Genomic DNA, 57,671 nt, shown 5'->3' with positions numbered 1-57,671 from the left:
GAACCTTTCATCGTCAGGTGGCCCGGCGTCACCAGGCCCGGGACGGTCTGCGACATTCCCGTGACAAGTCCTGATGTGTACCCGACACTGCTGGACATCGCCGGATTGGAACTGCTGCCGGAGCAGCACAGGGACGGCCGCAGCCTGGTCCCTCTGCTGCTGGGAGAAGGCTCTCTGGAACGCGAAGCGATCTATTGGCATTACCCGCATTACGGCAATCAGGGAGGTACGCCGGGATCGTCCATCCGCATGGGCGATTACAAGCTGATCGAGTTTTTCGAAGACGGGCGGCTGGAGCTGTACGATCTGAAGAACGACATCTCCGAGGCGCACGACTTGTCGTCGCAGCTTCCAGAACGGGCGCAGTTCATGCAGGCGAAGCTGGCGCAGTGGCGCGAACGCGTCGAAGCGAAAATTCCGCAGCCGAACCCGGACTTCGTTCCTTGGCGGTAACCGTTTGCGCCGTGCACTAGTACCGAGAGCAGTTATAACCGCTTACGCTTATTCCCGTATCGCGGTCTTCCTGTACCTTGTAGGCGACATGCCCGTATGCGCCTTGAACTTTTTGCAAAAGTAGCTGCCAGACGAGTATTCGGCCGAGCGCGCCACTTCGTCGACGGTAAGCTGCGTTTCGGTCAGCAGCTTCTTGGCGATCTCCAGCTTTTCCTGCGACAGCTTTTGCTTGAAGGTCAGCTGGAATTGTTTTTTCATCAGCCGGTGCAGATGGCGTTTGCTGACTTTCAGCTCGCTTGCCATTTGATCCAGCGACATATCGGGCGTTTCCGAATTCATGAGAGCATCGAGCAGATGCTCTCTTTTTTCGTTTAACGTTTTACGGGGCAGCGCATAATCGGCTTTATTCTCGCCCCGGTAGCTGCGAACGGCATTGACGATAATTTGCGAAACGTAGCTGCGGATGTTGTGGTAGTAACCGACCAGCCGATTGTCCAGCTCTTCCATAATTTTCTGGAACAGCTCGATGCTGCCGTACTCGTCTTCCCCGAACCAGAACCGCGTGGAAGACAACGTTTCGATGAGCGCCTCGGTTTCGATTCGGAGGAACTCGTTGTCCTCCTTTCTTTTTTTCGTTACGGTAATATCGAAGTTAATGCAGCATTCCGCGAGCGGATTGTCGGCATCGGTCATTTGTTCGTGATAAATCATCGGGCCGGTCAAATAAAACGTATTGGGCGTAATCCGGTAATCGTTTCCCTCGGCAATAAGCCGGCCGTACCCGTACGGGATAAAGTGCAGTTCATAGCCGCCGTGCGCATGCTTCTTGTTCGTGCGCAAGGAAGCGGGAACGAACCGGATATACCATACGTTGATTTGCAAATGACCCATCTGAATCCGCAAGTCCAAGTCGTCATAATCCCGGCGAAATTGAATTTCCATCCCCGTTCTCCTTTCGTTTTGTAGGATCAGGACATTTCTCTAGAAATATTGTCCATTATGTCTATTTTAAACCAAACGCATATTTGATACTATAACGAATTGTAAGGGTTTACATAGAAAGGCATCTCATGTAAGGCCGGGTCTTTTAAATAGAAAGGGAGGTTAACGATCATGGTCCATCCCATCGTGAAAAAAACAGCGGCAGCCTTGACCATTGCCGCTATCACGGCTTCTTGCAGCAATACGGGCAGCGCTCCTAAGCAACCGATAGCCGAGGCGCCACCGGTCACTTTGAAAATTTATATGTGGGACGCCATTTTCCAAGAGGAGGCGTTTCAGAAGCTGATTGCCGAGCCCGTCAAGAAAAAGTACCCGAACATTACGCTGCAGCAGGTGGTTCGCGGACCGAATGCGCAGCCGGAAAGCATCGTCACGAGCGACGACAATGCAGTCGATATCATTATGGCGTGGAACGACGTGCTCGTGCAGTTTCAGGATTTGAAGCTGCTCGGCGATATTACGCCGGACGTCAAGAAGGCGGGGCTCGATCTCGGCCGGTTCGACGCCCAGGTGCTCGACGGGATGCGCGACGGGGACAAGAAAGAGATTTTGTACGGACTGCCGTTCGCACAGGACTTTTACGCTTTGTTTTACAACAAAGATTTGTTCGACAAGTTCGGCGTAGCTTATCCGAAGGACGGCATGACGTGGGAGGATGCGATCGAGCTGGCCAAGAAGCTGACGCGCGAAGACGGCGGAGTGCAGTACAAGGGGCTTGACCCGGAAGGGCCGGAGAAGCTCGGCAATGCGCTGTCCTTGCCGTTTGTCGACGCGAAGACGCAGAAGGCGACGCTCGATACCGAAGGCTGGAAAAGAGTATTCGATACGCTCAAGCAAATTTACAGCATCCCCGGCAACCAGAATACGATCTCGAACCATGCAGGAACGGTAAACCGTTTCGCCAAAGATAAAAATGTGGCGATGTACGCTTCCCATGGCGTGGTGAGCGGCCTGGCGCAGTCCGATGTGAATTGGGATATCGCCCAATATCCGAGCTTCAAAGACAAGCCGAATTTGTACGGCATGGTGAAAGCGTACGCGCTCTGCATTACGACAACAAGCAAACATCGCGAGCAGGCGATGCAGACGCTTCAGGTGATGACCTCCGACGAAGTGCAGCTGGCTTATACGAAATCGACGGCCATGCTGTCCGCACTGAAAAATCCGGAGATGAACAAACATTTCGGCGAAGACTTGCCGCTGCTGAAAGGCAAGCATATCGAAGGGATTTTCAAAAGCAAGCCGGCTCCGTTCGTCGCCCAGTCGACGTATTCGGGCAAGGCGCGTCCGTCGCTGGAGGCGAAGTTCAAAGACGTGATGGCCGGCAAAGATATCAACACGGCGCTGCGGGAAGCGCAGGAAGAAGCGACTAAGCAGATCGATGCGTTGAAGAAGTAAAACGGCAGCTCAATCGAAACGGAAAGGCGGAAGATCCGATGAATAAAATCGCAAAGGCGCTTACCCTGACGATGGGCGGCATGCTGCTGCTCGGTCATCAAGCGTTTGCGCTGACGCCGGCTCAAGAGATCGGCTCGGTCATGGGAGGCGGCAACTTCACGAACGGCAGCGTGACGCAACAGAATCAGTTTGCCGCCCTTCAGACCATCGGGGCGCGCATGGCCCGCATGAACGTATACCCTCAATATTATTACGCGAAAGGACAGCCGACGCCGGCACGATTGGACAGCGTGATGCTGCAGGCATACCAGAGTGGCGTAACTCCGATGATGCTGTTCGAATATTACGGCTCATACGCCAGTAAGGGGCAGCCGCTCGGCGATTACGACTATTGGTACAGCGTCGGTTACGCCTTCGCCGAGCGGTTCCGGCCCGGCGGCGCCTGGGCGCAGGCGAACGGCATACAGGACTGGGGCGTTACGATCTATACGGCGATGAATGAGCCTGACGTGGAAAATTTGATCGATAAAACCGCGTACCGCAACGCGCTCGAGGGGCTTGCGGACGGCGTCCATGCGGTGGATGCCGCCTTGAAAGTGAATCCCGGCGGTTTCGCCCGGGCGAATTCGCACAGCGATTATTCGCTCCGGGGCTACGGTCCCGCCATCGCCGACCTGTATAACACCGGCAAGCTCGACGGGATCGACCTGCATACATATTTCGACGTCCAGTACAGTCCGATGGACGGCATGTACAAATTTTCCGCACAAAGCAATTTCGATTCGGTCAAGCGCGTGTCCGGCATTACGGCGGACGTGAACTTTTACTCGACGGAATTCAATTTCAAGAAGCGGCTCGTTACCGAAGAGGAAGCGGCCAAGGGCTTCCTGACGGCGATATGGGACCATCTCGGCGTCGTGAAAAACGACGGGGCAACGTCCGCCACCGAATTCGCCTTTCCGTGGAGCTTATTCAACTCGGCGGCAACCGATACGAATTACGGGATGAATACGAGCTTGAGCCCCTGGACGCCTACCGCCCGCGCAAGCACGCTGCAAACCGTTCTGGACAAGGCCACCGGGATGTCGTTTGTGTCCATGGACCCGAAGGGAACCGGAGAATACGTGCTGAGCGGAGGCGGCAAAAAAATGTGGGTATGGCAAAACCGGCCTTATTGGACCAATCATGCGGGAACTTCCTATACCGTTACCGGTATTCCGCCGGGAGCTTACAAGCTGGAAGTGATCGGTTGGGACGGCGTCCGGCAATCGATTCCGCTGGCGGGCGAAACTTCCGTGACGATCAGCCAATTGGCGGAAAAGGAGACGTACATGTTCGTCGCGTATACGGAGGCGAGCAGCGCGGAGGCCGGCGGAGGGTCCGGCGAAACGGGAGCCGCACCGACGCCATAGCTCTTGTAGCACGCTGAGGTACTGAGAGCGTTAACACGACGGCGCTCCCCCTCCCCAAGACGATACGAAGAAGCAAAAATAATCAGGGCTATTCCTCAGCCGTTTCCCGGCTTTGCGGAATAGCCCTTCTTGCATGTGGACCGCCTGTTTCTTCGAAACGAGCATCCGGTGCTCGAACGTATAGAGCGAGCGTCCTGCACATCGTCAGGATGGCGAAAGCTTGCGCTTTGCGCAGCCGAATATGCGGCAAATATTCGCGCCATTTGCGGCGTGGTGCCCCGAATCGCTTGCACCACTTGCTCTATCGAAACGAGTTCCACGAGCTAGGCGCGCTTTGATATTCGCTGAATCCAATCGTAACCCCCGTTGCGCCGCGGAATGACGACAAATTTTTTCGGAGGCATCGTTTAAACGGCATGAAATCTGTCCATTCTATTAATATCATTGGTACTCTAGTTTCCGAGAAACGATAGAGGTAGATCGGTAGGTGTAAACAAAACGATGTCCATTTTCAAATGGCTCAACAAGTTTAAAAAAAAGCGTCCGGCCGTTCAAGTGCCGAATTCGTTTTCCGAACAAGCGGGCAGCGCGAATATTAGCGGCAGACTGGAAGAAACGATAGCTTCCGTCACTCGGATTTTGGGCGGCAACGACGATCTGGGCATACGTCGTTTTCATGTTTTCGGCAAGTATCCCGCTGTCATGTTCTACTATTCTACCATGACCGACCAAGTGATGATAAATGCCGATATATTAAAGCCGTTCATGTATATGCCTCCTCACCTGGAAGGAAAGAACATCGAATTGAACCGGTTGAAGGATACGCTGCTAAACGATTCGCTGTTTCACAGCGAAGTGATGACGGATAGCCGGATCGGCAAACTGGTCGGAGGCGTGCTGCGCGGCAATACGATCGTTATCGTCGATGGGCTGACGGAAGCTTTCATTATCGGCACGCGCCATATTGAGCAGCGGGCCGTCGATCAACCGGCGACCGAGCAAGTCATTCGCGGACCGCGCGAAGGCTTTGTCGAACTGCTCGGGACGAATATAGGCTTGCTTCGCTACCGGCTGCAAACGGCCGATTTACGTATTCAAACGATGGAAATCGGACGCCGGACCCAGTCGAAAGTCGCGATCTGCTATATGGAGGGAATTACGAATCCCGAGCTGGTGAAGGAAGTCGAGAAACGCCTTTCCGGCATCGATATAGACGCCATTCTCGACTCGGGCTATCTCGAACAATTCATTGAAGATAACCATCTGTCCCCGTTTCCGCAAGTCCAGTATACGGAGCGGCCGGACAAAGTGGCTGCCAACCTGCTGGAAGGCAGAGTGGCGATTATGGTAGACGGCTCTCCGCTGGCTCTTGTCGTTCCTACCGTGTTCAGCCAGTTCTATCAAACGGTAGAAGATTATACGGAACGCTTTTTGCTGATGAGCGCAATTCGACTCGCTCGGCTTGTCGCTCTCGTATTTTCATTGGTATTTCCATCGCTTTACGTTGCGATTATTTCCTTCAATCCGGAGCTGATCCCGACGGAATTTGCCGTCGCCGTCGCCGGTGGACGGGCGGGCGTCCCTTTTCCTGCGATCATTGAAGTGCTTGTAATTGAAATTTCAATGGAAGTGTTGCGGGAAGCGACGATCCGCTTGCCGCAGCAGGTCGGCGGCGCGCTCTCCATTGTCGGCGTGCTTGTTGTCGGTCAGGCCGCGGTGGCGGCGGGATTCGCGAGCCCCATCACGGTCGTTATTATCGCGCTGACGACGATCGGGTCGTTCGCCACGCCGGCCTATAATGCGGCGCTGGCTCTGCGGCTGCTGAGGTTTCCGCTCATTGTGCTGGCAGGTATTTTCGGCCTTTACGGCGTGATGATCGGCTTGATCCTTATCGCGAATCATTTGCTTTCCTTGAAATCGTTCGGCGTCCCTTACCTAAGCCCGCTCGTTCCGGGCAATTATGAAGGAATGAAAGACGTCGTGATTCGCGGCCCGTTATGGTGGATGAATAAGAGACCTTCCTTTCTGCATCCTCTCGATAAAACGAGATTGAGCGAACAGACGATGGAACAGCTGAAACAACCGCCGAATAATGTGCTTGATCCATTAAAATTCAAAGATCCGAAGGAATGATCGCGCATGCAGTTTACACGACAAATCACTACAATTCAAGCGGCTGCCATTTTGGTCAGCACGATCATAGGCGTAGGGGTGCTCCCGCTTCCGCTGTTTGCCGTTCGCGCAGCGGATTCGGGTGCCCCTCTAGTTACCTTGCTCGCCATGATGCTGGCTTTCGTAGGGTTAGCTCTGGTTGCCCTGCTCGGGATGCGGTTTCCCAATAAATCGATTATCCAATACAGTGAGGACATTATAGGGAAATGGCCGGCATGGATCGGAAGCTTGTTTATTATCGCTTTCTTCGCCATGCTGACATCACTTACCGCGCGCGAGTTCGGTGAAGTGGTTGTGACCTCCGTTCTGAAAACGACCCCCGTCGAAGTAACCGTTATCGTCATGTTGGTGCTGGCGGCGATTTCTACGCGCAATGACCTTACAACGTTTGCCTATATTCATCACTTTTATTTTCCCGCTCTCCTGGGTCCCGCCTTGCTGATCGTCGCGCTTTCCTTGAAAAATGCGGAAATGATCAACTTGCAGCCGATCTGGGGAAATGAACCGAAAGGGATGATGGGAGGGGTGCTTACGATCGCCGCCTTGTTTCAAGGATCCTTTATATTGACCGCGGTCATTCCGGCCATGCGCCGTCCCGAAAAGGCGATGAAGGCAAGCATCCTCGGCATGCTGATTGCCGGAGGGCTGTATGTAGCCATCGTCATAGCAACGGTCAGCGTATTCGGAGCCGAAGAGAGCAAGCTGCTGCTGTGGCCGACGCTTGAGCTGGCCAAGGCAACATCTCTGCCCGCAAACATATTGGAACGGCTTGATGCGGCGTTTCTTGCCGTTTGGGTAACCGCCGTGTTTACCACTTTATTCTCAAGTTATTATTTGACGATTCATTCCATGAGCAAGCTGTTCCGTCTGCGTGATCATCGCATGTTTTCACTTTTTCTTCTGCCGATTGTGTTTGTGATGGCGATGCTGCCGCTCAACATATTGCATATGTACGAAATTATCCAGAACGTCGGCCGCATCGGGCTCATTATTACGATCGCGTATCCGGGCGCGCTATTGCTGATCTCGATCATTCGTAAGAAGAGAGGGGATCGCGTTGGGAACAACCCGATGGATCAGAGCGCTTAAGCTGCTCTGCATCATGCTGCTCCTCGTTCCCCTGCTGACCGGATGCTGGGACCGGCTAGAAATCGAAGAGCGCGCCGTGGTGCTGGGGATTTCGGTCGACGAGGCGGAACCGGGATCGCAGAAAGAAGAGGACGAGGTTTCCCATCTCAAAGACCGGTTTCCCGCGCCGCAAAAAGAAATGGTTCGCGTCGCCGTCCAAATCGCCATTCCCGGTAGAATTCCGCTTGGCCCGGGAGAGAGCGGAGGAGGCGATCGCGGGGCGGGAAAGTCGGTCTGGGTCGTAGACGTGGTGGGCCATACGATCGACGATGCGCTGATGAATTTGCAGCAGCAAATGTCAGGCCGTTTATTTTTCGGCCATTTGCGCGTGATCGTCGTCTCGGATGCCGTAGCGAGAAAAGGGCTGCAAAATTTGAACGATTACTTTCGACGCAACTCGGAAGTGCGGAGAATGGCCTGGCTGCTTATTTCCAAAGGAAACGCCGAAGAGCTGATGGCGGCATCGCCGAAATTGGAACGCGTGCCGACGCTGTATTTGATATCGACCATGGATAGCGCCGTCAAGATGGGGAAATTTCCGAACGATTTCGTAGGAAACTTTTGGAGCAATTCCTCAAAGAAAGGACAGGAAGGCCTCCTTCCCTACGTGGAGCTGATGAAGGAAGACAACGTTGAAATTTCGGGACTCGCTATGTTCAAAGGCGATAAATTGGTCGGTATAACGCAACCGCTTGAAATTGGCGCGTACATGGGGATCAAAGGGATGAATCCGGCAGGGTACCGGGGAATCATCAGCGTGGGCGGAGCTCAGAATACCGTTACGCTGTATGCAACTCACCGCAAAGCCAAAATCGACGTTCAGATCAAAAACGGCCTTCCCCATTTTACGGTAACCATTCTCAACGAACTCAACATCGAGGAAAAAATAAGCGACCAATTTCTCATCGAAAACCCTGAGATCATTAAAGAAATCGAGCGGGAAGACGAGAAAGCGGCAATAAAACTGCACGAAGGCTTGGTTAAAGAAACGCAGGAAAAAGGATCCGACATTTTCGGCTTTGGCGAATATGTGCGGGCGAAAGAACCGAAATTTTGGAACGAGCAAGTCCAGACGAAAGAGCATTGGCAGGAAATGTACAAAGACGTTTCGGTCGATGTGCAAATCGACATTAAAGTTCGGCGTGTAGGAATGAAAGCCAGATAACGAATAATGCGATGCAAGAGAGGGGGCGGTTCGGATGATTGGCACCGGTTCCGTCGGTTATCTCGGTTACGCGATCTCGTTATGGCTCGTAACCGGGGTTATTATTTTACGGTTGGATGTAAAAGGATACGAATTATCGACGATGATGAAGGAGAAAAAGGTTGCCCGGTTCGTCGGTTGGCTCAATGTTTGCCTCGGATTCCTGATGCTGATAGGGTATTGGTCGATGCAGAGCTGGGAATGGTAGAGGCCCGTCGAAGGCTTCATAATTTTGTCACCCCATTCCTTGTCCGATTATGGAATAATGGGTAATGTAATCCATTTCGTAGCTGAAGGGATAGGGGCCAGAATGTCCATTGGTGAAATCAAGATTTTTGCAGGAAGCTCCGGTAAAGCGTTTGCCGACAAAATGTGCCGGTATATGGGGGCGGATGTCGGCCGTTCGGAATCGTTTACGTTTTCCGACGGCAATACGTTTGTCCGAATCGGCGAGACGGTGCGGGACAAAGACGTATACCTTGTGCAATCGATCGGTCTTAAGCCCAACGACGAATTCGTAGAGATCTTGTTTTGGATCGATGCCTTCAAACGGGCGAGCGCCAACACGGTCACCGTCATTATGCCCTATTTCGGTTATGCGAAAGGCGACAAGAAAGACGAACCGCGAGTATCCATTAGGGCCAGAGTTTGCGCCGAATCGATCGAACTCGCCGGGGCCGACCGGGTTGTGGCCATGGACCTGCACAGCCATCAAATTCAAGGATTTTTCAAAAAACCGGTTGATCATTTGTTCGCACTCCCTGTTCTGTGCGAGACGCTCATGCGCATGCAGCTGCCCGAGCCGGTCATTGTTTCGCCGGATGCCGGCTTTGCCAAACAAGCCCGGAAGTATGCGGACTATATTGGCGCACCGCTTGCCATAGGAGACAAGACGAGGAAGGATCATAGCGAACGGGCCGAAATCATGGAGCTGATCGGCGATGTGCGCGGGAAGACGGCGGTCATTATCGACGACTTCTCTATCTCCGGCGGGACGCTGGTCGAACTGGCCGGGCTGCTGGTCAAACGAGGGGCTGCCCGAGTGCTGGCCTGCCTGTCTCATCTCGTATTAAGCAAGGAAGCCGTGAAGAAGATCGAGGACAGCCCGATTGAGCTCATCATCGGCACCGATTCCATCGACAATCCGCATATTGCCGAGTGTTCGAAGGTGATGGTCGTTTCCATCGCTCCTCTATTCGGAGAAGCCATCAGCAGAATTCATAGGAGAGAATCCGTCAGTCCGCTGTTCGAAAAAGTTCCGGACAAGCTGATCACCTGTTCGTTTGACTAATATGATTGCTTCAAGAGTCTGCCCCGGCAGGCTCTTTTTTTTTGGATTTCCCTTGTATGAGACTCCAAATCAAATGTCATCCTTTTTTCCACAATTGTCCAATGGATGTGTGCATGAGCCGTCTCCTATAAAATGCGTCTTCCATAGCTCTCGCGCAAGCGCGTATCGGCGGTTGAGGATCCACAAAAGGACTGGGAAGAGAAGGCTTTTGCGGCAGGCGCCCGATCCGTCGGTTGGTTTTGGCCGAAACTTGCCCCTGGGGAGCCGCCGAGTGACGTACAATGGGCCCACCAGCTCAATCTATGCTGGGCGCAATGGTGTTTCGCAAACATAAATTCAAGGAAATTCCGCAAACGACCTACCCGCTTGCCTGCAAACGGTTCATCCGCGGATTTTGCGAAACGGCCAATATTCAAATCAATAACGACCTGCTGCTGCCGACAACGAAGAAGGTAGGATGCGTCATTACGGCGATGAACGAAAGTGTGACGCTGCAAACCCAACTCAATGAACTGGCGCGTCTTCCGTTCCAGGAAATCATTGTCGTTATCAACGGATCGTCGGACGACAGCTATGAGGTGACCCGCAATCACCCGAGCAAAGCCACGATTATACATTTCGATGCGGCGCTTGGCTACGATGTAGGGCGGGCCGTCGGAGCCAAAGTATCCGAATCCGACATGTTGCTGTTCCTGGATGTGGATATGTCCATCGGAGTGGATTTGCTGCTGCCGTTTATTTACGAGGTCGAGAAGGGGGCGGTGACGTTGAATTATGGCCTGCAGGCGGAACCGCTGCCGAACCTACGAAATGAATAAGTTGAAGGAAACGGCATATGCCGGAAGTCCAGGAGCTTTCCGTCCACCGTGCCGAAGTCTACTTGCAGCGGGTGAGGGTACGGAATCGATACCCATACATCGAAGGGCCTGTCGGCTTGCGAGCACAAAGCTTTCAAATTAGAGTGAGGAGCGAATACGTCGCCGATCCATAACAGCCAATCCTCCAAATCGGACGGCATGCCGAAAGCAGTATACATAGGGTAAAGAAAGCGCCCGGGTCTGGAGCTGATGCCGCTGAATATAAATCCGCCGAACATAGGTTCAGCCGGCTTCCCTGCCGCCGCATAACGGACATACGGAGCAAGGTCGGACGCGGTCCACCGATTCAAGTCGTGCGGGGAACGTCCGCCAAACGGCAGTACGCATAGATGATTGCGACACTGGAGCGATGCCGGTGATAAATAACCTCCTCCGTCGGATGCGGTCGACATACGAGGTGCCACGCCCTTCCCGATATGCATTTACTGATACAGCATATGTGCGGAGGCTAAAAAATGTTTTTCAACGAACAACAGGTGCGGGGTGAGCGGTTTGAAAATTGTCCATGCGCCGATGGAAATCGGCGGGCAGGTCGGGCTCATTTGCAAAACTTTAAATGAGGCGGGGCACGAGGCGGTCGGATTTCAATTTTATCGGACATTTCATAACTTTACCGACCATATCATCCCAACGGATACATACGAGCTGATGAACATGTTCGGCGAAATGATGGATTATTTCGATTTGTTTCATTTTCATTTTACGATGTCGATGGTGCCCGGCTACGGCGATCTGGACATGCTGGCGCGGGCGGGAAAGCCGATGGTCATGCACCATTGGGGCAATGACGTGAGAAGGGGCAGCATCGCTTCCGCGTACAATCCGTACGTTTATACGGGAAATTCGCCGAAGGAGGAACAGATTCATTACCAATTGTCGCGGGTCGGTTCCGTCATCCCGGTAGGTATCGTTCAGGACTATGAAGTATACGACTACGTGAAGCCGTACTACAATGAAGTTCATGTGATTCCGCTTGCGGTCGATGTGGATCGCTTCCAGCCGGCGTATCCGGAGGAGGTTGAGCCTTGCCCGCTCGTCATCCACGCGCCGACCGATCCCGCGTTCAAAGGAACGGCTGTCGTCGAGCGCATCATTGAGAAGCTGAAGCGGGAATGTCCACTGCGCTACCGACGCATAGAGAAGCTGAAGCATAAGAAGCCGTCGCGTTATACCGCGAGGCGGATATTGTGATCGACCAAGTGTTGTGCGGCTCCTACGGCTTGCTGAGCGTAGAAGCGATGGCGCTTGGCAAGCCGGCGGTCGTCTTCGTACGGGACGATCTGCTCGGCACGTTCGCCGGCGGAGTTCCCCCGGTATGCAATGCGAATCCGGACACCCTCTATGACGTGTTAAGAGCATTGCTCCAGTCGGGGAGTGCCCTTCGGCAGAAGGGGATGGAAGGGCGGGCGTATGTAGAAGCGTATCATGACCGCTGTGCGGTAGTCCGGCAGCTGCTAGGGTTGTACAGCCGGGTGTCCGGCAGGTCGACATGACCCGGCGATTGCAGCGAATCCCGAATCGTATCACGAGCCCCGTCCCCGTGCGAAGCGCGCTACGCCAGCTTGCGAACCAAATGGCCGAGATAACGCAAGCGGGTTATGAAGAAATACGCGGTCTGTACAACGATGAATACAGCAAATATCGTAAGGGCCTCCGCAGCGATAGAAAAATCGACAAGCTGCTGCAATGCGGTAAGCGCAACCGTGCTGTGAATAAGCGCCATGAGCAGCGGGATGAAGAACATAACCGTGAGCTGACGCGAAACAATCGTCTTCAGCTCAGTACGGCTCAGTCCGACCTTGGCTATCATCCGGTACTGCTTCCGGTCCCGCTCCAGATCGGTGTAAAGCCGGAAGTAGAGGAAGCTGGCGGCAAACGTGAAAAATACAATCCCGAGCAGCACGCTGATCATGAGTAAAATACCGTTCGTTTGCCTGGAAGCAATCCATTGCAATACTAAAGGCGTCTCAAGACGGTACCCGGCTCCCTTCCCGCCGTCAGGAATCGAATCGGCCAATGCCTGGGCCAGTTCTTTCGTCTGCTCCCAGTTTTTCACGGCAAACGCGTAATAGGTTCTTTTTCCCGCCGTGCCGCCATCGCGATCCGGAATTCGATCGTACATCGAATCCGATACAACGGCGATCCATCCGGCTTCGCCTTCGGGCGTTACGATATACGGTATGCTTTTTTGGATGGGCAGTTGGACATTCCTTTCCTCTTGAAGCAGAGTGATCGCTGAGGGCAAATTTTCGTTTTTCACGATCGCTCTTTTTTGCGGGAGAGTAGACGGGACCAGCAGCGCCTGCTCATGATCGTCGAGCGTTTCTGCCGGATGGCCGAGTGCCGCCGCCAAACGGTTGTAATCGCTCAGCTTCATCGCGATCATGCCATCCGTCGTTCGTTTGGGAGTGAAGGAGCCCATGCGGTAGGCGAATGGAGCCTGGTTCAGCCGCTTCTCGATTTCCGCAAGATGCTGCTTTTCCATGGCATTGCCTTGTTGAGACACGTACGTAAATGCATACGGGTTCATCATCTCGGACAAGCCCGGATTGGCAAGTGAGACGCATGATCCGATGCCGGTTATCGCGACGGCGGAAATGACCGCGATCATAAAGAACATCGTGGCGTTATCTTTCATCCGGTACATCATTTCCGAAATCGTAATGAGGTTCGTCCGATGCAGCAGGACAAGCTTGTTGTTCCTGAAAACCCGGATCACGTGCACGCTCAGTTGGGTGAACAGGAAGTACGTTCCGGCTACGGTGCACGCTACCCCGGAGAACAGCAGCCGGAAGGAGAAGTATCGCTCCACCGCAAAGAAAAATACCATAGCGTAACCCGCTCCGATCAAAACGACAGCGAGCAGCGACAGAAGGGCGGATGCTTTCGGCTCCGGCTTCGGCTTCTCTTCGGACTTCAGCAGTTCGACCAACTGCTCTACGCGTACGATCCGGGAGGTAAACAGCGAGATGAGCAGGAATAGCGCCATGAACACTCCCGACGTGGTTCCGATGGCCTTCAGCGGAAAATAAAACGGCAGCCCTCGATCAATGACGAGCGCAGCGGCACCCGCCAATAAGATGAGCTTGGAAAAGAGGAGTCCGACCGCGCTTCCGGCTATAATGGACGCGCCGCCGATCACCATGTTTTCGATATAAATGAGCCGGTTTTGCTGCCGTGGGGACATGCCGTGAATCATCAGGATGCCGAATTCTTTTTTCCTTGTTTTCAAGAACGCGCTGACCGAATAAAGCTGGAATAGAAAGGAAAATACAACGATCAAATATTGCGATATTTTCATTCCCATCGAGCCGAGCATCGCGATCGTCTTGCTGGTCGCTTCAAGCTCTCCCTGAAGCTGCGGATGAAACAAGAGCAAAGCGTAGATGAAAAATATCATGACGGAAAAGGCGCTGCTCATAAAGTGGGCGGCATAGATCCGCTTGTTGCGTAAAATGTTAAAAAGCGCGAGTTGACGAAATGTCATGCTTATTCCCTCCGAACTGCGATCCTACTTTGATTAGACCATGGAACATCTTGCGGATGCCCCGTGGCAAAGCTCGCCCTGAAGCTTGCGTCTTATATCCAGACGACACGGTTGCGGAAGCTCGCCACCTCCTTTCTGTTTAAAGTGTAAGGTACCCTTTCATTTGCCGCTATCGAGAAACCTTGCATGAATCTAACAGTTTTGTAAGGTTGGATCTTCGAACAGACGCACTAAGCTTGTTTTGCGTGCCTACAGCAATATTGTTTTATTTTTGCACAATGCAGCGAGAGAAGGGAGAAACCCCGATCCATTATAATAAGGAATATAAAGGCGTTTTGGAATGATAAACGGCGAAATGCGCGGCGCTTCGATGAGTCGATGCTCCGATGCTCCGGAAAGGGGAACGTGATGATCGGCGTCGGGAAACGAAACAAGCGGACAACCGTCCTCGGGCTGTTGGCGGCGGCGATATTGGGACTGCTCATCATAACGTGGACCGGTCAAAGAGAGAAGCCGGTGAAGGAGGAAAACGTGATGCAGCCGGATTATGCACGGTACATAACGGCAACATTTCAGGATTTGACGAAGCAAGTGGACTTCGATGTGGTGCGCAAACGAATATACCACACGAATACCGGCTCGATCGACATTCGCAAGTCGACCAACTTCGCTGCGCTGTCGTGGCGGATGTACGCGCTGACCGGCAAGCAGGAATATCTCGATTACAGCAAGAAAACGTGGGACATATTGTTCGAGGAATGGCGCAAACATCCGGATTTGTACAAGAAATCGCAATTCAATTCTTTTTTTATCGGCGAATCGTTGATGGTGGCCTACGAGGGCTTGAAGCAGAAGGGACTCGTTTCAACAGAAGATGAAGCGGTCCTGAAAGATGCTCTTAAAGTAACGAACGTTTACCAGCCGGGAGACAATAACCAGGCGCTATCGCGCATGGTCGGCACGTTCCGTTCGTTAGCCGCGTTTCCGAATCATCCGGATGCGGGCGCGTGGAAAAGCAACGTGGAACGCGGCTGGAACAACTGGTACCGCAACAAGGACATTACGGAGAATGCCAGCGGCTACATGTCCATCAGTCTGATGCAAGCGATCAAGCTCGCCAAGCTGCGGGGAACGGAGCAGGAGCTGCTGAACCCCGAGGTGCGCAGCATGTTCACCCGCTGCCGCGATATGGTTGCGCCTTCCGGAGCGATTCCGGAATACGGGGACGATTATTTTATGGAGTGGACGAACTGGGTATACGTTTTCGAAAGCGCCGCTCGATTGTACCGGGACCCGAGCTTTTTGACGGCGGCGGACAAGGTGTTCCGGTTCGGAACGGCCCATTACCCGATGACCAACAATCCGGGCAACTTCAGTGCCAATCTGGACAATCTGACTTCGCTGTTCTGGATGAGCGACCTGCTCTATCTGGAGTCGACGAGCCTGAAGCCGGCGGAGTGGCCCCGCGCAAGCGCCGTGCTGCATCGAAGCGAGCCGGGTAATCCGAAAGCGGCGGATAAACTGATTTTATCCGCCTCCGGCAAGCCCGGCGCCCCGTTCGTCATGAGCGAACTGTTCGGCCGGGGAAGCCATGCCCATACGAATCGAACGGGAGCGATTCAGTATTACGAGGCCGGCGGCATACCGCTCTATCACGGGATGGCGCGCCATAACAAAGGGGCGACCGATTCGAACATCGTAGCGATGCTGCCGCAGATCAGCTCGCATAATTACCCTTACGGCGAAACGAAGTTCGAGCCGGATACCTGGTACACCGAATCGATACCCGCGCATCTGCTCAATTTGTATGAGGAGACGGATGAAGCCGGCGGCAATAAGGCGACCTTCAAGGAATTGACGCTGCGCCTCGATGCAGGAACGAGCGATTCCAGCCAGCCGTTCGATCTGATCATCGATAATTTGCGGCTGGAAGGTCCGGCCGGCGTACTTATGATTGACGATTTCGAGACGCTTGGCGCCAGATGGATGCGCCAGGACCAGCCGTACACGCTATCGAAGGAAAGCACGAACGGCAAGGCGGCGCTTCAGGTGACGGTCAAACCGAAAGCTTCGCTGTTTTACGCGACACGGGAGCATTACAATGTACCGTTTGATGTGAGAGATTACACGACGATCAAATACGACTGGAAGTATAAGGCGCCGGCCAGAGCGATCTCGTTCATTTTCCGATTGAACAACGACTCCGGTCTTGATACAAAGCCCGGCGATGTGAATATGATGCCTGTCGTCCGCAATCCCCGGGCGGAAGACAAGTCGAAAGACAGCTACGGCGAATATACATTGGACAATTATTTCGGCTTCGATACGTCGCTTACGCGAAAAATGGTGCTGACCGAGGAAGGCTTCCTGATCGTACAGGACCGGCTGCAGCCGGGCAAGTCGACGGACGGCTATGTCGCCGGTCCGGTGTGGCAGCAGTATTCGCCGGGCGACAAGGGCGCGAACTGGTTCGACTCGCAGGGGGAGATGAAGACGGCTGCAGGCCAGCGGTTCCCGTGGAAAGCATTGGACGGCACATCCGTTACGCCGCTCAACGTGCTCGTTTACTTCGATCAGGCGGAGGGCCGTACCTTCGGCGTGCAGAAGGCGTCGGTTACCAATAACCCGACGCCGGCTTCGACCGTTTACGCGAAGCAGCTTGCGCGCGCAGGGCAGCCGGTCACCTTCGTGTCCGTGCTCGTGCCGCATGCGCCGGAAGAAGCGGCCGCCGAGGTGGCGGGCCGAATCTCGGTTCAAACGACCGGCGGCTTGAATTCCGCGGTCACGATTAAACCGGCGGGCAGCAGCGCCAAGCCCGTGACGATTCGCATCGAGTCCGCGGACTGGAGCGTACGGCGCGAATAACAATGCCATTGTGGTGCAAGGAGCGGGGGCTGCGCGTTCCCGGGGATACGGCGATCGCAGGCTTCGATAATTTGGAGGCGGCGCGTTTTGCCGAAGTGCCGTTAACGACGGTTGCGTACAACGTGGAGGAGCTCACCGCTCAAGCGTTTAACGTCATGCTCCATTTGATGTCCGCCGAGGACAATCTTGCTGCTACCGCGCCGGTGAAAATCCAAATCGAGCCTTCTCTGGTGATCCGACAATCGTGCGGGGCGGTTGAGCGTGAGCACACCCCGTAACGGATCATCCGCTTGCGCATTATATCTTGAAACGAAGCATAGTCGACGGTGGTGCATATCACGCCGTTGGGTGTGCTTTTTTTCGTTGTGCTGCCGGCGGATGGTATATTTCCCTCTGCTGAGAAAAAATAAGTTGAATATCGCGCAAAAACATGTCGGTATCCGTTATGGATTGTTCGCAAAAATGCTTTTATAATGGCAGGAGCTTTGATCTACAACAACACTGATATGCAGGGGAGAGCTCAACGAATGTTCAAAAAAAGTTTGCTCGCATTGCTTGCTTTATCGACTGTAACCGCTTGCAGCAGCGGCGCCGGAAGTAAAAACCAGGCGCAGGACGCCGCGGAAGGCAAAAAGGAGCCGGTGGAACTGACGGTATATTATCAGTACGGTACCGATTGGAGCGAGGACGATTTCAAGAAAGTATTCGCCGAACCCGTCAACAAGAAATTTCCCAATGTTACGTTGAAATACCTAGTTGGGGGAAAAGGGCAGAACGTGCCGGATTTGATCACCGCCGGCCAAAAAATCGATATTTTATTTACCTCGATCGGATTGACTTCAGCGCAGCTGCTTGAAAACGGCCTTCAATACGATATTTCGCCGCTCATTAAAAAGAAGAATTACGATCTCGGCAAGCTGGATCCGACCATGGTCGACGCCGCCAAAAAATTGGCCAAAAACAATGGGATTTACGGCTTGCCGGTATATGTCCCGCCTTCAACGGTTTACTATAACAAAGACGTATTCGATAAATTCGGGGTGCCGTATCCGAAAGACGGCATGACGTGGGACGACATGTACGAGACGAGCAAAAAGCTGACCCGCACCGACGGCGGCATTCAATATTGGGGAATCGGTTCCTCTTACCAGCACTTGGCGCTGATGAATCAGTTCTCGTTGCCGCTCGTGGATGGTACCACCAACAAGACGGCATTCAATACCGATGACCGTTGGAAAACGTGGGTAAACAACCTGACCCGGTTTTATCAGATTCCGAACGGCCCGATGCCTGACAAGCTGTCGGAGCCGAATGAGCGGAACCGCTTTTTCAAAGACCGCTCGATCGGCATGTTCCTGGCCGTCACCGCGCTTCATTCCGCCACGGAGCTCGGAGATATGAACTGGGATTTAACCTCGTTCCCGGTGTTTTCCGGCAATCCGATCGGGCCGCAAGCGTATCCGACTTATTTCTACGTCACTTCCATGAGCGATCGTAAGGATGACGCATTCGATGTCATCGCCTACTTAACCTCGGAAGAGTATCAGACGGCGCGCGCCAAGGAAGGCTCGCTGCTGCCGACGCTCAGCAATCATAAGATCAGAGAACAATTCGGTCAGGACAATCCGTTGTACAAAGGCAAAAACGTCAAGGCGCTGCAGCCGGACAAGTACGCCCCCGCCGGTTCGGTCAACCCTTACAACAAAACCGGCGGCGACGATTTGGCTAGCGGCATAAAGGATACGCTGATCAAAAACAAAGATGTGAACACGATGCTGCGGGACGTGACGGAAGCACTCGACAAAAAAATCGAGCAGGCGGAAACGGCCAAAAAATAGCGGCACCAACGAATGGAAAGCAGGGCTGACTCGGATCATAATGAACCGCTCAATGGGATGCATGGGGCGGTTCATTGCTGTGAGCAAACGTGGTGTCGTGACCGCATCACAAGGGCTACTTCCGCTTCTCGTCGATCGCTTTGGCGACGTCTTCGCCGGCCTGCCTTAAGGCCGTATTGATATCCATGCCGTCGATGACGACTTTCAGGAACGCATTATTGAAGGCGGCGAGCACTTTATTCGGGTCGGCACGGACGAGCCCTTTGTCACGCTGCGGAGGAGCGGGGGCAATATCATATTTGTAGGCGGCTTGCACGTGCTTTCCTTTTAACGCCGGCACGTTTTGGCCGAACGTCTTGACCGCATTGTCCGACGCCTTCAGGGACGGGATGCCGGCCAAATTGGTCGCGTAATCGGCCTGTATTTCATCCGAGAGCAAATAGGCGACGATCTTGAAGGCAATGTCTTTATGCTTGCTTGTTTTCGTAACAAACCAATAGGCGGACGACGCCTGGTTCATCGTATTCGGTTTTTCCTTGAACGTCGGCATGGTCACCATGTCCCAGTCCAATCCTTCGGGGAACGTCCTGAACTTGGTCAACTGGTTGACCTGCATGGCGACGTCGCCGGAATTGAAAGCGTCCGATTCGACGCCGGCCGAGCGGTTTTTCGTGTCGCGGTTGTTATTCGGGATTTGATAGAAGCGCGCCAAATTGTCGAACTGCTTCTTCCATTCCTCGTCATTGTAGATTTTGTCGGCGCGCGGATCGAGGTACGGAAGGCCGAGCTGGTTATCCCTCATGACGACGCCGTGCTGGGAGCTGAAGCCGCGGTATAGTTTGCCGCCGTCCGCCCGGGTCATTTTTTTTGCGAGCTCATACGTTTCATCCCAGGTCATGCCGTCCTTCGGGTATGGAACGCCGAAGCGGTCGAACAGCGATTTGTTGTAATAGAGTACTTGGGGATCGAAATCCGGCATCGGCAGGCCGTACAGCTTTCCTTCCGGATTCGTGTTTTTAATGGCTTCGATCAATTGCGCTTAAACCGGTTCAAATCGTAGTTGTATTTTTTCACTAATTCCGACATGTCGTAGGCCAAATCGGTGTCGATGAGCAGCGCGTCTATGCCGATCGTTTTGCCGTACATCACGTCTGGAAATGTACCGGCATTCAGCAGATCCTGAATCGTTTGCCCGGTGACGCGAGGAATGAAATTGACCGTAACGTTTGGAAATTTGGCCTTGATTTTATCTCCGTAGTAGCGGTTGAATACGTCCATGTCGTCGGGGAAATCGGATTTGAAGATGAGCGTAACCGGCTCGTTGTCCACCTGGTTCAAATCGGCAAAAACTTGTTTGGGCGATTCGGGCTTAGCGGAGCTGCATCCCGCCAGCAAGGAGCCGGCAAGTGAAAGGGAAAGGAAGAGGACGCTTGTTTTTTGGATCAAATCTACACCCCCCAACGATATAGAAACGATTAAAGCGGTTACATGTTATGACCCTATTATATAGAAAGGAAAATTATTATAATATTCACAAAATTCACTTCTTTTTGCCCGAAACCGATATGACCGGAAAAATTTCGATTTCGGCGCTCAGGGGTTGAATATTTGGGCAAAACGGTATTATAATAAAACGTCATCTAAACATGAGCGACCGTGATCATACTGCCAGAAAAGAAAACCACCGGGGGGAAAAGAAGTGGAAACGCCAACGTCAACATTAGAACAGCCTACACAGCAAATACGAATTTGGGAGTGCGTGGAGAAAGATTGCATCGCCTGGGTTCGTGAAGAATTCATCACCGAGGCTGCGCCTGCTTGTCCTTTATGCAAAAGCTCGATGGTGCGAAGCGAGAAGCTTGTGCCGGTCGCCAAAAAGAAAGTAAACCGCACTTTTTTGTTAGGCAGAAGAAGATAATCATACATACGCACGATCTTCCTCCGACCGTTCCGGCCGGAGGTTTTTGTATTCGGGGGCCATGCGAAGGATATTTATGTTCATTGTTGAATTATATGTACCATACGATCGTTTTGTCTGGACAGGAAAGCCGTTTACAACGCTTGGGGGGAAACGGAATGTGGAAAGCGATACGAAGAGGAACGAACGGTCACCGCGTGTTTTTGCGTCTTCTTGTGCCCAATATGCTGTTCTTGCTGCTGCCGCTTCTCGTCGGGTGGGTCATCTACAACAAGACGCTGCAAGAGATGGAGAAGGAAGTCACGACGGGCAACATGCATCTGCTGCAGCAAAGCAGGGACATACTCGACCGCCGGTTTGCGGAAATATCGTCGATCGCGACGCAGCTCGCGGGCGATCCGCGGATCATGCAGTTCCAGCCCGTTACGGAGCCGTTCGAAGGGGCGAATACGTACCGCATCCTGGATACCCGTAAAAGCTTGTACAATTACGGCTTAACGAATAATTTCATTTTCAGCTATTTTGTGCTCTACAAAAACAGCGAGCTCGTATTGACGGAAAACTCCACTTACGGTCTCGAGGAATTTACGCGTTATTTTCAGTACAGCGGCATGGAACTTGGCGATTGGAAAAGCACGTTTCTGGAGCGGTACCACACCCGCAAAGTACTGCCTGCCCGTGATGTCGATGTGCGGGGCGGCCATTATTCGCTGCTCACCTACATTCAGTCGCTCGGCTTCCCCGGCGCTCCTCAAGGGGCGATCGCCGTCACGGCGGACAATCGGGAAATTCAAAAGCTGCTGGGCGGACTCGATTTGTCCGGCGGAGGCTGGGCTTATATTACCGACGAGAACGGAGCCGTCGTGAGCGAGATTTCCTCAGGTACGCCGAACGGGCGGATCGACCGCGGCAGCTTGCCGGGAAAGGAAGGCAGCGTTCCTATGAAGATCGGCTCCCGCGATATGCTCGTCACCTATACGACGTCCGCTTACAACGCTTGGACGTATATGGTTGCGCAGCCCGCTCACGTCGTGCTGGAAAAAGTGCTGTACATCAAAAAAATTACGTTCACGATGGCCTTCATTTTTTTGGCTGCGGGACTTCTAATCGCTTATTTGATCGCGTACCGCAACAGCCGGCCGCTTCGAAGCATTATCGAGACGATTATGGAGCGGACGGACGGGGAAGCTGCTGCCGGATCTTCCGGCTCTCCAGGGTCTCCGGGGGCGGACGCGTATCGGTTCATTCGCGAATCGGTATCCCGGCTGATCGACAATAACCGCGAGCTGCAGGAGAAGATGAAGGCGCAAGCGCCTTTGCTGCAAGCCGCCTTGTTTGAGCGGCTGCTCAAAGGGGAGTACGTGTCGCTGGAGGATCACCGGGCGCTGCTGCAGCATGTCGGCGTCGAAACGGAAGGGAACTATTTCGCAGTGGCTATTTTGCAGCTGCGGGGATACGACGGCGGCTTGAACCGCTTTGATCTGGAGGCGCTCGACGTGAAGCGTGTCATGGTCAAGGACATCCTGCACGAGGCTTTGGGCGCCAGCGCGCATTGGCATGACGTCGCGGAAGACCGGATCGCCCTGCTGTTCGTATTCCGTTTCGCCCATACGCAGCATATAAGGGAATACTTGGCAGAAGCAGCGTTTCGCATTAGCGAGACGATCCAGCATAGGCTGTATCTGGCAACCCGGTTTGCAATCGGCGGTGTGCATGAAGATTTGCTCAACGTCTCGCGCTCCTACGAGGAGGCGCGGCAGACGCTTGAATATTTGCTCTGGAGAAATCGGAGCGGTCCGATGCAGTTTGAGGAGCTGCCGATAGAGCATAACAGTTATTATTATCCGTCGGATTTCGAGCTGCGGCTCGGCAATTTGGCTAAAGCCGGCGATCTTCAGGCGGTGGAGTCGATGCTGCAGGAGCTGTACGACATCAACTTCAAGGAGCGGCGGCTGTCGGTTCCGATGCTGCGGCTGTTTATGAACGAGATGTGGGGAACAATTGTGAAGATGCTCCCGCAGGTCGGCATGGATGAGCGAAACGTGTTCGAACAAATGAAACCGTTCTCCGGAGATATGTCGTCTTTCGAAGGGCTGGATCACAATTATCGTGCGCTCGTAGAGACGTACCGCCATGTGTGCGGTTTTGTAGGGGAGCATAAGAAAAGCCAAAATGTGCAGCTGATGGATAACATCATTCGACTGCTGCAGGACGGATATGTCGACCAGGAGCTTTGTCTGGAAGCGGTGGCCGACCGGATGGATATATCCAAAGGCTATTTGTCCCAATTTTTCAAGGAACAAACCGGCGTGAACTTCTCCGATTACTTGGAGAGCCTGCGGATGACGCAGGCGAAAGTGCTGCTGGCGGACACGGATTTGCCGGTGTACGAAATTGCGGAAAGGGTAGGGTACAGTTCATCCAATACGTTTTGCCGGGCTTTTAAACGGATTAACGGGATCAGCACGACTGCCTACCGCCGCTCACACGCCGGTTGAAAGCGCATTCTTAACGATTGCACATCGTTTTTTTCATTGCACATACTTCATCTGAATGCATGCACATGCAGCTGACGGATATCCCTTTTACTTTTTTTCTTTCGCCGTTTACGCTAAGGACCAAGGCTTTCCGCCGAAACAAGCGAAGAAAAAGGAGGGTGTATCGGCTTTGGCAACTGTAAAGGCGAGTCCGGCCGTACGGGTTGGCATCCGCGGCGCGCCGGCAAGAGCATGGAAGCAGATGAAGCGCAGCTGGCGGTTGTACGCGCTGCTCGCGTTACCGCTTATTTATTTGCTGGTATTCAAGTATTACCCGATGTATGGCGCGCAGATCGCATTCAAAGATTACGTCGCGACCAAAGGCATTACCGGGAGCGATTGGGTCGGGTTCAAGCATTTCATCCGTTTTTTCAAATCGTACGAATTTTCCAGATTGATGCTGAATACGCTGCTGCTTAGCGTTTACAGCCTCGTTGCGGGCTTCCCGTTCCCGATTTTGCTCGCGCTGTCGCTCCATTATATTCGCCAGGGCGTATTCAAAAAATCGGTGCAAATGATTACGTACGCGCCGCATTTCATCTCGGTCGTCGTCATGGCGGGCATTATTATGGAGCTGCTGGATCCTCGGGTCGGTCTGGTCAACAACATTTTGCGGGCGTTCGGGGTAGAACCGATCAATTTTATGGGCAAGCCGGAATATTTCAAGTCGATCTTCGTATGGTCGGGCGTATGGCAAAGCGTCGGGTTTTCCTGCATCATTTATTTGGCAGCGCTTTCGAGCATCGACCCGTCGCTGCATGAAGCGGCGATCGTGGACGGCGCTTCGAAGCTGCGGCGCATGTGGCATATCGATCTGCCCGGCATTATGCCCATCGCGATCATTTTGCTCATCCTGAACACCGGTCACATTATGGACATCGGCTTCGAAAAGGTGCTGCTGCTGCAAAATCCACTCAATCTGCGGACTTCCGAAGTGATCGATACGTACGTCTACAAGGTCGGTCTAACGTCGCAAGCGATGAATTACTCGTACTCCTCCGCCATCGGCTTGTTCAAGTCGGTCGTCGGATTTATATTGCTCATTGCCATTAACAAGCTGGCGCAAAAAACGAAGCAGGCGAGCTTATGGTAACCGGAGAGGAGGGAATGCAATGAGCGAATCGAACATTCCGGACACGGGGAGAGACCGGTTGTTTTCGGTCATCAACTATGCGGTATTGATCCTTTTTACGGTGACCGTGTTGTATCCTCTCGTGTATATTGTGAGCGCTTCCTTCAGCGACGCCTCGGCGGTCGCCCAAGGGAGAGTATGGCTTTGGCCGGTAGGCTTTACGCTCGACGGCTACGACGCCGTGTTTAAAAATCGATTGATCTGGTCCGGCTTTCGCAACTCCATCTTTTATACCGTGGCCGGTACGCTGATCAACGTCGTCATGACGCTGCTGGCGGCTTATCCGCTGGCGAGGCGGGATTTGTTCGGCAAAAACGTGCTGATGTTTCTGTTCGTATTCACGACGATGTTTTCCGGCGGCCTCATCCCTTCTTACTTGATCGTCAAAGACCTCGGGATGCTGAGTTCCGTCTGGTCCTTGATTATCCCCGGCGCTTTGGGCGTGTGGAATATGATCATTACCCGAACCTACTTTCAGACGACCATCCCGACCGAGCTGCTCGAGGCGGCGCAGCTCGACGGTTGCAACGATTTTCAGTTCGTGCGCAAGATCGTCATCCCGCTCTCGGGGCCGATCATTGCCGTCATCTCGCTCTATTACGCCGTCAGCCATTGGAACCAGTACTTTAATGCGATGATTTATTTGAAAAGCCCGAATTTGTATCCGCTGCAGCTCGTGCTCCGCCAAATTCTTGTGCAGAATCAAGTGGACGCCAGCATGCTGGGCGGCGACGTTCTCGAAGCCGCGAGACGCGAAAATTTGCGGGAGCTGCTGAAATATTCACTCATCGTTATCGCCACGTTCCCCCTGCTTGTCGTGTACCCGTTCGTGCAGAAGCATTTTGTGAAAGGCGTCATGATCGGCTCTTTAAAAGGATAGTTAAGCGATTAGCGCGTTCCATAACCAAGGAGGAGATTGGTTTGAGGAGAGGGTTGGTTTCCGGTCTATGTTTGACGGTCAGTGCGGCCATAATGCTAAGCGGATGTACGGATACGAAATCGAAGGACGGCGGCGATAAAAGTTCCGAAGCGAGCAGTGCGAAAGTAACTCCTGCAGGGCAGTTCCCGATCACGAATGAGAAGACCACGCTCAAAGTGCTCGTCAAGTCGCCGCCGTTCGTCGAAAACTTCGCTACGAACGAGCTTACGAAATATTTGGAGGAAAAAACGAACGTCCACATCGAATGGGAGGTTGCGGATGAGAAAGCGGCTGCGGAGAAGCTGAATCTGGTGCTCGGCAGCGGCGATTACCCGGACGTCATTATGGGCTTCGGCGTATCGAACACGCAGCAGCTCATCTATGGCAATCAGGGCGTCTTCCTGCCGTTGAACAAGCTGATCGAGCAGTACGGGACCGAGACGAAGAAGATGTTCGAGGCCGCTCCGTACGCCAAAGATATGATTACTGCGCCCGACGGCAACATTTATGCGCTGCCGCAGATCAACGAATGTTTCCACTGTACGTATTCGCAGAAAGCGTGGATTTACAAGCCTTGGCTCGACAAGCTCGGACTCAAAATGCCGACGACGACGGACGAATTTTACGAGGTGCTGAAAGCGTTCAAGACGAGAGATCCGAACGGCAACAACAAGGCCGACGAAATTCCGCTCGTTGGGGCGGCAGTAGGTCCGGCTGTAGGCATCGACCAGTTCCTTATGAATGCGTTTACGCTCAATCCGGTCGAAGGCTCCGCACCGCAGCCCGAGAAACGGCTGTACTTGAATAACGGCAAAGTGACCGTGCCATTCAACAAGCCGGAGTGGAAGGAAGGGCTGCAGTATTTGCGGAAGCTGTATGCGGAAGGGCTGATCAGCCCGCAGTCGTTCACGCAGGACCGCAATCAGGCCCGGCAAATGGGGGAAAACCCGGACAACGTCATCGCAGGCGTCGTCGTGGCGCAGCATAACGGCGTGTTCACCGAGTTTTACGGGAAAAGCGGCCGCTGGCTCGACTACGTGACCGTACCTCCGCTGAAAGGACCGAAAGGCGTGCAGGTGACGCCATATCGGGCCAGCGTAGGCGGCGGACAGTATTTAATTACAAAAGCAAGCAAATATCCGGAAGCGGCGTTCCGGCTGGCTGATCTGATGTATACGCAGGAATGGGCGCTGCGCATGGAGATCGGCCGTCCGGACAAAGAATGGAAATGGGCGGACAAGTCGGAGGTCGGGATTAACGGAAAGCCTGCGATCTGGAAACGGCTCGCGAATTTGCCTCCGGTTCAGAACGTGACATGGTCTCAAACCGGCCCGTCGCTTCGAACCAACGATTTCCGGCTCGGGCTCGTGGCGGATCCGAATAATCCGCAGGAAATCATTTTGTATAACGAAACGAAGAAAAACTACGAGCCTTATAAGCAGGACCCGGCCACGTTCCTGCCGCAGTTGTTCTTCACGAACGATCAGGCGGCCGAGCTGGCCGACCTGGAGAAGACGATCACGGATCACGTCAAGGAGATGATCGCCCGCTTTGTTACCGGTGACGCGAATCTGGATAAGGATTGGGATAGCTACCTGAAAAATTTGGATAATATGAATCTTAAGCGGTACCTCGAAATTTATCAGGCTGCGTATGACGCTAAAAACAAGAAAAAGTAATAAGCATAATAGCGCCCTCCATTCGTTCTATGAACCGATGGGGGGGGCTTTTTGCATCTCGTCATTTCCCCGGCAATAATGTCGACTTCGGCTTCATACGGTTTTCGTTTTGTCGAACGATTACGGTCTTTCGCCGATTCGATTGCAGCGGAAAGAATGCTTGATAACCATTTTGAACGATCGGGCGATACGGAATGTAGGGTATACTGGGAATAAGCTGTGTTAACGAATCGCATGAATAATGCCAGTACCGGCGAATATTGCAGCCGAAGGAAGGGATGCTCCAATGAAATCGTTTAAGCCTGAAATGACGATCGAAAGAGCAAAGGAATATTTGCAGACGATCGAATCGGAGGCCATTACCGATATTGCCCCGATCGAAATGGGAGAACTGAGCCGAGTGTTCAGTTACCGGGTGAGTACGAAACTATTCGTTATTCATTTTAAAAGCGATAAAGACACGGTTGACAAAGTAAAGCTGATCACCGACCGTTTCTCGTCGGAACTGCCGATACCGCGAATCGTGAAGGCAGGCACATGCGACGGACTGCCTTATATGATATCGGAAAAAGCGGCCGGCGTACCCGTCATCGCACAGCCGAAAGAAGAGATCGTTCGCGTCATACCCGATTTGATTCAGCGATTCGCCGCCATCAACCAAGTTCGCGTCGATCATTCGAGCGGCTATGGCTGGATTACGCCTTTCGGAGAAGCGTCCGCCGCCTCGTGGACCGATTGGCTGGCGTCTACGTTTAAGGAAGATCAGGAGGGGTTTTACGAGGGATGGACCGCGCTGTTTGAAAGCAGCTTCCTGGAAAAAGACATGTTCGACCAAACGTATGCGGCGATGATCGATCTTGCGCAGTATGCGCCCAAGGAGCGGTATCTCGTTCACGGCGACTTCCATCTCGGCAATATGCTGTCGGGCGACGGTCGTATTACCGCAATCGTCGACTGGGAGATGGCGATGTACGGCGATTTTATGTTTGACGCAGCCGTGCTGCATTTGTGGGTTCCGCAAATTCGATTTCCGCAGCGGCTGCGGGAGTTTTGGGAGCGGGAGGGGAAAGAGATCGCCCATTTTGAGAAAAGGCTGTTGTGCTATCAGTTGTTCAAAGGGCTGGACGGGCTGCGATTTTACGCCAAAAAAGACGACAAGCCCAGCTACGACTTCATGAAATCCCACCTGATCTCGCTGCTAAAGCAAGTGGAATAAGAGCGGCGCATGTCGTAAGCCGCCCGAATGAACGTTCCATACGTTTCGGGCGGCGATACGCGATAAAAAGCTATTGTCAACAATGGAAGCGGTATAGTATAATTCAAGACAAGGAAAGCGCTTAACTAACCTTGGTTTAATTATTGTTTCTAATTGAACGAAGGTTTTTATCAAAGGACAAGGGTAAGCGCTTTCGTATCTGATTGCTGCGTCATAACCGACAATTGGTTAAACTATCCGACGCATGAGCGAGGGAATCGATGAACAGCACGATTATAGACATTGCAAGGCATGCGGGCGTTTCCAAATCGACCGTTTCACGCGTCATTTCCGGTAAAGGCTACACGAGTCCCGAAGTCCGCGAGAAAGTGATGCTGGCGGCCAGAGAATTGCAGTACAAACCGAACGCGGTGGCCCGGGCGATGGTGTCTCAGCGGACCTATAACATCGGCATCATCATTTATCGGAAAGATTATCCGATCGTATCACATCCGATATACGGCAAAATCGTCGACTCCATCCTGGCTGCCGCAGAAGCAATGAACTATTCCGTATTCGTCTCCACGGATAAAGAGATGTCGCAACGCACCGCCGACTACATGCTCGAGAAGAGGGTCGACGGGCTCGTATTGATCAGCCGCCTGAGTCAGGAAATGATCGGTTATATCGACAGCTTTCATATTCCGTATTTAATGGTGAACGGGACCGTGGAGAACAACAACGTGATCCAGATCGTGAACGATGACCGGCAAGGCGGGAGAATCGCAGCGGATCATCTGTATGCGCTCGGCCACCGGCGGATCGGCATCATTGCCGGACCGCAAGACCACCGGAGCCATCATCTGCGATACGAAGGCTTTTCCCGAAGGATGCGCGAGCTCGGCTGCGACATTAGCGAGCAGCATATTGCTTTATCACCGCATTCGACGTTTGAAGAAGGGGCGGCATGTTTTCACCAATTATGGGAACGTTCCCACAGTAAGCTGCCGAACGCGATATTCGCCACCAATGACATGCTGGCGCTGGGAGCGATGCGGGTCATGCTGGAGAAGGGGCTGCGCATTCCTCAAGACATCTCCGTGATCGGCTCGGACAATATCGATTTCGCGAGCTTCTCCAATCCGCCGCTCACGACGATTCATACCGAGAAAGATCAGATGGGCCGCGATGCCGTGTACAGGCTGAACCGTCTCATTCATAAGCTGGAGCTTCATCCGGAGCGGATCGAGTATGAGCCGAAACTGATCGTCCGCGGTACGACGGGGCCTTCTCTGAGTTCCGGGTAACATCCCGGTTCCGGCCATTCGCAAAAATGTAAGCCTTTACAGAGTCGGAGGTGGTGTCATGTAACGCAGGATTGCGTGAACGGATCGCCGGATTACGAAGCAAGACCATGATCATTATTGGAGGGGTAAACAAATGAAAAAGAAAGCGGGCTTACTGAAGTTGGCATTACCGCTAGTCCTCATTTCACTCTCAGCATGCAGCGGCGCACCGTCCGGACAAGGAACGAAGGGAACGGCAAAACCGGAAGACATGAAACCGCCGGCGCCTCCGGAACCCGTCACTTTGACCATCACCAATCATAAGAGCGTAGGATTTACCGAGAAAGATTTCCAGACGTATTTCGTCGAGCCGGTGGCGAAAAAGTACCCTCATATTAAACTCGAATACATTAAACCGGATAAAGGGACGGAACTGGAGGACCTCATTGCCGCCGGGAAAACGCCGGACCTCATCTTCGCCAGCAACGGTTACTTCGCCCTGCTGAAGCAGCTCGACATTATGCAGGACATGAACGAATATGTGAAAAAATATAAGGTCGATTTGTCCGTTTACGATCAGCCGATTTTGGAACGGATCAAACAGGCGGGGGACAAGGGCGAGCTGTACTCGATTCCGTTCTCGCTCAACTACGGCATGATGCTGTACAACAAAGATATTTTCGATAAATTCGGGGTTCCCTATCCGAAAGACATTATGAGTTTCGAAGAAATTCTCCCTATCGCGCAAAAAATAAACCGGACGGAAAACGGAATCCAATATGTCGGCTTTGAACCGCAAAATGCCGATACGATTACCGGCCAATTGGGCATTCCGCCTGTTGGCGCCGACGACAAGCCGAATATCGACAAGCCGGAGTACAAGAGAGTGTTCGATTTCTTGAAGCAGGTATACGACCTTCCTGGCCAAATCGGTCCGAACGGCAAGCATAACTGGGGCCGAAACGGCTTCCTGAAAGATCAAAACTTGGCGATGTTCCTTGAGTGGACGAACGACGCCGCCGCTCCGCTGGAAGAAGCGTCCAAGTCCGGATTCAACAGCTGGGATATTTCCGCGCTGCCCAATTTCAAAGATAAGCTCGGCAACGGCCGCCCGGTCGACTCGCATATGACGTTCATTTCCAAATCGAGCAAGCATAAGGAAGAAGCGTTCCAGGTGATCCTCGAGTCCGTTTCCAGGGAAACGCAAATGCTGGTCAGCGCGAATGCACGGATCAGCTCTATCCCAGACAAAACGATTCAGGCCAACTACGCCAAAAATTTCGAAAGCTACAAAGGGAAAAAAGTGCAGAACATCTTCTTGACCAAACAGACGCCGCAGCAAAAATCGTCCAACTACGGCTCCAAAGCGTCGAGCATTGTTCGCGAAGAGCAAAAGAACATGGCGCTTGGGCTGAAAGACGTCAATACGGCGCTGAAGGACGCACAGGAAAGAGTACTCAAAAACGTAGAGGAAGAAAAGTCGAAGTAACGAAGTTCCGATGCATGAGAACGTACGTAAACCCGGCCGACGGCCGGGTTTTGCTTTTTGTTAACGCCATGCGTGCCATGCACGTGCTACTCGGCAGGTTCCGGCTCATGGACCGGCAGCCGCTTTTTGCGAAATTCGGACGGCGTGCAGCCGTTGTACCTTTTAAAAATGCGGATGAACTGGGTCACGTTCGGAAAGCCGGATTGAATGCCGATATCGGCGATGCCGAGCGGCTTGGTCAGAAGCAGACGCTCGGAAGCTTTAATGCGCCTCAAGTGCAAATAATCGACGAAGGACATGCCGATATGCTGCTGGAAGTATTTGATAAAGTAGTGATACTCCAAATGGACAAGCGGAAGCACGTCCTGAATATGAATCGACTCGGGGTAACGGGCTTCCACATAATCGAGCACAGGCTTCAACCGCTGCCAATCCGGGGGAGACATAGGGGCGGAGGAGACCGCGTGGCGTACGATCAGGGCAAGCAGCTGTTTGAATCCTCCGCTGACGGCCAGCTCATACCCGGCTCCCATTTCGCTCGCTTCGTTGGAAATGCCGAGCAGCAGCCGGTACATCGCTTCTTTCGCTGCCGCGTTGCCCTTTAATATCTCGTTTACGCGATCGAGCGGTTCCGACAGTTCCAACAAGACTGGCGCAAATTCCTTGGCGTAGGAATCCAGCTGCGCCAGCATATCGAATTGCAGCACGATTTGCTTGACGTGTTCCGTCCGTCGAGTCCGGTGCAGCCGGGAAGAGCCGAGCAGCAGCAAGTCAAGGCCTTGCAGCTTGTATACGCGATCGACGGTTTCGACCAGCATCATGCCTTCCAGCAGGATGATGATTTCCACCTCTTTATGATAATGCCATGTATTCCACGGGGCCGACGGCAAAGGGGGAAACTCCAGGTCCCATATTTTGTAGCGCAGCAGCGGATGATGATAATTGACTTGTTCGTTCTTCGCATTTCCCTCCACCGTTGATCCCTCCATTTCTTAAAAGACAGTTTTGTACGATGATTAGACAGTTCTGTATCTGGAGCTTCCCCCGGAGCAGGCTTACAATGAAAGAAACGAAAGCGCTGTCATTTTAGCTATATGCAGCTGAACCGGCGTAAAGGGGGAACAGATTTGATTAAGATAGGTTTGATGGGATGCGGAGTCGTAGCCGCATACGGACATGTTCCTGTCATCGCGGCATCGCCCAAATTCGAACTGACGGCGATTTATGAGCCCGACCCGTCCCGTACGGAATCATTGCAGTCGACATACAACGTACCGGTGTTTACGGAAGTAGACGCCTTTTTCCAGGCTGGCTTCGAAGCAGTTATCATCACGTCTCCCGCCCCTAGCCATTACAACAATGTACTGGACGCGGCCCGTTACGGCAAACATGTGCTGTGCGAAAAGCCGCTGGCTACGGATGAGCGCGAGGCGGCGGAAATGATCGCCGTCATGGAGCGGAAAGGCCTGTTTTTGTTTACGGCGTTCGACTACCGTTTCAGTCCGGCCGCCCAGACGATCAAAAGGATTGTAAAAGACGGGCTCATCGGTGAAGTCCGCTCTCTCCGGCTGAGCTATATATGGAACTTGCACGGAAAGTTCGCCGATCCGGCTTCGGATGATAAGCCCCGCAAGCTGAATATGCGCCGTGTCGGGCGAATGCTGGAGGGCGGGCCTATGGTGGATTGCGGCGTGCATCAGATCGATCTTGCCAGATGGTGGCTCGATTCCGAAGTGACAAGCTATCGCTCGGAAGGCGCCTGGGTCGATGAATACGAAGCGCCGGATCATATGTATCTTCATATGCAGCATGCAAGCGGGGCCCACACGCTGGTAGAGATCAGCTACTCCTACTGCTTCACCGCCAGGGAGCCGGTCTCCCATTTCACTTATCGTCTGATCGGTACGGAAGGCATCGTATATTACGACCGGGAAGCAAAAATATTCGAAATGAGAAATTCTACGGGCACGACCCCGTTTCCTTTTGCCAAGGAAAAAAACTTTTCCGGTATGTACGAGGCTTTCGCCAAAGCGCTTAGAAGCGGTTTAGCGGGCAATGTGCCTACAGGGACAGACGGATTAATTGCAACCGGGATTGCGCGGACGGCGACGGAAGATTTGATCAGGCGGCACTCCGACCGCCGCAACGGAAAACAATCGAAGGAGGATGTTTATGAATCATAAAAAAGTACTGGTGCCCTTTCTAAGTCTAGTATTGCTCCTCTCCGGCTGTGCGGGAAAAGAGGCGGCCGCTCCGCAGCTGGAGTCTTCCGAACCGAAGGACGTCCCGGCATCCGTCACGAAGGACCCGGTAACGATCAAAATGTACCACAAAGGGGGAACGATTTCCGACCAGGAATTTAATAGTTATTTTGTCGAGCCGGTTGCCAAAAAATATCCGAACATTACGCTGGAATTGGTTCGGGACAGCGTGAAAGGAAACAGCCCGGAAGAACTGCTGACGAGCGGCAATTTTCCCGATCTTATGTATACGAGCAATCCGAGCATTCCGGTCTACCAGGATTTGGATATTGTCGAAGATTTGAATCCGCTGATCAAAAAACACGGACTCGATTTGAGCAAATTCCAGAATACGGGCTTGGAGATGATGAAAGGATACGACAGCAAAATATTGGTCGGGCTGCCCTTAACGATGAATATGGCGGCCATGATTTACGATAAAGATATTTTCGATAAATTCGGAGTCGCTTACCCGAAAGATATGATGTCCTGGGATGACGCAATCGCGCTCGCCAAAAAACTGACGATTACGGATGGGGGCACGAGCTACATCGGGATTGATCCGTGGAGGGTGGAGGCGGTCGGAAGTCAAATGACACTTTCCATTGTCGATCCGAAGACGAATAAATCGACGATCAATATCGAAGGCTGGGGCCGTGTGCTGGAGCTGTTCAAACAAGTGATTGATATGCCCGGATATGTCAATAACGGTAAGTTCGAATACGATTTCTTCAAAGACAATCTGGCGATGGCCCCGATGTGGGCGACGGATTTGGTAGGCAAATTGACCGATCCAACGGTCGCCAAGCTGAAAAACTGGGATCTCGTTTCCATCCCTTATGTGAAGGGATATGAAGGAAAAGGCAGAAATGTGGATACCCATATGCTGATGATTTCCAAAGTGAGCAAGCACAAGGATGAAGCGTTCGCCGTAATCAAGGAAGTGATGTCCGACGAAGTACAGATGGCGATGGCTAAAGCCGGAAGAATCAGCCCGCTCAAGGATGAGTCGTTCCAAAAAAATTATTTGCAGTCCAACGCCTCCTTCAGCGGCAAAAATATTGCAGCTTTATTCAAACTGGCGCCGACGGCGCTCCCGGCTCATTCCAAGTATGAGAATCAGGTGCGAATCATTATAAGAGGGGCCAAACAAAAGCTGGCGGTAGATCGCAAGGACATCAACACAATCTTAAGAGAACTTCAGGAAGAGGCCGACAAGTGGATCGAGTCGCATCCGTAAAAATGCCAAGGTGCAGCGGCGTGCCGAAGGGAGCAGCAGCAGACCATGATATTCGATGTTGTGCAATTTGGAGCGAGCGGGAACGGTACCGATCTCTCGCATGAAGGGATACAACAAGCGATCGATGCGTGCGCGGAAGCGGGCGGCGGAACGGTCTATGTTCCGGCCGGCACTTACTTATGCGGCACGCTGCATCTGAAGTCCAACATCAATATGCATCTGGAACAAGGCGCGGTTATTCTTGGAGCGGACGACGCAGCCCTGTATCCCGAGATTTGCAAAACGCCGTACGGCAACTTGCCAGGGCAAATTCAGGCGCTCATTTGGGCCGATAACGTTTCGAACGTGACGATTACCGGGCAAGGTATCGTTGACGGAGGAGGCAACTCGCCGTTAGCCCCGAGCGATGCGGTTCATGTGCGCTTCCGGCCGGCGCTGATCTTTTACCGGGATTGCCGCAACGTGAAGTTTTTGGACGTTACGCTGCAATATTCTTGCTTTTGGACGCTTCATTTGCTTCGCTGCAGCGATGTGCTCGTTCGCGGCATGACGATTGTTGCGCATCGGGAGCGCATCAATACGGACGGGATCGACCCGGACGGCTGCCGCAATGTGATCATTAGCGATTGCCATATGAAGACGGGAGACGATTGCATCGTGATCAAGAGCACCGAGGGCGATGTGTGCGAAAATATAACGATCACGAACTGTATCCTCAGCTCCAGACACGCTGCCTTGAAGCTCGGTACCGAAGCGATCGGAGCGATCCGCAACATCACGTTCAACAACTGCATCATCAACCATACCAATGTAGCGCTTGCTCTGTATATGAAAGACGGAAGCAGCTATGAAAATATTATTTTCAGCAACATGGTCGTCGAAGCCTATAATGAATTTCCGGTCGTTATCGACATCACGCCACGGTACTACAAGGAGCCTGCCATCGGAACGATACGAAGTATCATTTTCGACAATATCATGTTCACCGGAAAAGGCAGGATGTATATCGAAGGCGCCATGGATGCGCCGGTATCGGACATCTCACTTCGCAACATCACCTGGAACATTACCGGCAAATGCAAAACGGACGGTATCAAGAAGCCGGACGGGGCACGCCGGATCGAAATCGACCCGAACCGGGCCAACTATGTCGTACACCCGTATCAATTGATTGCCGTACATGTAAACGGACTTTTCGTCAGCAACTGGAAGGTGTTGAACCGAACTGGCGAAATGTGGTTTGACCGCGGGCCGTTTTATTTGCTGTCGGCTGACGATGTGACCCTGGAACATATCAGGCATCCGGAAATCGTATCGGGACTCGACACCGTGAAGCTGATCGAATGCAATAGACAGGAGTAACGTTCCTTTAGATTTTCCTCGTTCGTCCATGTGCGGTCAGTAGAGAAACGGTATCCTTTTCCAGCAAACGTTCGGAAACGACAAACCACCCGCAAATAATTGCGGGTGGTTTGCTGTGGAAAACATGGGAGCGATTGGATAGCCTTATCCCGAATCATGCCGCCCTTTCGACAAGGGATGACGAATCCGAAGCTGCCCGTCCGAAGCTTAATTTTCGGTGAATCGAATGATCAAATGCTCATAAGGTCCTACATGCAGTGGCCCCGGATCGACTTTGCTGCGCGACAATACGTCCAGCCCTTCCTGCGGAATCGTCACGCTTCCGCCACTGCCGTCCATGTTGACAATTACCCACAGCGTATAGCCGTCTCCTTGCCGGGGGGCGACGATCGTTCCTTTCGTCACGTCCGTTCGGAGCGTAACCCGGGCTTCGTCAGCGTAGTACTCGATCAGCTTTTGCAGCAACCGGTCCCCGTCTTCTCCCATCGGCATGGAGCCGAGCATGACGATTTTCCCCTGACCCCGCTTGCATTCGGTGATGAACGCTTTCCCGGACTGAGCCCCTCCTCAAGGAGTCCGATAGCAGCCGCGTCCTTCGGTTCGAACACGGCGCTCCATAAGCCTAGAGGGGCCGACAAGCCGAAGGCGCGGCCGATTGCGCCGGTGCCGTCCATGGGGTAAGTAAACAGCGTCTCGACGCCCGCCAGATGTTCCAGAGCACCCAGTGCGGCATCGGTGTGAATGGTATGGTGCTCCGTTCTTCCTCCGGTCAATGGGCCGACGATCCAAATGCCGCCGTTTTCCACGAACGCTTCCGCCCGCTTAATATAATCCGCAGACACATAAGGCAAAAATGGCGTAAACAGCAGCTTATACCCGTCCAGCTCCGCGCCTTCCGGAATGACGTCGCGATGAATGCCCATATGCAAAATACGCTCGTAAAACGAGGTCGTCAGACCGCGGTGGTTCAGCTTGCGATGCGGCTCCGTCTTCAGAAACGCTTTGGCCCGGTCCGAATAGGTGAGGGCCACCTCCGCTTGCGCCGGCCGGGCAGCAAGCAGATGCGCTTCGATCTCCTTCCTTGCCCGCTCGACTTCAAGCACGCCGGCATAGCCGACGGTCGGCTTGCCCCAGGCGCTGATCACCGAGCCGTGCGGCTGCTCGCAGCCTGCCCACTGCTGCCGCCACAGCCAGTAGCAGAACGCTTCCGCGCCGAGCGCATAGGCGGCCACCGCCTCCGCTTTCAAGTACCCGTTCGGGTGCGGCTTCGCATAGCTTTCCAACGATGCGCTGAACGACGTGCTCGTCTCCATGATCCAGAACGGCCGGCCCTGCTTGAAATTTCTCCATAGATCGCAGTTGACAAGGTAGGCGGGGAAGTTGTCCGAACTCGCATACGTATCGAACGAGGCGAAGTCGAGATGGCGAAACAGCCGTTCATTGTCGACGTGAAAGGCTATGCTGCTGTTATGCGTAATCGGCGCTTCCGAATAGCGGCGTATAATTGCGGCTTGCTCGTCGGCAAATTCGGCGATCTTTTCCATCGAAAACAGCTGATACATCGTCTTCAGCGACGAATTGTGCAGGAACGGCGCCGGACCCGGCTGCGGCACCTGATCGAAACGGTGGTAGTATTCGCTCCAGATTTGCGTACCCCAAGCGGCGTTCAGCTTGTCGATGTCGCCGTAACGCTGCTCAAGCCATTGGTGCCATAAGCTTCGGCAAGTCGCGCACATGCATTCCGCTACGTGCGCCTTGAACTCATTGTCGAGCTGCCAGCCGATCACACCGGGCAGCGCTCCGACCGCCTGAGCGAGATGCTTCGTAAGGATAGCGGCCCGCTCCCGGAAGTAAGCATTATTCGTGCACACATGCTGTCTGGACCCGTGGCCCATAATCGTACCGTGTTCGTCGACGTACATTCGTTCCGGATGGCCGTGCGTGAGCCAGATCGGCGGCGTAGGGGTCGGCGTGCACATGACCGAATCGATCCCGTTATCGTGCAGCTTGTTAATGATGTCGACGAAAAAGCCGAGATCGATTTTTCCTTCCTCGGGCTCCATGTTGACCCAGGCGAATTCGCCGATCCGGGCTACGTTGATTCCGGCTTCCTTCATGAGTCGAATGTCTTGTTCAATCGTTTGTTCGTCCCATAGCTCAGGATAATAGGCGGCGCCGTGAAATAAGGTTTTGCTTCGCATCGTACACCTCGTTTGTTTTTGTTTACATCATATAAAAACGGAAATGAATAAACAATGATTTTTTTGGCTTTATGTTTGTTTATGAGATAATAATATTTTGATTTCATTTGTATATTTTTGCAAATGTCCTGATCGGCAAGAAACATGGCAGGATCGGCCATACCCTACCCGATCGACTGTGAATTATGATGGTTGTAACCGTACGAACGGACGATGAACCGGACCGGCGGCCGGAGGGGGAGGTTCGACAGGTGGATGACGATCGGCAACGGGATTGTAAGCGTTTCAATGGAGAAGGCGAGTGCAGCCGTCACTTCGATGTCGTATCGAGACGGACGGGCGATCTGTATACAAGCCTCTTGTACGACGCCATTCGGATGGAAGTGGATGATGCAGGCTCCGCTTGGCAATGAGCGGGAACGAGAGAACAGAAACAGACGATGGAGATGAGAGAAACCGTATGAACAACAACATATCCGTAAACGTACACCGGCTTGGGTCCCAAACGATCAAACCTGCAGAAAGCGGCGTGACATGGGGCATCCCGTGGAAAAAAGGCGCGCTGCTGCGGGAGGAAAACTTGACGATGACCGGGCCGTCCGGAACGCAAGTACCGCTGCAAAGCTGGCCGACGGCTTATTGGCCGGACGGCAGCGTCAAATGGAGCGCGCATGCCGCCGCGCTTGGCGCAAGCGAAAGCGATGCCGTTTCGTTCGTCGTGTCGAAGGGGAAGCCGGCGGTTCCGGCCGCCCCGATCCATGTGCGCGAGGAGAACGAATATATCGAAGTCAGCACGGGCGCGATCATGTGCCAGGTGAATAAGGCTGGCGCCGATATCGTCCGCGCGATGTACCGTGGAGAGACGCTTGCCTGCTCCGGCGGCAAGCTGGTGTGCATCCGCGAGGAGCAAAGAAGCGAAGCCGGAGGACGCGTGTACAAGGAGCAGGACTTCGTAAGTCATATTACGAAGGCGGCGGTAGAGCAGAGCGGGCCGGTTCGCGCCGTCATTAAAGTAGAAGGCCGGCATAAGGCGGTTGCCGGGAGCCGGGCATGGCTGCCGTTCTCGCTGCGGCTGTACTTTTTTGCCGGGCTTGGGCAGATCCGCATCGTGCATTCCTTCGTCTACGACGGCAATCCGCATCAGGATGCGATCAAGGGACTCGGCATCGCCTTCTCGCTGCCGATGAGCGGGCCGCTCCATAACCGCCATGTCCGGCTCGGCGGAGATACCGGCTTTTTCGCCGAATCGCCGAAGCATCTCATGACGTTCCGCACGAAAGGGAAGTATGAAGAGCTGTTCCGGCGGCAGACGGCGGGGGAGGCGATTTCCTTCGACCCGCAGGAGGATGCGGCCTTCATCGGGCTGCTGGAGGATGCGGCGGTTTGGGACGATTTCAAGCTGGTGCAAAGCGCACCGGATTATTATGAAATCTCCAAGCGGACGCAGGAGGTATGCTGTTGGTTGAAATCCGGCAGCGGCAACCGTTCCGCCGGCGTCGTCTTTGCGGGGAGCGAAAGCGGCGGCATGTCGGCGACCGTCCGCAATTTTTGGCGGAAATGTCCGTCCGCGCTGGAGCTTCGCCATATGTCCACCGATACGGCGGAGATGATAGTATGGTTCTGGTCGCCGGACGCGGCCCGGGCGATGGATTTGCGTCATTACGATACGAAGACGCATTTGCTGTCCGCCTACGAAGGGTTCGACGAAATGCGCAGTACGCCTTACGGCATAGCGAACACGAATGAGCTGACATTACATTGCTTTGAGAGCACGCCGACTGCCGAACGGTTGAAAGCGCTTGCCGAGGAAGCGGATGCACCGTCGCTTCTCGTATGCGAGCCACAGTACTATTACGATGTCAAGGCGTTTGGCATTTGGAGCTTGCCCGACCGGAGCACGGCCATGAAGGCGCAGCTCGAAGACCGGCTGGATGCGGTCATCGATTTTTACAAAACGGAGGTCGAGCAGCGCAAATGGTACGGCTTCTGGGATTACGGCGACTTCATGCACAGCTACGATCCGACGCGGCACGTATGGCGCTACGACGTCGGAGGATGTGCTTGGCAAAATACGGAGCTCGCGCCGAACATGTGGCTGTGGTATATGTTCCTCCGCTCGGGCCGGGAGGATATTTTCCGGCTGGCCGAGGCAATGACCCGGCATACGAGCGAGGTCGACGTGTACCATATCGGCGAATACGCGGGTTTGGGCACGCGGCACAACGTCATTCATTGGGGCTGCGGCTGCAAGGAAGCGCGCATCGCGATGGCGGGACTGCACCGCTACTATTATTATCTCACGGCAGATGAGCGGATCGGCGACATCATGAACGAAGTGGCCGATTCCGACTATACGACCGTACATTTGGATCCGATGCGTTCCTACTACCCGAAGGACGAATTCCCGACCCATATTCGCGTCGGGCCTGACTGGGCGGCGTTCAGCTCCAACTGGATGACCCGCTGGGAACGGTACGAGGATACGCAGTACCGCGACAAGCTGCTGATCGGCATCGCCGACATCAAGGGCATGCCCTTCCGGCTGCGGTCGGGTCCGGTCTACGGCTACGATCCGAAGTCCGGCAGGCTGACGCATTTCGGCGACGATAACTGGGGCCGGCATTTGGCGGTCTGCATGGGCGGACCGCAGGTGTGGTTCGAGCTGGCGGAGCTGCTGGAAGATCCGGAGTGGGAAGAGATGATGGCGGAGTTCGGGTTGTTTTACTTGCTGTCCAAGGAACAGAAAGCGGAGCGGACGGGCGGTGCCATCGCCAAGTGGAGCTGGGATCACCCGGTGCTAGCCTCCGGCATCATTGCGTACGGCGCATCCCGCGGCAATGACAAGGAGCTGGCACGCAAAGTGTGGGATATATTGCTGAACGAGCCATTCATGGCCCGAATCGGGCAGCCCGATTCCGTGGACGGGCTCCATTATGTAAGACCGGTACAAGAAATCGACATTGCTAGCACCAATATCGCCTCGCAGTGGTCGCTCAATACGATACTTAGCCTGGAGCTGCTGGCGGACTCGCTTCCGGAAGGCTAGAGATGTGCGAAGGAGAGCGAAGCCGAGCGAGCAAGCCCAGGACCGGATAGCTACTAAACCATAGAGGTGGGGTTCTGATGAAAAACAGATCATGGGGAACTGCAGCGGTTGTATTGTCTGTAAGCTTGGCCCTGTCAGCGTGCAGCGGCAAAGAAGTGAAAGCGCCTGCGTCAGCGTCAGGGTCGGACGATCTTTCCAAAATAGCAAGCGAGAAGGCGGAGCTGATCTTTTATTCGATGAGCCGCGATTCGGAGGAAAGCTTCAATGAGCGGTACGGCGACGCCATTCGCAAAAAATTTCCGAACTATACGATCACGTACATTCAGCGGGTTGTCCCTGGCAAAGACTTGAACGATTTGATCAATGCCGGGCAGCGGATCGACATCCAGTGGGACTCCATCGGTTCGTTCCCGACAAGCAATATCGCCTCCGAGCTGAACTTCGATATGACCGATTTGTTAAAGAAGCATCAGGTCGATCTCGGCCGGTTCGAGCCGTCGCTGATCGATATGATGAAGCAGTTCGGCAATGGAGCCATTTACGGGCTCCCGGTGTACAACGAACGGATGGCAATGTTTTACAATAAAGATTTGTTCGACAAGCTGAACGTGCCTTATCCGAAAGACGGCATGACGTGGGATCAGTTCAACGAGCTGACGAAGAAGCTGAACGTGGAGAGAGACGGGGTCGCTTACACCGGGTTCTCGCCTTCGGTCAACCATTTGTTCCTGGTCAACCCTTACTCGCTTCCGCTGATCGACAAAACGACGATGAAATCGACGATCAACAGCGACAAGTGGAAGCAGCTTTTGCAAACGCAGCTTATCGAGCCTACCCAAAGTCCGGTATACCAGAAAGCGATGACCGACTATAAAAAAATTCTCGACCTGGCTCCGTTCTCGAAGGAACAGAAGCTGGCCACGTTCCCGTCGTCTCCGGTGCTGCCGCTTGTGCAAAAAACGGAGCTGTCGAACTTTAACTGGGATATTGTGTCGATGCCGACGATGAGCGATCTTCCGGGCGTCGGGCCGCAGTCGTACCCGGGCATATTCGCCATTACGAAGCAGGCGCAAAACAAGGATGCTGCGATGCAGGTGCTGAAATTCCTTACTTCGGACGAATTCCAAATGGAAATTTCCAAGAAAGGCTTGATGACGACGCTCAAAAACGAGCAAATTCAAAAGGCGCTCGGCTCGGAAGGTGCGTTCAAGGGCAAAAATTACGGCGCCTTTTTCTACAATAAATATCCGAAGATCGCCGACAAGACGGTGGAGGAGAGCAAAGCGAATATCCTTTCCATTTATACGAAAAACTTGAATAAGCTCGCTTCCGGCCAAATGGATATCAATACGATGCTGCGAACAGCGGAGGAAGAAGCGAACAAGGCGCTGGACGACTTGAAGAAGAAGTAATCCTCGGGAGTCCAAATAGAAGCTGTTCTCGTCAATCCGCGCTTCGCCGCCGCTTGGCGGCGCGCTTACGATCTCGAATACGACAAAAGGAATGATTTATTGTGCCACCTTTAATGTACGACGAGCAAGAAGTGAAAACGACGATAGACAAGATTGTAAACCGCACCTTCGCCATGGATTTCACCTGGGATTGGCCGGCGGGTGTCGCTTTTTACGGCGTCAGCAGAGCCCATGAAGCGACGGGCAACGAAAGCTACTTGCAGGCGCTCGCAGCATGGGTGGACGCCCAACTGGAGGAGGGGCTGCCGAAGCTGACCGTCAATGCGGTTTCGATCGGACATTCGCTGATTCATCTGTACAACGCTACGCAGAAAGATATTTATTTGGAAACCGCCGTGCTGATGGCCGACTTTTTGCGACATGACGCTCCGCGGTTTGCCGACGGCATTTTTCAGCATACGGTGTCGCAAAATTACAACTTCCCCGAGCAGGCGTGGGTAGACACGATGTTCATGGCCGGCTATTTCCTCGTTCGCATGGGAACGCTGCTCGGACGCGCCGATTATTTGGAAGACGGCTTGCTGCAGTATCACGGGCATGAACGGTTCTTGCAGGATCCCGAGTCGAACTTGTATTATCATGGCTGGGATCACATCGCGCAGAACAACATGTCCGCCATGTTCTGGGCCCGAGGCAATAGCTGGGCCGCGTACACGATGGCGATGGCGCTGAAGGATGTGGAAGTGACGCATCCGTCCTTCATGAAGATTCACGATTCTCTGCGCGACCAGCTCAGTTCGCTCGTTCGGCTGCAGGCCGCCGACGGATTGTGGCATACGCTGCTTCAGGACGCTTCGTCCTATACGGAAACGTCCGGCTCGGCGGGCATCGCGGCGGCGCTTGTCCGTTTCAACGAAGCGATCGGCAGCCCGCTGTACAACAAGGCGATTCAGCCGGCGATCGCGGGCGTCCTAGGGAAAGTGACTGCCGCCGGAGCAGTGACGTCGGTTTCTGCAGGAACGGCAGTCATGAAGGACGCCGACGGCTACCGCAACGTCCCGAATCAGCGCGTACAAGGCTGGGGGCAAGGACTGGCGCTCGTCTTCCTGTCGTCGCTTCTGACCTACCGCTTGAAATGATGTGCCCTCTATAGCGGCATTTTACTGCAGCGCGTACCTTTGCCGGTACGCGTTGTGTGCTGCTCGGCAGTCGCGGCGCAATCAGGCGATTCAGCTGGAAATTGCCGTTTCGCAAGCGCGGGGCCGTAGCCGCCAGGTCTTCTAAATCGCGCACAGTGCCTACCATCAACGACCGAGAAGCGGTATAGTTGGTGGTAGGGGGTGTGCAAGCGTGATCGTCAAAAAGTTAAAGGATTACATAAAAGAGGAAGGTCTTTTCTGGATTCAGCGCTCGTCCCACGAAAGGCACAATACGCCGCCGGAGCATGTGCACGAATTTATCGAATTGGTGTATGTTGTGAACGGAAAGGGGCTGCATAAGATCGGGGAAGTTACCTATCCGATTCATGCCGGCGATATATATGTGGTTCCTATCGGGGAACCGCATGTATATCGGGTGGAGGAAGGAAGCGGGCTGGAAATTATCAACTGCATGTTTATGCCGCAATTTGTCCGTGCCGGCTTGACCGATCAGCCGTCCGTTTCCGGACTCCCGTACTTGACCCCGATGTTCAAAGAACATGAACCGTTCACGTCCGTCCTGTCGCTAAGCAGCCGGGAGTCCTCCGCCATGTTGGCGCTACTGGAGGATCTGCTGCATGAGATGAAGCACGAGCCGCCCGGATATCTCGTTGTGGCGCGCAACAAGTTGACCGAGATTTTGATCCTGCTCTCCCGGTTCAGCCAGCGTAGAGCAGGGACGGAGCCGATCAGTCCTACAAGGTCAATCGGCAATGAAATCGTCGTCAGAAAAATCGGAACGTACTTGGAACGTTATTTTGCCCTGAAAATTACGGTGTCCGACTTGGCGCAGCAGTTTAATTTGAGCCAGCGGCACATTATCCGCATTTTTAAACAGGAAACGGGAGTAAGTATAACGGAAATGCTGCATCAAATTCGAATCGAACGAGCCAAGCATCTTCTGCTCGAATCGAATCGCAGCGTCGAAGCGATCGCGATTGCCGTCGGATTTGCGGACAGCTCCTTTTTCTCCCGCTTGTTCGCCAGAAAAGAAGGCTGCACCCCCGGCATGTTTCGAAAACGGGCACAGCAGCGATGAGGCAACGCATGCACGAGAAGTTTCTATGTGACGGCTCCGATTTGCACAAGCCGGTCGAAATAAGTTCCTTTGTCGATAGCGAGGCCATTATGGGGAAAACTCACGTTCTTTGTCGAGAACATCGGCGAATGGACGAAATTGCCCGTATGTACAAGATAGAAGTCCATTTTAAATAGGCAAAGTCAGGAGTGAATTTCATGTTGATATATGAGAATGCGCTAGCGTCAAGCGATGATATTCGCGATTTTGTACTGGAGGGCGAAGCCGCCGTTTCGTTTCCGCTGAACCGGATGCGGCTGGAGAGCGTGAAGGACCCGGCCGAAGGGCAAAAATCTAATTTCGTTTTTTGGTGTCCGGCCGTTTTTCCTCCCGACATTCGTATCGAATGGGAGTTTCGGCCGATTCGCGAGCCGGGTCTGTGCATTCTGTTTTTTGCGGCTCAGGGCAAAGGGGGAGCGGACTTGTTCTCCCCGACGCTTACACCTCGCACCGGGGAGTATGAGATGTATCATCATGGCGATATGGACGCGTATCATCTCTCTTATTTTCGCAGAAGATGGCCGGAGGAGCGCGCTTTTCATACATGCAATTTGCGCAAGAGCTACGGCTTTCATTTGGTTACGCAGGGCGCCGATCCGATCCCGGACGTCGACGATGCAACTCGCGCGTACCGGCTTCAGTTGGAGAAGCGGAATGGAAACATTTCCTTTGCGGTGGACGGCTTGACCGTGCTTCAATGGGAAGATGACGGGCATACGTTCGGTGAGACGCTTGGCCAAGGCCGTATCGGGTTTCGTCAAATGGCCCCGCTCATTGGCGAATATGCAAACTTGAAAGTGTATTCTGTATAGCGTTGGACAAGGAGGCGCCAAAATTCTTCCTTATGTTTTCAATATGAAACAAATGTTCACAAAAAATATGTATTTTTGAAATTTTTTTGCAAATTTTTAACTATCGACAAAATGCAACAGCATAATACAACCGCTCTGTTTTATACTACTTTATAACAGTAGTTAGAACGGAGTGGGAACATGGAACTATATTTGAAAGAGAAGATTGAGGCTCTTCGCTATAAGATGATCAAAGAAGCGGCGGAGTACGGGTGTCTTCATCATGAGAAAGTACTCGAAATCAGCAGGCAGCTGGATGAGTACATCGTGGTGTACCAGAAAGCCAAGCCGGAAACAATCGGCGTGCTGAACAGCTGGTCCTGTTGACAGGCATGTCGCTTTCGATCATACGACGGATTAATGGAAAAGCATACAATATGATAGCGGTCCTGGCTTCCCCAAACCTTCATGATTTCTTCATGGAGGTTTCATTATTTCTTCATGAAAGAAATGATTTCCAGTGGTATGATCGGTGTGTAAATAAATTTAGATTTAGTATAAATATAATGAGTAGGAGGGAACTGTATATGTATAAATCCGTTATCATAGGCACCGGCCCCGGGGGGCTGACCGCCGCGATTTATTTGGCAAGAGCGGGTCTGGCGCCACTCGTCATCGAGGGACCGGAGCCGGGAGGACAGTTGACGACAACGACGGAGGTTGAAAATTTTCCGGGCTTTCCTGACGGCATCATGGGGCCCGAGCTGATGGACAATATGCGAAAGCAAGCGCAGCGGTTCGGCGCCCGTTTTCAAACCGGCTGGGTCAACGAAGTCGACTTCTCCAAGCGGCCGTATACGCTTCAGGTGGAGGGCATCGGGGAAGTGCAAGCGGAGTCGGTCATTATTTCCACCGGGGCGTCGGCCAAATATATCGGCATTCCGGGGGAGAAAGAAAATGTCGGCCGCGGCGTGAGCACCTGTGCGACATGCGACGGATTTTTCTTCCGCAATAAGAAGATCATCGTCGTCGGAGGCGGCGATTCGGCCATGGAGGAAGCGAATTATTTGACACGGTTTGCTTCCGAAGTGGTGCTCGTTCATCGGCGCAGCGAGCTTCGCGCTTCGAAGATCATGCAGGATCGGGCTCGCAACAATGATAAAATCAGCTGGAGCCTGAATCGGACGCCGCTGGAAGTGGTGGCCGGGGAACGGGGCGTGACCGGCCTGAAGTTGAGAAACAACGAGACCGGTGAAGAGGAAATCATCGAGACGGACGGCCTGTTCGTGGCGATCGGCCACACGCCGAACACCCGGTTTCTCGGCGGCCAGCTGACGACGGACGATTACGGTTATCTTCTCGTAAAGCCCGGCACGACCGAAACGAACATTCCCGGTGTTTTCGCTTGCGGAGACGTGCAGGACAGCCGTTACCGGCAGGCGATCAGCGCAGCGGGAACCGGATGCATGGCGGCGCTCGACTGCGAGAAGTTTTTGGACGAAGTGGAAGCGGCCCAAGTTACGGTGTAACCAATTCTCATAAAAAGGCGGGATGACCAATGAGTACGACGATGATTCAAGCATTGAATGGGCAAATTGCCAACTGGACGGTATTGTATGTGAAGCTGCACAATTACCACTGGTATGTCAAAGGTAATCAATTTTTTACGCTGCATCAAAAATTTGAAGAACTGTATAACGAAGCGGCGCTTCATATCGATGCATTGGCGGAGCGGGTGCTGGCGCTCCGCGGCATGCCTGTCGCGACGATGCGCGAAGCACTGGAGCTGGCGTCCGTTGCCGAGGCGGCCGGGAACGAAGACGCGAATGCGATGGTAGCGACGACGGTGCAAGATTTCGAGCGGCTGCTGGCCGAGCTGAAAGAAGGAATGGCGTTGGCTGACAAAGAAGGGGACGAGACAACCGGAGACATGTTCCTGGCGATCTATTCATCTCTTGAGAAACATACTTGGATGCTGTCGGCATTTCTCGGCTAACATACCTATTTTTGTCGCCCGCGATTGACAATATTCAGAATATTCCATATTATAGTGACAAGTGAAAAAGCCGTGTGTGACTGGCGGAACATGGGGAACCATGGGGGAGCACGCGGAATCCAAGTGCCGAACGCCTGGGCGAGTACTTTATCGAAAGATGAAGTGCTCTTTTTTGTTTTTACTTAAACAATAAAAACGGGAGTGATGGTATGGAAAACGCGGTTCGCTATCTTACGAAGTACGATCAGGAGGTCGGCGCACTGGTATCGGCCGAAACGCAGCGGCAGCGCCGTACGCTCAGCTTGATTCCTTCGGAAAATTACAGCTCCAAGGCGGTGCAGCTTGCGCTAGCCACTTCTTACACGAACAAATATGCCGAAGGCTATCCGTATTTATGGTCGAACGGCAGTCGTGAGGAGCAGCAGAGCGGCCGGTATTACCGGGGGCAGGAGCATACGAACGAATTGGAGCTCCTTGCCATCAGGCGCGCGCTGCAGCTGTTCACGCCTAATCCTGGCGATTACCACGCCAACGTCCAGCCGCTGAGCGGCGCGCCGGCCAATCTCGCGGTATTGAGCGCCTTTTTAAAGCCGGGCGATACGTTTCTCGGGCTGGCGCTTGATTACGGCGGACATTTGACGCACGGGCACAACGTGAATATTACCGGGCATTATTACAATGCCGTGCAGTATCGTCTGAACGAAAGCTATGAGCTCGATTATGAAGAAATTCGCCGCCTGGCGAAGCAGCATTCGCCCAAGCTGATTATTTGCGGCGCGACGGCCTATCCGCTGCAAATCAGCTTCCGGCAATTGGGAGCAATCGCCCGGGAAACCGGTGCGCTGTTGGTGGCGGATATTGCCCATATCTGCGGCCTGTGCGTAACGGGCTATCATGAGCACCCGTTTCCCCATGCGGACATTGTGACGACAACAACGCATAAAATTCTTCGCGGCCCGCGCGCCGGTCTGATTGTTTGCAAGAAACCGTACGGCGCCGCGATCGACCGGGCTGTATTCCCCGGATTACAAGGCGGGCCGCACATGAATACGATTGCGGCAATGGCGGTTGCATTGAAAGAAGCGATGAGCCCGGACTATAAGCTGTATGCAGGTCAAGTGGTGCGCAACGCGAAACTGCTGTCGGAGATGCTCAAGGCGGAAGGCTTCAAACTGATGGGCGGCCGAACGGACAATCATTTGCTGCTGCTGGATGTCGTCGGCTCCGCTAACGGTCTTAGCGCGAAGAATGGAAACTGGCTGGCGAAGCGATGGGAGACGGCGGGCATCGTAGCGAACAAAAACGCCATCCCCGGCGATACGAAGCCGTGGTATCCGTCAGGGGTGCGGCTGGGGACACCGGCGATTACGACGATCGGGATGAAAGATCAGGATATGGCGAATGTGGCGGAATGGATCATCCGAGCGACCCGTCATGCGGAGAATGAAGCCGAATTGCAGCGCGTTCGCGATGAAATCGAGCAATTCATGGGGCGGTTTCCTTCGGAACCATTTTACGTATAAACCCGGATTTGATCGGATATCGCCATGCAGACACTAAATTCATAAACGGCTGGAATATGGATACGTTATAAAATAAATAGAAAGCGTTCAATGCGGATTACGTCCGGAATGTAAAAAAAACCTCTATCGAGGCGCCTTCAAACTTGCGCGTCTGCGATAGAGGTTCGTGTTATATCAGGAAATGACCATTTGCTGTTCCTCGCGTTGCTATCCCGCTTTCTTGACGGCTGCGGATTCATGAACGGCGGCACCGGCGTCCTGCTTGCGTCCAACATTGAACACGAGGTTCAATACGATCGCCGTAATGCTGCCGGCAACAATGCCGTTGTCAGTCAAAATTTGCACCATTTGCGGCAGTCGGTCGAACAGCTGCGGAACAACCGTTACGCCGAGACCCATGCCGACGGAGCAAGCGATGATCAGCAAATTCTCGTGCCGGTTGAGGTCTACTTGCGAGCCGAGCATCCGGATGCCCGAGGATACGACCATGCCGAACATGGCGATCGAAGCGCCGCCGAGCACCGGTGCGGGAATGATCGTCGTCATGGCCGCTACTTTCGGGATCAAGCCGAGGACGACCAAGATGCCGCCTGCCGTAATAATGACGTCGCGGGTTTTCACGTTGCTCATTTGCAGCAGTCCCACGTTCTGCGAGTACGTCGTATAAGGGAACGCATTGAACAAACCGCCGAGGACGATGGCTAGTCCCTCCGCACGGTAGCCGCGGGCCAAATCTTCCGAGCGGATGTCACGGTCGACCATTTTGCCGAGGGCGAAGAAGACGCCCGTCGATTCGACCAAGCTGACAACCGCTACGAGAACCATCGTGATGATGGCGGAAGCGTTAAACGTCGGTGCGCCGAAGTAGAACGGCTGAACCATATGAAACCAGGAAGCTTCGCCAACGGAAGCGAACGATACTTTGCCCATGAAGGCTGCGATGATCGTACCGATGATCAGGCCGAGAAGTATCGAGATCGCCCGCCAAAAGCCGGTGAACAACCGGTTCATGACAATGATGAGGGCGAGTACGCCGAAAGCGAGCAGCAAATTCGACGGAGCGCCGAAATCCGGGCTGCCTTGCCCGCCGCCCATGTCGTTGAGCGATACGGGAATTAACGTCACCCCGATGATCGTAACGACGGTGCCTGTAACGACCGGAGGGAAAAAGCGGATCAGCTTGCCGAACAATCCGGCAAAAATAACGACGAATATACCGGCGACGATAATCGCACCGTAGACGGCCGAAATGCCGTATTCGCCGCCGATGGCGATCATCGGGCCGACGGCGGTAAACGTACAGCCGAGAATGACCGGCAAGCCGATGCCGAAGAAACGGTTCGTCCATACTTGAAGCAGCGTGGCGATGCCGCAAGTAAGCAGGTCGATCGAAACGAGATAGCCGAGCTGCTGCGGAGTCAGCTTGAGCGCGCCGCCTACGATCAGCGGCACGATGACGGCTCCTGCATACATGGCGAGCACATGCTGCAAGCCGAGGGAAAAGCGGCGTAAAGGCGGTTGATTTGGAGCGGACATGGGAAAGTTCCTTTCACATTATATTTTTTCCGTTAGACGGGTTGATGCTGCCGTTCGTCCGCAAAGACGATGCGCCCTTTGCCTAGTGAAGCGATGCGAGCCAGCGATTCTACACGGTAGCCCGCGGCCGCCAGCTTGTCGCCGCCGGGTTGAAACGCTTTTTCAATGACGATGCCGATGCCCGATACGACCGCGCCCGCTTGCTCAATGATGCGCGCCAATCCGAAGGCTGCTTCGCCGTTCGCGAGGAAATCGTCGACGATCAGAATGCGTTCTCCCGCGAAAAGAAACTTTTTGGATACGCTGACTTCGCTTTCTTCCTGTTTGGTGAAGGAGTATACTTTCTCGGTGTACAGATCTTCGCGGAGCGTCAGCGATTTTCTTTTTCTTGCGTAAATGACCGGGACCTTCAGCTCCAGCGCCGTCATCACCGCCGGGGCGATGCCGGACGACTCGATGGTCAATACTTTCGTGATGCGTTCCGCATGGAATCTTGCCGCAAATTCTTTGCCTATTTCGGCCATCAGGACCGGATCGACCTGGTGGTTCAGAAAAGCGTCTACTTTCAATACTTGATCGCTGAGCGCGATCCCTTCTTGTATGATCTTGTCTTGTAAAAGCTTCACGTGGGCCTCCTGAGCAGGGTAAAAGTGGGTAACAAAACAAAAAAACTCGAAGAACCGGCTCCGGATAGCGGAGAGATACTTCGAGTGATACACAGACATTGAGCCGATGCGGCGCAGCAAAAATCGCCCGCCGTGGCGTTGTATCACTCGTAGTCCGGCCATTCCGGTGGCCGGGTAGAGACGAGCAGGCCGATTCCTGCTTTTATACGAGCATGGACTTATTCTGAATAGCATTATATACGAAGCAAGTCAAATGCGCCATATAAAATTCGTGACAATTCGACACGAAAAAGACGAGCATCGAGGAATGCCCGTCTTTCACGCGTTGTAACAATATGTATCATGCGGCGGATAACTGAAGGCGGTCTTGCACCTTTACAACGAACTCGACTTATTTTGCGAGACGGATTGCTTCTGAGTTTTGGAGTCGCCGACATTTTTGAACACGTTCACGAGAAATACAATGACGGCAACCGTGACCAGAACGCCGCCGACGGCAATGACCGGCTCCGTATTTCCCCCGCCGCTGACCAGAATGATAAGTCCGATCATCATGATGGGAAGACCGATGTTATGTAACCAGAAATGCGTTTTGCCAAGCTTCGATTCGGCCGCCTTCGGGAACGAGTGATACACGAATCCTGTAAGCGCTAACGATACCCAACCCAATAAATTAATGTGCGCATGTACCGAGGCGAACTCAAATTTATGCGCGATGGACATGAACATGCCGAACAAGACGCCGATCACAAAATAAACGGATGCAATCTTAATTAATTTAACTCCCAACGATATTCACCTCCTTTGTTCATCATGACTTTATGACGATTTTAGCACGAATATTTCAGATATGGTTCGAAATGTATCATTAAATAAAATTTATAAATAAATATTTTTTTTTGATAATATAACAAAAATTTGATTGTAGTATGACGGGCTGTCCCCGGCCGTTCCATAGGGCGTTTTAGCGTCGTTGCTTTCACAGGTGCGCATTATTTGCTATAGTAATATCATTGTTACTGCAATCGATTACTATCATAAAAGGATCGTGCCATTGCTTATGAAAAAACGCGTAACTATCCATGATATCGCCCGGATCGCCGGCGTGTCTTCCGCTACCGTCTCGCGAGTGCTCAGCAAGAGCAGCTACCCGGTAAGCAGCGAGCTGAGGCAAAAAATAGAACAGCTGGCCGAGGAGTACGATTACATTCCGAACATGGTCGGAAAACAGCTGAAGACGCATACGAACACGACGATCGGGGTCATCGTTCCGACGATCAGCAATCCGTTTTATTCCTCGGTCGTCCTCGGCATTGAAGAAGTGGCGCGTCGAAATAATTATCATGTTTTTTTGTGCAACTCGTTGCAAAACCCGAAGCAGGAAGACGAGTATTTGGAAAAGCTGTTCGAGAATCAGGTAAAAGGGGTCATCATTTCATCGATCTCGTTCAATCGCAAGTTAATGGCCCGGCTCATCAAGCTGGGACTGAAGGTGATCGCCATCGATCAGCCGATCGACCTACCGGATATCCTCCAGATCAAGTTCGATTACCGCAAGGGCGGCTACATGGCGACCAAATATTTGGCGGATCAAGGTCACCGCCGTATCGCTTACGTTACCGCGCCAATGGATCGGCCGAGCCGGCAGAGCATTTTTGAAGGCTACCGCGACGCGCTTCTGGAATCGGGCATAGCCGTGGAGGACGGGCTGGTAAAAGTATCGGAGCCGACGGAAGGCGACGAGACGAGAGGCGAGTTCGAGAACGGCAAGCTGCTTACGCGGCAGCTGCTGGAGCTGAGCGAACTGCCGACGGCCATCTTCGCTTGCAACGACATGACCGCCTTCGGCGTGATCAGCGAGCTGTCGGCGCACGGAGTGAAAATACCGGAGCACATTTCCGTCATCGGATTCGACAATATCGATTTCAGCCAAATGATCGCGCCGCCGCTGACAACGATCAATCAGCCGAGCTACGAGATGGGGAAGCTGGCGTACAGCATGCTGATGGAGCTGATGAAAGGCGGGCAAGCGGAGATGGACATCGTCTTGCAGCCGAAACTCGTCGAACGCAGCACCGTAGCGGCGATCAAGTAAAGCATAAGGGTTCAGCGTAGAAAGGAGACGCGGAACCCTTATGTTCGGCATATGCCAATCCCAAATGTGTTACGGCTCTGCGAGGCGCGGCCAAGTCTGAGCGGCAATCGGGCTGGCAAGAGCGGGATTTCCCGGTTCGCACGGTCCGGATTCTCCGCACCGCCGCGAAGCTCCTGGTCTTGGAATGGCTGTGCGCGGCCAAATGACGAGGGTACAGGCAGGTTTACATTTTTTTAAAATTTTATGATGACAAATCGGTGATCGATGTGCTATCCTGCAGATAGAAATCGATTACTATACTTCATGAGAAAGGACTGAAGGCATGAAAAGCTATGCAATCGTTGGGGCCGGCGTGCGGGCGCTCAGCATGTTTGCCCGCCCGCTCGTTTCCGAGCTGGGGGCGTTCGCCAAGCTTGTCGGCATCTGCGACGTCAACTTGAAGCGGGCCGAGACGATGAGCCGTCTATGCGGCGGCAGCGGAATCGCCGTATTCGACGACTTCGACAACATGCTGAAGTCGACACAGCCGGATACGATCATCGTGACGACGATCGACCGCAATCATCACGAGTTCATCATCCGCGCGCTCGAAGCGGGCTGCGACGTCATTTCGGAGAAGCCGCTGACGATCGATGCCGACAAAATGAACGCGATATTCGCGGCGGAGAAGAAGACGGGACGCAGCGTTACCGTGACGTTCAACTGCCGGTTTATCCCGTACATGGTGCGAATCAAGGAGCTTCTCGCATCCGGAGTCGTCGGCGATATCCACAACGTCCATTTCGAATGGTTTTTGGACACGAAGCACGGCGCGGACTATTTCCGCAGATGGCACCGCCGCATGAGCAACAGCGGGGGCTTATTGGTACACAAGTCGACGCATCATTTCGACCTCGTCAACTGGTGGCTGGACGACGTGCCGGAGACGGTGCACGGCTTCGGCGATCTGCGGTTTTATGGACGGAACGGAGCGCATTCCGGCGAACGATGTCAATCATGCGAACATCGCCATACATGCGACTTTTACTATGACATTACGGCCAATGAAACGATCAAGCAGCTGTATTTCCAGGCCGAAGCGGAGGACGGGTATATTCGCGATCAATGTGTCTTTGCAAAAGAAATCGATATCTATGATACGATGACCGTCCAGGCCAAGTACGAGAAAGGCGCTTCGCTCTCCTATTCTTTGACGACGTATAACCCGATGGAAGGCTGGAGAATCGCTTTCGTCGGCAGCAAGGGCAGGATGGAAGCGGAAGACTTCGCCAGCGGTCCTTTCTCGGGGACGTCTCACAACACGATTCGTCTATTTGACCGCAAGGGAGACCTGACAACGGTTCAAGTCCGCAAAGCGGGCGGCGGACACGGCGGCGGGGACGAGCGGCTGCGCCGCATGATTTTCGCCGGCGATCTGGAAGATCCGCTCGGCCAGCAAGCTGGATCGTGGGAAGGCGCGATGTCGCTTCTGATCGGAGCGGCCGCGAATGTGTCGATCGCCGAGAAGAAACCGGTCGTTATTCGCGAGCTGCTGCAGACCAAACCAACGCTAATTCACTAAAGGACACTTAAGGAGGCTATTACACAATGGAAGTAAAAGTGCTGAACACCTCGGACGAACTCGGAAAGGCGGCGGCTGCGCACGCGGCGGAAGTGCTGCGCGCCGCGATCAAGGAACGCGGCAGAGCGCGGCTTACGCTGTCCACGGGAGCGTCGCAGCTCGATTTTTTGAAGCATTTCGTTCAAGCGGATGTAGACTGGAGCAAGGTGGAGATGTTTCATCTCGATGAGTACGTCGATTTGCCGGAGACGCACCCGGCCAGCTTCCGCAAATATTTGAAGGAACGGTTTCTCGCCCATGCTACGGTCGGCCGCTACGAATTGGTGAACGGCGAAGGCGATATTCGCCGCAACATCGAGCAGTTGAACGCCCGCTTGAACGAAGCGCCGGTTGATCTTGCCTTGATCGGCATCGGGGAAAACGCGCATGTCGCTTTTAACGATCCGCCGGCCGATTTTGACACCGAGGAGCCGTATCTGGTCGTCGATCTCGCCGAGTCCTGCAAACGGCAGCAGGTGGGCGAAGGCTGGTTCCGTTCGATCGAGGAAGTCCCGAAGCAGGCGATTACGATGAGCATCCGGCAAATTTTGAAAAGCGCCGTTATCATCTCGTGCGTTCCGTACCAGGTGAAAGCGAACGCGATCAAGCTTACGCAGGAGAATGAGGTGACGAACCAAATTCCTTCCACGATTTTGAAAACCCATCCGCAATGGACGTTGTATCTCGACAAGGATTCGGTGTCTGCGGTGGATTCAGGCCGTTTAACGGTGTAATCGAAACATTCGGTTTACAAAAGAAATCGATTACTATATTGTTTTACAAATTTGCGGAAGGAGGAATGGATTTGGCGAAGAAGGGCTGGACGGTCCTGCTGGCAGCTGTCATGCTGCTCTCCCCTTGCGCCATGATTGGCTGTACTGCCGCCAAGGCGGGCGCCGGATCTGCATCGGATCAATCGAATATCGGCGTTTACTTGGCCGGAGACTCCACCGTGGCGAGCTATTCTCCCGACAGAGCTCCGCTTGCCGGTTGGGGACAAAAGCTGCAATCGTTTTTTACAAGCGGCGTACAGGTTCATAATTACGCGGCATCGGGCAGAAGCTCCAAAAGCTTTATCGACGAAGGGCGATTGCAGCCGATTCTTGACCAATTGAAGGCGGGCGACTTTTTTTTCATACAATTCGGCCATAACGACGAGAAGACGAAGGACCCTAACGTCGGTACGGACCCGTATACGACTTATATATCGTATCTTAGCCAGTATATCGACGGCGCACGTTTGAAGGGGGCGATCCCTGTGTTGGTTACTCCCATGCAGCGCGGCAGCTTTGATGCGAAAGGGAGGCTCAAGCAGACGCATGGCGACTACCCGGCAGCGATGATCCAGTTAGGCGCGGAAAAAAATGTTCCCGTGATTCGCTTGCATGAGAAGTCCAAAGGTTTGTTTGAACGGTTGGGCGAAAAGGCGACCCAAAAGCTGTTCATGATGCTGGAGCCCGGGGAATACCCGAATTATCCGGACGGTTCCGTCGATCTGACCCATTTCAACGAATACGGGGCGTCGGAGATGGCCCGGTTGGTCGTACAAGGCGTGCTGGGGTCCGGCCTATCCCTTTCCTCGCTGATCCGTGACGTAACTCCCGCCGCGGGGCAAATGGAGTAAAAACGTCATCTTCGACAATGAAGCATCACTCCGCGCAACGACGGGTTTATCCATTTCATTGATTGACGGCAAAGGGAGGTAGCCGGGAATGGTACAACGGAATCCAAGCATCGCGTTCGCGCTCAAAAACGCATTCCTTATCGGGCTGTTGATAAGCGGCGCTATAATTTCGTTAACGGCTTGTCGACAAGCGTCTTCCCTTGAATCGAAATCGGCGGCAAGCGGCGCAGCGCAGACAAATTCACCCGTGATCGTAAAGGCGGAAACGGCCGGGGCGAACATCGTCGAAATAACATTCAGCGAAAAGCTGAATCCGTTCGTTGCGGAGGATCTGAAGCTCGTCGCCGCCACCGGGTCCTGGTACGAGCTGAATCCGAAGCTCACCCGATTCCTTGCGGTGGAGAACGTGCAGACCCGTACGAACGACCGGAATCAGACCGTCGCGGTATTCACGGTCAAGGACCGATTCAATCCAGACGGGTCGCTGGTCGTGCAGGAAAGCCGCGACCCGAAAAAGGTCAAACTGCTGACCGCCAAATACTACACGGGCATCAGGGAGGCTGACGTGAAGCAGGCCGACAATCTGCTGACCTGGCAGATGGAACATGGCGGATGGTACAAAAACATGCAGGAAGCGTACGCCCGTCCGTGGAACGGAACGGAAAAGCGCAGCGATCTGATGACGAAATCCGGGGTGGAGATCGGCGAGATCGATAACGGCGCGACTACGAACGAGATGATATTCCTGTCGATCATGTACGACCAAACGAAAGACGACAAATATAAACAAGCCGTGCAAAAGGCGGTTGGCTTTTTGCT

Annotated in this window: 49 protein-coding genes, 1 pseudogene and 2 riboswitches (2 of these 52 only partly in view); of the genes and pseudogenes, 39 read left to right on the top strand and 11 right to left on the bottom strand. The window is 53.5% G+C overall.

Annotated features, from left to right (window positions below):
* On the top strand, window positions 1-453 hold the final stretch of the coding sequence (locus ACFQI7_RS08100; RefSeq protein ID WP_218098779.1) for a sulfatase. Its footprint begins 954 nt before the window's first position; the window shows 453 of its 1,407 coding nt (coding positions 955-1,407); its start codon lies beyond the left edge, outside the window; its stop codon occupies window positions 451-453.
* Between the two features lie 48 nt (window positions 454-501).
* Here the strand turns inward: ACFQI7_RS08100 and ACFQI7_RS08095 are convergent, their stop codons facing one another.
* Complete coding sequence (locus tag ACFQI7_RS08095) at window positions 502-1,395, bottom strand: AraC family transcriptional regulator (protein WP_218098778.1); 894 nt, start codon at window positions 1,393-1,395, stop codon at window positions 502-504.
* Window positions 1,396-1,566: 171 nt separating this feature from the next.
* Here ACFQI7_RS08095 and ACFQI7_RS08090 point away from each other — a divergent pair, with 171 nt between their 5' ends.
* The 8 genes from ACFQI7_RS08090 (at window position 1,567) to ACFQI7_RS08055 (ending at window position 10,878) form a co-directional block, all read left to right on the top strand.
* Window positions 1,567-2,853 (top strand): ABC transporter substrate-binding protein, encoded by a 1,287-nt coding sequence (locus tag ACFQI7_RS08090; protein WP_218098777.1) that lies wholly within the window; start codon window positions 1,567-1,569, stop codon window positions 2,851-2,853.
* 38 nt (window positions 2,854-2,891) lie between these two features.
* Entirely contained in the window at window positions 2,892-4,265 is a 1,374-nt protein-coding gene (locus ACFQI7_RS08085; RefSeq protein WP_218098776.1) for a hypothetical protein, read from the top strand.
* A 501-nt stretch (window positions 4,266-4,766) separates the two neighbouring features.
* Window positions 4,767-6,398 carry a spore germination protein gene (locus ACFQI7_RS08080; protein ID WP_218098775.1) on the top strand — a complete coding sequence of 544 codons (1,632 nt, stop codon included), beginning with the start codon at window positions 4,767-4,769 and terminating at the stop codon, window positions 6,396-6,398.
* A 6-nt stretch (window positions 6,399-6,404) separates the two neighbouring features.
* Window positions 6,405-7,526, top strand: coding sequence for a GerAB/ArcD/ProY family transporter (locus ACFQI7_RS08075; protein ID WP_218098774.1), 1,122 nt, complete (start codon window positions 6,405-6,407; stop codon window positions 7,524-7,526).
* Window positions 7,495-8,730 carry a Ger(x)C family spore germination protein gene (locus ACFQI7_RS08070; RefSeq protein ID WP_230414894.1) on the top strand — a complete coding sequence of 412 codons (1,236 nt, stop codon included), beginning with the start codon at window positions 7,495-7,497 and terminating at the stop codon, window positions 8,728-8,730. Before ACFQI7_RS08075 ends, ACFQI7_RS08070 begins: the two co-directional genes overlap by 32 nt.
* A gap of 34 nt (window positions 8,731-8,764) precedes the next feature.
* Window positions 8,765-8,977 (top strand): CLC_0170 family protein, encoded by a 213-nt coding sequence (locus ACFQI7_RS08065; protein ID WP_218098773.1) that lies wholly within the window; start codon window positions 8,765-8,767, stop codon window positions 8,975-8,977.
* 102 nt (window positions 8,978-9,079) lie between these two features.
* The gene (locus tag ACFQI7_RS08060) at window positions 9,080-10,060 is read left to right on the top strand and encodes a ribose-phosphate diphosphokinase (RefSeq protein ID WP_218098772.1); all 981 of its coding nucleotides are present in this window, start codon (window positions 9,080-9,082) and stop codon (window positions 10,058-10,060) included.
* Window positions 10,061-10,341: 281 nt separating this feature from the next.
* On the top strand, window positions 10,342-10,878 hold the full coding sequence (locus tag ACFQI7_RS08055) for a glycosyltransferase family 2 protein (RefSeq protein ID WP_218098771.1): 537 nt from the start codon (window positions 10,342-10,344) through the stop codon (window positions 10,876-10,878).
* Here the strand turns inward: ACFQI7_RS08055 and ACFQI7_RS08050 are convergent.
* Entirely contained in the window at window positions 10,833-11,330 is a 498-nt protein-coding gene (locus ACFQI7_RS08050) for a DUF4855 domain-containing protein (RefSeq protein WP_218098770.1), read from the bottom strand. The two genes, ACFQI7_RS08055 and ACFQI7_RS08050, sit on opposite strands and share 46 nt — an antisense overlap.
* Before the next feature lie 100 nt (window positions 11,331-11,430).
* On the opposite strand from ACFQI7_RS08050, the gene ACFQI7_RS08045 reads away from it, so the two are divergent.
* On the top strand, window positions 11,431-12,129 hold the full coding sequence (locus ACFQI7_RS08045; protein WP_218098769.1) for a glycosyltransferase family protein: 699 nt from the start codon (window positions 11,431-11,433) through the stop codon (window positions 12,127-12,129).
* Complete coding sequence (locus ACFQI7_RS08040) at window positions 12,126-12,431, top strand: glycosyltransferase (RefSeq protein WP_218098768.1); 306 nt, start codon at window positions 12,126-12,128, stop codon at window positions 12,429-12,431. The genes ACFQI7_RS08045 and ACFQI7_RS08040 overlap by 4 nt, the downstream gene beginning before the upstream one ends.
* Before the next feature lie 59 nt (window positions 12,432-12,490).
* On the opposite strand, the gene ACFQI7_RS08035 is transcribed toward ACFQI7_RS08040, so the two are convergent.
* Complete coding sequence (locus ACFQI7_RS08035; protein ID WP_218098767.1) at window positions 12,491-14,425, bottom strand: FtsX-like permease family protein; 1,935 nt, start codon at window positions 14,423-14,425, stop codon at window positions 12,491-12,493.
* Between the two features lie 408 nt (window positions 14,426-14,833).
* Between ACFQI7_RS08035 and ACFQI7_RS08030 the strand changes: the two genes are divergently transcribed.
* From ACFQI7_RS08030 to ACFQI7_RS08020, 3 genes are all read left to right on the top strand, one after another.
* Window positions 14,834-17,290 (top strand): hypothetical protein, encoded by a 2,457-nt coding sequence (locus ACFQI7_RS08030; protein WP_218098766.1) that lies wholly within the window; start codon window positions 14,834-14,836, stop codon window positions 17,288-17,290.
* A gap of 2 nt (window positions 17,291-17,292) precedes the next feature.
* The gene (locus tag ACFQI7_RS08025) at window positions 17,293-17,568 is read left to right on the top strand and encodes a substrate-binding domain-containing protein (protein ID WP_218098765.1); all 276 of its coding nucleotides are present in this window, start codon (window positions 17,293-17,295) and stop codon (window positions 17,566-17,568) included.
* Between the two features lie 249 nt (window positions 17,569-17,817).
* Window positions 17,818-19,128, top strand: a complete 1,311-nt coding sequence (locus tag ACFQI7_RS08020) for an ABC transporter substrate-binding protein (protein ID WP_218098764.1) — start codon at window positions 17,818-17,820, stop codon at window positions 19,126-19,128.
* Window positions 19,129-19,243: 115 nt separating this feature from the next.
* Here the strand turns inward: ACFQI7_RS08020 and ACFQI7_RS08015 are convergent, their stop codons facing one another.
* From ACFQI7_RS08015 to ACFQI7_RS37910, 3 genes are all read right to left on the bottom strand, one after another.
* Window positions 19,244-20,161 carry an ABC transporter substrate-binding protein gene (locus ACFQI7_RS08015; RefSeq protein ID WP_218098763.1) on the bottom strand — a complete coding sequence of 306 codons (918 nt, stop codon included), beginning with the start codon at window positions 20,159-20,161 and terminating at the stop codon, window positions 19,244-19,246.
* Window positions 20,158-20,574 carry a hypothetical protein gene (locus ACFQI7_RS08010; protein ID WP_218098762.1) on the bottom strand — a complete coding sequence of 139 codons (417 nt, stop codon included), beginning with the start codon at window positions 20,572-20,574 and terminating at the stop codon, window positions 20,158-20,160. Before ACFQI7_RS08010 ends, ACFQI7_RS08015 begins: the two co-directional genes overlap by 4 nt.
* A 177-nt stretch (window positions 20,575-20,751) precedes the next feature.
* Window positions 20,752-21,060 (bottom strand): hypothetical protein, encoded by a 309-nt coding sequence (locus ACFQI7_RS37910; RefSeq protein ID WP_452457500.1) that lies wholly within the window; start codon window positions 21,058-21,060, stop codon window positions 20,752-20,754.
* A 144-nt stretch (window positions 21,061-21,204) separates the two neighbouring features.
* Here ACFQI7_RS37910 and ACFQI7_RS08000 point away from each other — a divergent pair, with 144 nt between their 5' ends.
* The 7 genes from ACFQI7_RS08000 to ACFQI7_RS07970 all read left to right on the top strand — a co-directional run bounded on the left by ACFQI7_RS08000 (window position 21,205) and on the right by ACFQI7_RS07970 (window position 31,283).
* Window positions 21,205-23,544, top strand: coding sequence for a helix-turn-helix domain-containing protein (locus ACFQI7_RS08000; RefSeq protein WP_218098760.1), 2,340 nt, complete (start codon window positions 21,205-21,207; stop codon window positions 23,542-23,544).
* A gap of 169 nt (window positions 23,545-23,713) precedes the next feature.
* The gene (locus ACFQI7_RS07995) at window positions 23,714-24,676 is read left to right on the top strand and encodes an ABC transporter permease (protein ID WP_329958223.1); all 963 of its coding nucleotides are present in this window, start codon (window positions 23,714-23,716) and stop codon (window positions 24,674-24,676) included.
* 19 nt (window positions 24,677-24,695) lie between these two features.
* The gene (locus ACFQI7_RS07990; protein ID WP_218098759.1) at window positions 24,696-25,595 is read left to right on the top strand and encodes a carbohydrate ABC transporter permease; all 900 of its coding nucleotides are present in this window, start codon (window positions 24,696-24,698) and stop codon (window positions 25,593-25,595) included.
* Between the two features lie 41 nt (window positions 25,596-25,636).
* Window positions 25,637-27,313 carry an ABC transporter substrate-binding protein gene (locus ACFQI7_RS07985; RefSeq protein WP_230414892.1) on the top strand — a complete coding sequence of 559 codons (1,677 nt, stop codon included), beginning with the start codon at window positions 25,637-25,639 and terminating at the stop codon, window positions 27,311-27,313.
* A gap of 286 nt (window positions 27,314-27,599) precedes the next feature.
* The gene (locus tag ACFQI7_RS07980; RefSeq protein ID WP_218098758.1) at window positions 27,600-28,529 is read left to right on the top strand and encodes a phosphotransferase family protein; all 930 of its coding nucleotides are present in this window, start codon (window positions 27,600-27,602) and stop codon (window positions 28,527-28,529) included.
* A gap of 260 nt (window positions 28,530-28,789) precedes the next feature.
* Window positions 28,790-29,815, top strand: a complete 1,026-nt coding sequence (locus ACFQI7_RS07975) for a LacI family DNA-binding transcriptional regulator (RefSeq protein WP_218098757.1) — start codon at window positions 28,790-28,792, stop codon at window positions 29,813-29,815.
* 133 nt (window positions 29,816-29,948) lie between these two features.
* A complete protein-coding gene (locus tag ACFQI7_RS07970; protein ID WP_218098756.1) occupies window positions 29,949-31,283 on the top strand; it encodes an ABC transporter substrate-binding protein in 1,335 nt (444 codons plus the stop codon).
* A gap of 86 nt (window positions 31,284-31,369) precedes the next feature.
* Here ACFQI7_RS07970 and ACFQI7_RS07965 read toward each other — a convergent pair whose 3' ends face one another.
* Window positions 31,370-32,257 (bottom strand): AraC family transcriptional regulator, encoded by an 888-nt coding sequence (locus ACFQI7_RS07965; RefSeq protein ID WP_218098755.1) that lies wholly within the window; start codon window positions 32,255-32,257, stop codon window positions 31,370-31,372.
* Window positions 32,258-32,410: 153 nt separating this feature from the next.
* Here ACFQI7_RS07965 and ACFQI7_RS07960 point away from each other — a divergent pair, with 153 nt between their 5' ends.
* Genes ACFQI7_RS07960 through ACFQI7_RS07950 form a run of 3 tightly spaced genes read left to right on the top strand, consistent with a single transcriptional unit; the run spans window position 32,411 to window position 36,125 of the window.
* Window positions 32,411-33,466, top strand: coding sequence for a Gfo/Idh/MocA family protein (locus ACFQI7_RS07960; protein WP_218098754.1), 1,056 nt, complete (start codon window positions 32,411-32,413; stop codon window positions 33,464-33,466).
* Window positions 33,456-34,763: an ABC transporter substrate-binding protein gene (locus ACFQI7_RS07955; RefSeq protein WP_218098753.1), complete on the top strand. Its 1,308-nt coding sequence runs from the start codon at window positions 33,456-33,458 to the stop codon at window positions 34,761-34,763. The genes ACFQI7_RS07960 and ACFQI7_RS07955 overlap by 11 nt, the downstream gene beginning before the upstream one ends.
* A 45-nt stretch (window positions 34,764-34,808) precedes the next feature.
* Complete coding sequence (locus ACFQI7_RS07950; RefSeq protein ID WP_218098752.1) at window positions 34,809-36,125, top strand: glycoside hydrolase family 28 protein; 1,317 nt, start codon at window positions 34,809-34,811, stop codon at window positions 36,123-36,125.
* A gap of 207 nt (window positions 36,126-36,332) precedes the next feature.
* Here the strand turns inward: ACFQI7_RS07950 and ACFQI7_RS07945 are convergent.
* Window positions 36,333-38,326, bottom strand: a pseudogene (locus tag ACFQI7_RS07945) (beta-galactosidase).
* Window positions 38,327-38,577: 251 nt separating this feature from the next.
* Here ACFQI7_RS07945 and ACFQI7_RS07940 point away from each other — a divergent pair.
* The 10 genes from ACFQI7_RS07940 to ACFQI7_RS07895 all read left to right on the top strand — a co-directional run bounded on the left by ACFQI7_RS07940 (window position 38,578) and on the right by ACFQI7_RS07895 (window position 49,371).
* Entirely contained in the window at window positions 38,578-38,739 is a 162-nt protein-coding gene (locus ACFQI7_RS07940) for a hypothetical protein (protein ID WP_218098751.1), read from the top strand.
* A 47-nt stretch (window positions 38,740-38,786) separates the two neighbouring features.
* Window positions 38,787-41,372 carry an exo-rhamnogalacturonan lyase family protein gene (locus ACFQI7_RS07935; RefSeq protein WP_218098750.1) on the top strand — a complete coding sequence of 862 codons (2,586 nt, stop codon included), beginning with the start codon at window positions 38,787-38,789 and terminating at the stop codon, window positions 41,370-41,372.
* A 77-nt stretch (window positions 41,373-41,449) separates the two neighbouring features.
* A complete protein-coding gene (locus ACFQI7_RS07930) occupies window positions 41,450-42,784 on the top strand; it encodes an ABC transporter substrate-binding protein (protein ID WP_218098749.1) in 1,335 nt (444 codons plus the stop codon).
* A 101-nt stretch (window positions 42,785-42,885) separates the two neighbouring features.
* Window positions 42,886-43,923 (top strand): glycoside hydrolase family 88/105 protein, encoded by a 1,038-nt coding sequence (locus tag ACFQI7_RS07925; protein WP_218098748.1) that lies wholly within the window; start codon window positions 42,886-42,888, stop codon window positions 43,921-43,923.
* Window positions 43,924-44,134: 211 nt separating this feature from the next.
* Complete coding sequence (locus ACFQI7_RS07920) at window positions 44,135-45,022, top strand: AraC family transcriptional regulator (protein WP_218098747.1); 888 nt, start codon at window positions 44,135-44,137, stop codon at window positions 45,020-45,022.
* Window positions 45,023-45,219: 197 nt separating this feature from the next.
* Window positions 45,220-45,873 carry a DUF1961 family protein gene (locus tag ACFQI7_RS07915; protein WP_218098746.1) on the top strand — a complete coding sequence of 218 codons (654 nt, stop codon included), beginning with the start codon at window positions 45,220-45,222 and terminating at the stop codon, window positions 45,871-45,873.
* Between the two features lie 180 nt (window positions 45,874-46,053).
* The gene (locus ACFQI7_RS07910) at window positions 46,054-46,239 is read left to right on the top strand and encodes an aspartyl-phosphate phosphatase Spo0E family protein (RefSeq protein ID WP_218098745.1); all 186 of its coding nucleotides are present in this window, start codon (window positions 46,054-46,056) and stop codon (window positions 46,237-46,239) included.
* Between the two features lie 200 nt (window positions 46,240-46,439).
* Window positions 46,440-47,381: a thioredoxin-disulfide reductase gene (trxB, locus tag ACFQI7_RS07905; RefSeq protein WP_218098744.1), complete on the top strand. Its 942-nt coding sequence runs from the start codon at window positions 46,440-46,442 to the stop codon at window positions 47,379-47,381.
* Window positions 47,382-47,410: 29 nt separating this feature from the next.
* A complete protein-coding gene (locus tag ACFQI7_RS07900; protein WP_218098743.1) occupies window positions 47,411-47,848 on the top strand; it encodes a Dps family protein in 438 nt (145 codons plus the stop codon).
* A gap of 66 nt (window positions 47,849-47,914) precedes the next feature.
* Window positions 47,915-47,995, top strand: a riboswitch (ZMP/ZTP riboswitch).
* Between the two features lie 62 nt (window positions 47,996-48,057).
* Entirely contained in the window at window positions 48,058-49,371 is a 1,314-nt protein-coding gene (locus tag ACFQI7_RS07895; protein WP_218098742.1) for a serine hydroxymethyltransferase, read from the top strand.
* A gap of 207 nt (window positions 49,372-49,578) precedes the next feature.
* On the opposite strand, the gene ACFQI7_RS07890 is transcribed toward ACFQI7_RS07895, so the two are convergent.
* The 3 genes from ACFQI7_RS07890 to ACFQI7_RS07880 form a co-directional block, all read right to left on the bottom strand.
* Window positions 49,579-50,907, bottom strand: coding sequence for a nucleobase:cation symporter-2 family protein (locus tag ACFQI7_RS07890; protein ID WP_218098741.1), 1,329 nt, complete (start codon window positions 50,905-50,907; stop codon window positions 49,579-49,581).
* 32 nt (window positions 50,908-50,939) lie between these two features.
* Window positions 50,940-51,533 carry a xanthine phosphoribosyltransferase gene (locus ACFQI7_RS07885; RefSeq protein ID WP_218098740.1) on the bottom strand — a complete coding sequence of 198 codons (594 nt, stop codon included), beginning with the start codon at window positions 51,531-51,533 and terminating at the stop codon, window positions 50,940-50,942.
* A 130-nt stretch (window positions 51,534-51,663) separates the two neighbouring features.
* A riboswitch (purine riboswitch) is annotated at window positions 51,664-51,763 on the bottom strand.
* 145 nt (window positions 51,764-51,908) lie between these two features.
* Window positions 51,909-52,322, bottom strand: a complete 414-nt coding sequence (locus tag ACFQI7_RS07880; protein WP_218098739.1) for a cbb3-type cytochrome c oxidase subunit I — start codon at window positions 52,320-52,322, stop codon at window positions 51,909-51,911.
* A 271-nt stretch (window positions 52,323-52,593) separates the two neighbouring features.
* Here ACFQI7_RS07880 and ACFQI7_RS07875 point away from each other — a divergent pair, with 271 nt between their 5' ends.
* From ACFQI7_RS07875 to pelA, 5 genes are all read left to right on the top strand, one after another.
* Window positions 52,594-53,628, top strand: coding sequence for a LacI family DNA-binding transcriptional regulator (locus tag ACFQI7_RS07875; RefSeq protein ID WP_218098738.1), 1,035 nt, complete (start codon window positions 52,594-52,596; stop codon window positions 53,626-53,628).
* A 322-nt stretch (window positions 53,629-53,950) separates the two neighbouring features.
* The gene (locus tag ACFQI7_RS07870) at window positions 53,951-55,189 is read left to right on the top strand and encodes a Gfo/Idh/MocA family protein (RefSeq protein ID WP_218098737.1); all 1,239 of its coding nucleotides are present in this window, start codon (window positions 53,951-53,953) and stop codon (window positions 55,187-55,189) included.
* Between the two features lie 26 nt (window positions 55,190-55,215).
* Window positions 55,216-55,962: a 6-phosphogluconolactonase gene (locus tag ACFQI7_RS07865; RefSeq protein ID WP_218098736.1), complete on the top strand. Its 747-nt coding sequence runs from the start codon at window positions 55,216-55,218 to the stop codon at window positions 55,960-55,962.
* A gap of 71 nt (window positions 55,963-56,033) precedes the next feature.
* The gene (locus ACFQI7_RS07860; protein WP_230414890.1) at window positions 56,034-56,852 is read left to right on the top strand and encodes a rhamnogalacturonan acetylesterase; all 819 of its coding nucleotides are present in this window, start codon (window positions 56,034-56,036) and stop codon (window positions 56,850-56,852) included.
* Between the two features lie 88 nt (window positions 56,853-56,940).
* On the top strand, window positions 56,941-57,671 hold the start of the coding sequence (gene pelA, locus ACFQI7_RS07855; RefSeq protein ID WP_218098735.1) for a pectate lyase. 784 nt of this gene lie beyond the right edge of the window; 731 of the gene's 1,515 nt are visible here — the first part of the coding sequence; the start codon lies at window positions 56,941-56,943; its stop codon lies off the right edge, out of view.

This window comes from Paenibacillus allorhizosphaerae (genome assembly GCF_042659105.1).
Classification (GTDB): Bacteria; Bacillota; Bacilli; order Paenibacillales; family NBRC-103111; genus Paenibacillus_G; species Paenibacillus_G allorhizosphaerae.
This window is presented reverse-complemented; position numbering and strand designations above follow the sequence as displayed.

Coding starts and splice junctions, on each gene's coding strand:
- ACFQI7_RS07980 (WP_218098758.1), top strand. CDS start 27,600: ATGAAATCGTTTAAGCCTGAAATGACGATCGAAAGAGCAAAGGAATAT.
- ACFQI7_RS08035 (WP_218098767.1), bottom strand. CDS start 14,425: ATGACATTTCGTCAACTCGCGCTTTTTAACATTTTACGCAACAAGCGG.
- ACFQI7_RS08050 (WP_218098770.1), bottom strand. CDS start 11,330: ATGTCGACCGCATCCGACGGAGGAGGTTATTTATCACCGGCATCGCTC.
- ACFQI7_RS08055 (WP_218098771.1), top strand. CDS start 10,342: ATGGGCCCACCAGCTCAATCTATGCTGGGCGCAATGGTGTTTCGCAAA.
- ACFQI7_RS08095 (WP_218098778.1), bottom strand. CDS start 1,395: ATGGAAATTCAATTTCGCCGGGATTATGACGACTTGGACTTGCGGATT.
- ACFQI7_RS08020 (WP_218098764.1), top strand. CDS start 17,818: ATGTTCAAAAAAAGTTTGCTCGCATTGCTTGCTTTATCGACTGTAACC.
- ACFQI7_RS08030 (WP_218098766.1), top strand. CDS start 14,834: ATGATCGGCGTCGGGAAACGAAACAAGCGGACAACCGTCCTCGGGCTG.
- ACFQI7_RS07930 (WP_218098749.1), top strand. CDS start 41,450: ATGAAAAACAGATCATGGGGAACTGCAGCGGTTGTATTGTCTGTAAGC.
- ACFQI7_RS07910 (WP_218098745.1), top strand. CDS start 46,054: ATGGAACTATATTTGAAAGAGAAGATTGAGGCTCTTCGCTATAAGATG.
- ACFQI7_RS07895 (WP_218098742.1), top strand. CDS start 48,058: ATGGAAAACGCGGTTCGCTATCTTACGAAGTACGATCAGGAGGTCGGC.
- ACFQI7_RS07890 (WP_218098741.1), bottom strand. CDS start 50,907: ATGTCCGCTCCAAATCAACCGCCTTTACGCCGCTTTTCCCTCGGCTTG.
- trxB (WP_218098744.1), top strand. CDS start 46,440: ATGTATAAATCCGTTATCATAGGCACCGGCCCCGGGGGGCTGACCGCC.
- ACFQI7_RS08060 (WP_218098772.1), top strand. CDS start 9,080: ATGTCCATTGGTGAAATCAAGATTTTTGCAGGAAGCTCCGGTAAAGCG.
- ACFQI7_RS08025 (WP_218098765.1), top strand. CDS start 17,293: ATGCCATTGTGGTGCAAGGAGCGGGGGCTGCGCGTTCCCGGGGATACG.
- ACFQI7_RS08065 (WP_218098773.1), top strand. CDS start 8,765: ATGATTGGCACCGGTTCCGTCGGTTATCTCGGTTACGCGATCTCGTTA.
- ACFQI7_RS08090 (WP_218098777.1), top strand. CDS start 1,567: ATGGTCCATCCCATCGTGAAAAAAACAGCGGCAGCCTTGACCATTGCC.
- ACFQI7_RS08075 (WP_218098774.1), top strand. CDS start 6,405: ATGCAGTTTACACGACAAATCACTACAATTCAAGCGGCTGCCATTTTG.
- ACFQI7_RS08085 (WP_218098776.1), top strand. CDS start 2,892: ATGAATAAAATCGCAAAGGCGCTTACCCTGACGATGGGCGGCATGCTG.
- ACFQI7_RS07915 (WP_218098746.1), top strand. CDS start 45,220: ATGTTGATATATGAGAATGCGCTAGCGTCAAGCGATGATATTCGCGAT.
- ACFQI7_RS07900 (WP_218098743.1), top strand. CDS start 47,411: ATGAGTACGACGATGATTCAAGCATTGAATGGGCAAATTGCCAACTGG.
- ACFQI7_RS07865 (WP_218098736.1), top strand. CDS start 55,216: ATGGAAGTAAAAGTGCTGAACACCTCGGACGAACTCGGAAAGGCGGCG.
- ACFQI7_RS07970 (WP_218098756.1), top strand. CDS start 29,949: ATGAAAAAGAAAGCGGGCTTACTGAAGTTGGCATTACCGCTAGTCCTC.
- ACFQI7_RS07955 (WP_218098753.1), top strand. CDS start 33,456: ATGAATCATAAAAAAGTACTGGTGCCCTTTCTAAGTCTAGTATTGCTC.
- ACFQI7_RS08080 (WP_218098775.1), top strand. CDS start 4,767: ATGTCCATTTTCAAATGGCTCAACAAGTTTAAAAAAAAGCGTCCGGCC.
- ACFQI7_RS07975 (WP_218098757.1), top strand. CDS start 28,790: ATGAACAGCACGATTATAGACATTGCAAGGCATGCGGGCGTTTCCAAA.
- ACFQI7_RS07870 (WP_218098737.1), top strand. CDS start 53,951: ATGAAAAGCTATGCAATCGTTGGGGCCGGCGTGCGGGCGCTCAGCATG.
- ACFQI7_RS07875 (WP_218098738.1), top strand. CDS start 52,594: ATGAAAAAACGCGTAACTATCCATGATATCGCCCGGATCGCCGGCGTG.
- ACFQI7_RS08000 (WP_218098760.1), top strand. CDS start 21,205: ATGTGGAAAGCGATACGAAGAGGAACGAACGGTCACCGCGTGTTTTTG.
- ACFQI7_RS07990 (WP_218098759.1), top strand. CDS start 24,696: ATGAGCGAATCGAACATTCCGGACACGGGGAGAGACCGGTTGTTTTCG.
- ACFQI7_RS07950 (WP_218098752.1), top strand. CDS start 34,809: ATGATATTCGATGTTGTGCAATTTGGAGCGAGCGGGAACGGTACCGAT.
- ACFQI7_RS07935 (WP_218098750.1), top strand. CDS start 38,787: ATGAACAACAACATATCCGTAAACGTACACCGGCTTGGGTCCCAAACG.